Here is a 57327-nt window from a genome sequence, read left to right on the forward strand (position 1 = left end):
CGACCAACGGCGAGGCCGCCAGCGCGGCGTCGAGCCGCGACGCGAGCGCGAGTTTCTCGGCGCGATTGCGCAGGCTGAGGAACGCCAGCGACGCCGCCTCGCCCGTGTTCGCCGCCGCACCGGCGCGCGCCACAGTCTCCTCGTTCACGGTCGCGAGCTGCGGTTTTTCGAGAAGGTTTTTTTCGCCGAGAAACAAAGTCAGCCCCGCGCCGAGCGTATCCAGCCACGTCGTCGGCGACGCCGGCGGCGCGTAGGCGAGTCCGTTTTTCTCCGGGCTCCACTCCATGAACAACCGCACTTGCTCCTGCAGCTTCGCCAGCTCCGCGTCGGCCGTCGCCGGCGCCCAGCGCGCGGTGAACTGCTTGCGCTCGCGAAACTTCTTCACCTCCCACACGCGCAGGATCATCTCCCAGTCGCCCGACACCTGCCGGAGCGCGCCGGTGAAAATATAATCGAGGCCGCCCTGCGTCGTCTCGACGAGCTGCCGCAGATTGTCCGCGCTCCATTCCGACGGAAACACCGCATAATGTCCGCCCTGCACGCCGATCGCCGCGATTGGAGAATAATGCGGCGAAAAATAAAACGTCTCCGCCAGCCACAGCGGAATCGCGCGGCTCATCCGGCCGAGCTCGGTCTCGGGTTGTTTCGCGACTTCGAGAAAATTCGCGAGGCCGGGCGTTGCCAGCTGCGCAAACGCCACGCGCCGCAACCGGCCGTCCTTCGGCGGCAGGATCTCCGCCGCCAGCGGCTCGAGGCCGTAAAACCACATCGGCTTGCTGATGCTCACGAGGTTGATCTTCACGTCTTCCGGCACACCGCCCGACGCGGCGCCACCCGAGGTCGCGTCCGCGGTTTGGCCGGAGTGAATCATCTCCGCGATCGCGTTGGAGAATCCGTAAAGGCGCTCCTCCAGCTCGGGCCGGTTCAACGCGAACAGCAGATCGAGCACATGCTGCGCCGCCTCGGCCTGGCGCAACACCAGATACGCCTGCAGCAGGTTCAACCCGGTCGCCGGACCGTGACGCTCGGCATCGTAGCGCGGCGCGACGAGCTCCACGATTTCCTTCACATGGCCGTTCGTGCCGAGATCGCCGGAGATCGTCACCAGCACATCCGGGCGATCGCCGGCCTCGGCGAGCACTTCTTCGTAGATCGCGAGCGCGCCTGGCAGATCGTGCGCCTCCAACTTCTCGCGCGCGGCGACGAGCCGCGCTTTCACGCTGCCCGCGGCGGCGGCTTCAGCTGGCGTCGCGGCCGGTGGTGCCGACGACGGCTGCGCCGGGGTGGACGAAGCGGCCGGTTTCTTGCCGGCCAGACGGTCAAAAAATCCCATGCCGCGACAAAAGCGCCAGCGCGCACGCTGGCGAACAGAAATCCGCTCAACCTTCGCGCACCAGCAAACGACGCACGCCTTCGATCGCCGGCTCGGCGATCGGCACCAGCGCCAGCGGCGAACGCGGCGCGAGCGCCTGGCGAACCACCGCATGCGTCAAAATCGGCCCGCTCAATCCCGCGCGCAACGAATCCGTCGGCACCCCGGAGAACAATTTCGTGACGACCCGCGCCGCGAGCTCCAGCAGTTCGCCCGCCGACTCGACGATCAGATCGTGCGCGCTGTGATCGCCCTCGCTCGCGAGCCGCAGCACCGCCGGCGCCAGGCTCGCAATCCGCGCGACCGGCGCGGGATCGTCGTAAAAGAATCGCCGCACCGCCGCTGCATCCGCCGCCGCGCCCAGCCCCGTATGATCGCGCACGGTCGGACCGAGTCGCGACGCCGGCAGCCAGCCTTGTAATTCCAGCAACGCGCGGCTGATCGCCCGCCGGCCGAGATCGTAACCGCTGCCCGGATCGCCGAAACGCCAGCCGAGCCCGCCGGCGTAATGCACGCCGCCCTCGCGATCGCGCGCAGCGACAAACGAGCCCGTGCCGGAGTGCAGCACGAGGCCCGGCGCGCCGCCGGTCGCGAGCTCCAGAATCGGCAGCGAGTCCGGCGCCGTTTTCACGGCGCCGAAATCGACGAGCGTCGACGCCATCTCGCGCCAGAACGCCGCGCTGCCCGCCATGTAAAGCCGTGTCGCAACCACGCGGGCCTCAGGCTGCACCCGCTGCGCTCCGGCCAGCACCGCGCACAACGCATCGGTGACGATGAGCCGCGCTTGCTCCGCGCCGACGACGCTCGGATTGCTGCCGGGCGCGAGATGCCGCGCGACGATCTCGCCGGTCGAGGTCACGGCGATGCACTCCGTTTTCGAGCCGCCGCCGTCGACGCCGATGCGCAGGTGCATGAGGCGTTTTACGCGAGCTGCCGGCTGAGGCGGCCCTTGTATTTTTCCGCCAGCTCGCGATTGCGCTCCACCGAGCCGGGCAGGTTTTGGCTGCGTAAAATCGGCAGCGGATGACCGTGCTCCTTCAGCCATTCGACGACCGAGAGCGTGAGCCAGTTGAGCAGCGAGCAGCCGATGAACGTCGACGTCGGGCCAGCTTTGACCTCATCGCGCACGTCGACGATCGCGTCGCCCGGCACGCCGCCGTTATCGAGCACGAAGTCGGCGACCTCGTGCAGTTTCTTTCCGTCGGGATGCACGGTCGGATACGTCGTCGACATCGCGAGCGCCGTGAGGCCGACGACATGCAGGCCTTTTTTCTTCGCGTAGAGCGCGACCTCGAGCGGCGACGAATTTTTGCCCGAATTCGAGATCACAATGATCGTCTCGCCCGGCAGGAGTTGATACTGCCGATCGTGGCGCTCGACGAGCTTCGTGCCGTAGCCGACGAGATTCTCGATGAAGCCCGCCGTCGGATCGATGATGCCGTTGATGCACACGAGTCCGCCGGCGCGGCCGATGATTTCCCGCGCGATCAGCTCGCTGTGCCCGCTGCCGAACGTGTGCAGCACGCCGCCGCGCGCGAGCGATTCGCCGATGATCGGCGTGATCTGCGCGATCGTGGGCGCGTTGGCCGTCCAGGCGCGCGCGAGCATTTCGTTGGCGCGGTGATAATAGGTTTCGGCGAGCGACATAAATCGGGTGGTCCGGTCACGCCTCCCAGCGGCCGTAGATGCCGCAGGGCAGCACTTTCCCGTCGCGCTGGATCGGCAGGCCCACCTCGCCGGCGGTGATCGCGCCGCCGCGATCGTGCAGCAGCTCGGCGAGAAGATTGGCGACGACGGTCGGCGACAGGCGAGCGGTGTAGGCGTTGATCAGAAAAAACAGCGGTTGCTCGCTCAACACCGCGCGGCACTCGAGCAGGAGCTCCCACAAATGATCCTCGAGCCGCCACATCTCGCCGGAGCTGCCGCGGCCGTAGGTCGGCGGATCCATGATGATCGCGTCGTAGCGGCGCCCGCGCTTGAGCTCGCGGCGCACGAACTTGAGGCAGTCGTCGGTGATATAGCGGATCGGGGCGGAGGCGAGCCCGCTCAGTGCGGCGTTGTCGCGGCACCATTTCACCATGCCTTCGGCGGCGTCGACGTGGCAGACGCTCGCGCCGGCCGCGGCGGCGGCGACGGTCGCCGCGCCGGTATAACCGAAAAGATTCAGCACCGACACCTCGCGACCGGCGGCGCGGGCCGTGCGGATTTTTGCGCCAAACCAGTCCCAGTTGACCGCCTGCTCGGGAAACAGGCCCGTGTGCTTGAACGACGTCGGGCGGATGTTAAACTTCAGCTCACCGTAAGTGACAGTCCATTGCTGCGGCAGTTTTCGCCGAAACTCCCACTTCCCGCCGCCGCTCTCGCTGCGATGATAAAAGCCGTCCCAGTTCTCCCATTTTGCGCCGGCGCCCCCGCGTCGGGGCCAGATGATTTGCGGATCCGGACGCACCAGCGTGAATTCGCCCCAGCGCTCCTGTTTCATCCCGCCGCCGCAGTCCAGCAGCTGATACGATTGCCAGCGATCGGCGACGATGAGAGCGGGACGTTCGACGGGCGGCATGATTACAACAGGAACCCGACCAAACGGCTCCGGTCTCCACCTGTCGAGAGCCCGCGCAAAAATTTTACGGATCTCGTAGATTGACAGTCGTTTAAAGATCAAATCGTCTGACCCGTTCCATGAACTCAAACGTTCTCCCTAAACAAATCGCCGCGGTCCTTTTTGCCGCGCTGTTCGCCTCGGCCGCTTTGGCCGATGTCGTCGAAACGAAGAATGGCGCGCGCATCGTCGGCCAGATCGTGAAGATCTCCGATGGCGCCGTGTCGATGAACACCGACTACGCAGGGGCGCTCACGATCAAGCAGGCCGAAGTCGTCGCCATCACCACCGATCAGCCGGTGAGCGTGCGCCTCGAAAGCGGCACCGTGCTCGCGGGCACCGTTTCCACCGAGTCCGGTGCGATGAAGATTTCCGGCTCCGACGGCCAGCTCACCACCAGCGTCGACAAAGTCGCCGCCACGTGGGCCGCCGGCGAGGAAGACCCGCGCGTTTCCGCCCTGCGCCGCCACTGGAGCTACGACGCCGCCGTCGATATCGCCGGCAAGACCGGCAACAAGGAACAGCTCGGCACCGCCGTCTCCGCCCGCGCGATTCTCAAGACGCCCGAAGACACGCTCCAGTTCTACACCGCGTATGACCGTCAGGTTTCCGACGGCGCCAAGTCCGCCGATCAGTTCAAGGCCGGCGTCGACTATCAGAATAATTTCGCCGGCAAACGGTCGTGGTATGTGCGCGACGAGGGTGGCTTCGACCGCATCAAGGACATCGATCTCTACAACATCGCCGCCGCCGGTATGGGCTTCGACTTCATCAAGGAACCGAAGCACACGCTCACGGGCCGCGCCGGTCTCGCGTTCCGCTATGAAGGTTACCGCAACCCCGCCACCGAGGACGTGCGCAGCGCCGGTCTCGACCTTGGCTTCAACCACGAATGGGAGTTCACGAACTCCCGCCTCGTCAACCGGCTGAGCTTCGTCCCCACCTTCGAGGACTTCGGCAACTTCCGTCTCACGCACGAGTCGTTCTACGAAGTTCCGCTCGCCGCGCCGTCCTGGAAACTGCGCCTCGGCGTCAGCAACGACTACAACAGCCAGCCCGGCGCCGGTGTCGAACGCCTCGACACCTCCTACTTCACCCGCCTCGTGCTGACCTGGCAGTAAGTCTGGCCAGCCGCTGCCCCGCAGCGTCCGGCATTTCCTCGAGCGTGCTCGCCTCCCGGCGACACGCTCTTATTTTTGGCGGTCACGATGACCGCACCGTCTCCGGCTCGTTGCGCCGAGCTCTCCGCCCGCCTCGACGGCGAGCTGCACACCGGTCGCACCCAACGGCTCCTCTACGCGACCGACGCTTCCGAGTATCAGGAAACGCCGCTCGCCGTGGCGCTCCCGGCCTCGGAATCCGATGTCGCCCAACTCATCGCCTTTGCCCGCGAGCACCGCATCGGATTGATCCCCCGCACCGCGGGCACGTCGCTCGCGGGGCAGACCGTCGGCAGCGGGATCGTCGTCGACCTTGGCCGCCACCTGAATCGCATTCTCGCGATCGATCCGGGCCGCCGGCTCGCGCGCGTCCAACCGGGCGTCATCCGCAACGAGCTCAATCTCGCGCTCAAGCCGCACGGGCTCCTCTTTGGGCCTGAGACGTCCACCGCGAGTCGCGCGATGATCGGCGGCATGGTCGGCAACAACTCCTGCGGCAGCAATTCGCTGGTCTACGGCTCGACCCGCGACCATCTCGTCCGCGCCCGCGGCTTCCTCGGCGATGGCAGCGAGGTCACGTTCGGCCCGCTCTCGGTCGCCGAGTTCGCCGCCAAATGCGCCGGGCCCGACACGCTCGAGACGAAAATCTACCGCACGGTCCGCGACCTGCTGGGCGATCCCGCTCACCGCCGTCTCATCCGGGAGCATTTCCCGAAACCCGAAGTTGTCCGCCGCAACACCGGCTACGCGCTCGACGCGCTGATGGACTGCGCGGTCTTCGATCCCGCATCGCCGCACCCGTTCAATCTCTGCCGGCTGATCGCCGGCTCCGAAGGCACGCTGTTTCTCGGGGTGGAGTTCGAGCTCGATTGCGATCCGCTGCCGCCGCCGCCCGTCCTGCTCTGCGCGCATTTCACCAGCATCCAGGAAGCGCTCCGCGCCGTGCTGGTGGTCCTGCCCCACCGGCCGACCGCGGTCGAGCTCATCGATCGTCACATCCTCGAATGCACGAAGCAGAACCTCGAGCAGGCGCGCAACCGGTTCTTCGTTCAAGGCGATCCCGGCGCGATTCTCGTCCTGGAGCTGCGCCGCGAGCGGATCGAGGAGGCCCTCGCCGGGCTCGCCCGCCTCGAAGCCGCCCTGCGCGCCGCCGGACTCGGCTACGCGTATCCGATTTTGCGCGACAGCGACGTCGACCGCGTGTGGGACCTCCGCCGCGCGGGGCAGGGCGTCATGAGCAATGTCGCCGGCGACGCCAAGCCTCGCGAGAATGTCGAAGACACCGCCGTCGCTCCCGCGGACCTGCCGGCCTACATCGCCGAATTCGACGCGCTCCTGCGCGACAAATACGGCCTGCGCTGCGTCTACTACGGACACGCCGGCGCCGGCGAACTTCACACCCGGCCCCTCTTCAACCTCAAAACCGCGGAAGGCGTGAAGCTCTTTCGCAGCGTCGCCACCGACGTCGCCGCGTTGGTGAAAAAATACCGCGGCTCCCTCAGCGGCGAGCATGGCGACGGCCGACTCCGCGGCGAGTTTCTCCGATTCATGGTCGGCGACGCCTGTTACGAGCTCATGCGCCAGGTGAAACGCGCCTTCGACCCCGCGGGCGTGCTCAATCCGGGCAAGATCATCGACACGCCACCGATGGACGCCTCGCTCCGCCACGGTCCCGGCGTGCCCACGCCGGATTATCCCACCGTCTTCAATTTCGCGGCGACCCAGGGCGTGCTGCGCGCCGCGGAGAAATGCAACGGCTCCGGCGATTGCCGCAAAACCCATCTCCTCGGCGGCACCATGTGTCCCAGCTACATGGCGACGCGCAACGAAAAGGACACCACTCGCGCTCGCGCCAACATGCTCCGCCACATGCTGACGCACCCGCGCCATCCCGCCGATCCGTGGGACAGCGACGAGATCGCCGAGGTGATGGACCTCTGCCTTTCCTGCAAGGGCTGCAAATCCGAGTGTCCGTCCAACGTCGATCTCACGCGGCTGAAGGCCGAATGGCAGCAGCACTTCTACGACGTCCGGCGCGCGCCGCTCCGCGCGCGGCTGATCGCCAATTTTTCCCGGCTCGCCGCACTGGGCATGCTCGCGCCCCGACTCCACAACTGGATCGTGACCGGCGGTTTTTTGAGCCGGAGATTGAAACAGGCCATCGGGTTCGCGCCGGAACGCAGTCTGCCGCCGCTACCCCCGGTCACCTTGCGCCGCTGGCACGCCCGCCATCTTCGCCGGCGCCGCGCGGCCACGCCCGCTCCGCTCGGCCGCGTTTATTTTTTCTGCGACGAATTCACGAACCATCACGACGCCGCCATCGGCATCAAGGCCGTGCAACTGCTCGAACGGCTCGGCTACGACGTGGTCCTCCCGGCGCATGCCGCCAGTGGCCGCGCGCAGCTTTCGAAAGGATTTGTCCGTGCCGCGCAGCGGCTCGCGACCCGCAACGTAGCGCGACTTTCCCCCCTTATCTCGGACGAGACGCCGCTGATCGGGCTCGAGCCATCCGCCCTTCTCGGCTTCCGCGACGAGTATCCCGACCTCGTGCCCGACGGCCTGATCCCCCGCGCGCACGCGCTCAGCCGGCAGGCGCTGCTCTTCGAGGAGTTCATCGCCCGCGAGATGGAGCGCGGACGAATCTCCGCCGACGCCTTCACCCACGAGTCGCGCACGATCAAGCTCCACGGCCATTGCCACCAGAAGGCGCTTTCCTCGCTCGCGCCAGCGATCCGCGCGCTGTCATTGCTGCGCAACTACAAGGTCGAGGTGATCCCGTCCGGCTGCTGCGGCATGGCGGGATCGTTCGGCTACGAGGCCGAGCACTTCGAACTCTCGCAGAAGATCGGCGAGCTCGTGCTGTTTCCCGCGGTGCGCGCGAGCGATCCGGCGACGCTGATCGCCGCCGCCGGCACGAGCTGCCGTCATCAGATCAAGGACGCCACCGGCCGGCGCGCGCTGCATCCGGCGGAGATCCTGTTCGACGCGCTCGTGTAGACAAATCGCAGCGCCGCGTCAGAACAACCGGCTGGGCGTCGGCTCGTCGTCGCCTTTGCCCTCGTAGGCGTGGACCGAACAGGCCGAGTCGCTCCACAACGGCAGATTGTGTTTCCGCCACTCCTTCGTCTCCACGACATCACGCTGCAATTCCGGATCCTCGCAGCGCATCATCAGGCGGTTCAGGGCGGCATAGACCACGTCTTCCGGCGTGACCCGCAACGCTTCGGCGAAGCGCTCCACGGTGTCGCGCTCCGCTTGCTCGAGGTGTAGTTTGATGGCACTCACGGGGTCCTCCTTGTTCGCGTTTCCCGGCGGGGATACATTATCGGTGAGACCGCTGGCGGCAACGGATGGAGCCGTCGGCGGCCCGGACAAACGAAAGTCTAATGACCGGCCCGCGGCCCAGAGGAGACCGGCTGCGCGGCGATTGTTTCATGGCAAGAAACGCACAACGCCTATCCGGCGGACGGCGGTTCGGACGGTCCTGGCTTCTGCTCCGCGGCGGACGCGTTTTCCGCTTCCGCCGCCTTCGCCGCCTCCAGCGCCTTCAAGCGCTCCAGCTCCAGCGGGTGCTCCTCGAACATCTCCTCCTCCGACATCCGACCCGTCAGCCACGAGAGATTCATCGGATAAACATCGGGGTTGAAGATCACGAAATAGAAATGCCAGACGACGATCGCGAGCGTCGCGAGGATCGCCTCGTAGAAGTGAATTGTGCGCGAGATATCGAAACCGAGTTTCGTGAGCAGGCCCATCGACGTGTTCTCGAACCAGAGAATGACGCCCGTCGCGCCCATGAGCAGCGAGCCCCAGATGAGCGCCCAATATTCGGCCTTCTCTATATACGAGAAGCGCGGGAACGCGGGCTTCGTCGGCGACAGGCCGAGATTGTAACGCAGCACTTTCCACGGATCCGTGAGATCCCGCCACCGCGGCAGCAGATCGCGGAACAGCGCGCGACCGGGCACCGTGAACGCCAGGTAGCTCACATGCCACGCGCCCGCCACGAGCATCACCACGCCCGCGATCCGATGGATCGCACTCCGCCACTCGAATGCGCTCGAGCTGAGGTTCCGGATCCCCACCACCCACCACGCCTCCGGGTAGCGCAGCATGAAACCGGTGATCACCAGCAGCACAAAACTGATAACCAGCGCCCCGTGCTGCAGCCGCTCGTGCACCGTCATGCGCACATACAGGCGATGCGCAAGGTGCTCGGGCTCGATCACGCCCTTCTGGATCGCGAGCTTGCGCCGGATCTTCTTCAGGAAATCGAGCAGGTTGTGCAGCAGCATGCCGCCCACCACGATCGCGATCAGCCAGACGTAGATGCTCGAAATGATATAGAGCGCGAAGTGGTTGCCGTCTTTTTTCAGCGCGGACTCGGGACTCACATGCACCGAGCCGACCGTGAAACGTGTATTCGCGCCGGGATGACACTCGCCGCAGGTCTGCACGAGGTTCGACTTGTGCACCGTCGAGGTCGGATCCAGCGGCGACTTGATCGCATGCGCGCTGTGGCAGCTCGCGCAATTCACCACCTCCACCGCGCCGCCGCGCGCCGCGAGCCCGTGATAACTGTCGGCAAAGGTCTGGAACGCCTGCGAGGAGAGCCCGTATTTCGCCGTCAGCCGCAGCGAAGCGTGACACGTGGCGCAGACCTCCTGTGCGACATTGGCCGCATGCACCGGCGAGGTCGGATCCTTGTGCCCGCGAATATCATGCTCGCCATGGCAGTCCGTGCACGCCGGCGAATCGGCATTGCCCTTGCGCAGCGCCGCCGCATGCACGCTCTCGCCGAACTCCTTCGCCTCCTTCTCGTGACATTTCGCGCAAGTCTCCGGCTGCCGCTGCTTGTTCATCTTCGCGCCGGCCGTGATCGCGCGATTCATCTCGTGCGCGCCGTGACAATCCACGCAGGTCGCCGATTCGCCCTTTCCGGCCTGCAGCGCGGCGCCATGCACGCTGTGATCGAACGCCGCCACAAACTTCGTGCCGCGCAGCACCTGGCTGGCGACCGCGGGTTTCTCCACGTGGCACGACTCGCACAGCTTCATCTGCGCGAGCTTCTGCTCGAGCGTCGGCCGACCGGGCATCCGGGCGATCGCCGGGTCGTTGTGACAGGTCAGGCACGTGGGGGCGAGCGTGTCGCCTTCCGCAAGCGACGTGCCGTGGGCGGAAGCCACGAAATGATCGCGCGACTCCTCGTGGCAGCGCCCGCAACTCGTCGTGAGTTTGTTTTTCGCGAACGGAAACGCCGGCGACTTGACGGTCGCGATGTCGTGTCCGCCGTGGCACTCCGCGCACGCGGTATCCCTGCCCTCGGGGATCGTTTTCAGCGCGAGTCGCTGGTGGAATTTGTGTTTCTTGCCGGTGTCGTCGTGACACGAGAAACAGTCGACCGGCACGGGGTTCTCGCGGTGCGGCGTGGCCTTCGCGTCGAGTCCCTCGTGGCAATCCACGCACTCGAAAGAGCCGTGAGCCGACGCGGCGATCCGGTCCGCATCGACGAGCAGGATCCGGTTTGTCCCCGCCGCCGCCTTCGCCATCGCGACGTGGTCCGCATGACATTCCAGACAACTCGCGCTGCCCGGCGCCTCCGCTTCGTCGTCCGCGGCCCGCAGCTCCCCGGCGCCGATCGCCAGCACAACGCCCGCGATCACGCGAACGCCCCGGGCCGCGATCGCCCATGCGCCAGCAGGTCGCCGAAAACCGGTTGCGAAGCTCATGCAGGAAAACGCCCGTATTCGCCGGCGGCTCACGCCTCCAGCAAACGCTCGAGCGGCTTGATCCTAGCGCGCCCCGAGAGGTGACGCCGTGCATTTTTTGGCGGAATGTCATCGCCCGCTGCGCATTCGTCGAGGGAGCGCAAGGTCCGCGTCGCCACGGTCCTTGCGTCGCCGGGCGACGAGCGCCACCCTTGAGGCATGTCGGATCTCGCCGCCAAGTTCATCCAGGCGTTCATTCCGCTGTTCGTCGCCATCGACCCCATCGGTCTCGCGGCGATTTTTCTCGCGATGGGCGCCGGCGTGCCGGCCCAGACGCGCCGCAAGATCGCCAACCAGGCGGCCTGGACCGGCGGCGGGGTCGCGCTGTTGTTTTTGTTTCTCGGCCAGTCGATCTTTTCGGCGCTGGGCATCACGGCCGGCGATTTTCAAATCGCCGGTGGCTTGATCCTGTTCGTCCTCGCGGCCCGCGACATCGTGCACTCCGCGGCGGAAGCACCCGCGAAGCTCGCCGACGATTTCGGCGTCGTTCCCCTTGGGATGCCGTTGATTGCCGGGCCGGCGTCGATCACCACACTGATCCTGCTGTCGCAGACGCTCGGCGTCGCCGTCACCCTCGTGGCGCTCGCGGTGAATCTCGTGCTGGTTGTGCTGGCTTTCGCCTACAGCGAAAAGATCGGCCGCTGGATCGGTGCCACCGGCATGCGCGCGATCTCGAAGATCATCTCGCTGCTGCTCGCCGCCATCGCCGTCAACATGGTCCGGCAGGGCCTCGTGCATTGAGCCGCGGCGCGGCGGCGCGGCGGCCCGCGCTCAACCTTCGAAGGTGGTGAGCAGATTTGCGTAGATCTTCGCGGTATGCACGAGATCGCGCACGCTCGCGCGTTCGTCGACCGCATGGTAATTCTCGCCGCCCGGCCCGTAGCCGAGCGTCGGAATCTTCAGGTGATGCGCAAAGAAATGCATGTCGTTGAAACCGGTCGACACGCTGAACTGCGTCTTCTGCCGGCGCACCTCGCTCACGCTGCCGGCCATCGCCGCAAAGAACGGGTGCGTCGGCGCCGAAAAGCACGCGAAATTTTCCGAGACCTTCGTGATTGTGATCCGGCATTGCGGGATCTTCCGCGCCGCCGCGACGAGAAACGCGCGCAATTCCTTCTCGGCCGCGGCATGGTTCTCCGACGCGAGCACGCGGCGGTCGATCGAGAAGCGCGCCTCCGACGGCACGGTGTTGATCTTGCCGCCCGGGCCGGCGGAGAACACACCGCCGACATTGATCGTCGGCCGCATCCGCCGTCCATCCGGCGTGCGCCACGTGCGCCGGTCGAGCCGTCGCTTGTATTCTTCCAACGCGAGCACCAGCGCCGACATTTTTTCGAGGGCGTTGACGCCATGTTCGGGTTGCGAGCCATGCGCCGCCCGGCCGTGCACCACGACCTCGAGCCAGACGACGCCATTGTGCCCGCAACACACGCAACCGCCCTCGCCGCCTTCCATCACGATGGCGTAATCCGGCCGGATCGGCGCATGCCGGACCAGCCAGCCGGCGCCGAGCTCCGAGTCCGTTTCCTCGTCGGCCGTGAACGACACCTCGACATTCATCTTCGGTTTCGTGCGGGTCGCCTGCAGCGCCCGCAGCGCCAGCAGCAGACTGGCATGGGAGCCCTTCATGTCCGAACTTCCCCGCCCGTAAACCCAGCCGCGCTCCAGCGCGCCGCTGAAGGGACTGCCATGGCGCCACACGCCGGAAACCGGAACGACATCGTAGTGGGCGTTGAAGTGGATGGTCTTGCGCGCACCGCGGGCCGCCAGCTTGCCGACGACGTTAAATCGTGGATACGCCTGTTGGTCGGGCGGCAGCGTCCGGCGGAGCAGCCTTTCCGGGATCCGGTATCGCTTCACCCGCAGACCGGCCGCCGCGAGTTCGCGGGCGAGCAGCGTCGTGATGGCGTCATAGTTTTCACCCGGCGGATTGACCGTGGGGATCCCAACCAGCTGCTGCAAGGTGGCGACAAGTTCATGGCCGTGGCGCTCGATGTAGTCGGTCGGAGTCATGCGTGCGGCGAGCCTACAGCACCGCCGACGGCTCCACGAAGCCCAAAAAACCGCCGGCCGGCCCGGCAGGCGGCGAGATGAATTTTGACACTGCCGCCGCCGGCAACCAGGCTCGCCGTTCACACGATGCCGCTGGCCGATTTGCGCAAAGACTACTCCCTCGCGGGTCTCGCCGAAAAGGACCTCGCCCGCGATCCGTTCCGCCAGTTCGACAAATGGTTTCAGGAAGCTGCGGCCGCGAAGATCGCCGAACCTAACGCGATGGTGCTTTCCACCGCCACGCGCGACGGCCGCGCATCGGCGCGCACCGTCCTGCTCAAAGCCGTCGACGGGCGCGGCTTCGTCTTCTACACGAATTATCTCAGCCGCAAGGGTCGCGAGCTCGATGCCGTCCCGCACGCCAGCCTGCTGTTCCCGTGGATCGCCCTCGAGCGGCAGGTCATCGTCGAGGGTGCGGTCACGAAGGTCTCGCGCGAGGAATCCGAAGCCTATTTCCACAGCCGGCCCGTCGCGAGTCAGCTGGCCGCGTGGGTGTCGCAGCAGAGCTCGATCATTTCCGGGCGTAAAACCCTCGAGGAGGCCATGAAGGAGCTCGAGCGGAAATACGCCGGCCAGGTCGTGCCCGTTCCCCCGCATTGGGGCGGTTTCCGCGTTTCGCCGGAGACGGTGGAGTTCTGGCAGGGCCGGCGCAGCCGTCTGCACGACCGCCTGCGCTACCGGCGCGAGGCCGACGGCAGCTGGGCGATCGAGCGACTCGCCCCGTGAAAAAAAAGCCACGCTCCGCGGGACAAACGCCGGCCCCGCCCAGCCTCCTCGCCGCCGCCCTCCGGGCTCAGGCCGACGGCGTGCTGATCGCCGATGCGAGCACCCCCGCGCGCGGGCTGAGGATCCTGTTCGTCAACGACAGCTTCTGCGCGATGACCGGCCACCGGGCCGCCGACCTCCTGGGCGAGCCCCACGATGTCTTTCACGCCGACCGCTCGGACTTCGCCAAGCTTCGCGCCTGGCTCCGCCGCCGCCCGCCCACCACCCCGTTCTCCGGCGAAGGTTACCTGGTCAGGCGCGACGGGGAGTCGTTCTACGCCTCGTGGACGCTCAGTCCGATCGTCAACCGCCGCCAGCGCGTCACCCACCTCGTCGCCGCCTACCGCGACACCACCGAGAAGCGCCGCCTGCAGGAAGCGCTCGTGCATTCGCAGCGGCTCGACGCCGTCGGCCGGCTCGCCGGCGGCGTGGCCCACGACTTCAACAATCTCCTGTCCGTAATTAATGGATACTGCGAGATGCTCGCCGCCCAGGTCGCCGATCGTCCGCGCGCGCTGCGCGAGGTCACCGAGATTCACAAGGCCGGCCTGCGCGCCGCCACGCTCACCCGCCAGCTGCTCGCCTTCGGGCGCCGGCAGCCGATGGACGCCCACGTGATCAGCTTCAACCGCGTCGTCCAGGAAAACGCCGAGATCATGCGCCGGCTCATCGGCGACGCGGGGCGGCTCGAGCTCGAGCTGGCGGCCGACGCCGGCAACGTCCGCGCCGATCCCACCCAATTCCAGCAGGTCCTCCTCAATCTCGTAATCAACGCCCGCGACGCTCTGCGCGACAACGGGTGCATCACCGTCGCCACCGGCAATCGCGAGATCAAACCCGGACACAACCGTCGCGTCACCGACATCCCCCCCGGCCGCTACGTCTGCCTTGCGGTCACCGACAACGGCACGGGCATGGACGCGGAGACGCAAAAACATCTTTTCGAGCCGTTTTTCACCACCAAACCCGAAGGCAAGGGCACCGGACTCGGTCTCGCCCTCGTTTACGGCGTCGTGCAGCAAAGCGATGGCTTCATCACCGTGCGCAGCGCGCTGCTTGCCGGGTCGACGTTCGAGATTCTGCTGCCGGAGGTGCGCGAGCCGGCGGACGCCGCGGACAGCCCCGCGCCCATCCCGCCGCTGCCCGCCACCCGCGGCCACGAAACCCTCCTGCTCGTCGAAGACGATGAGGTGGTGCGCAAAATGGTCGCAGGCATGCTGACGGCCGATGGCTATCGCGTGCTCGCCGCCCGCGATCCCGCCGAGGCGAAACCGCTCGCGCTTCGCAGCGAACGTCCCGTGCAACTGATCATTTCTCCGCTGAAACATGGCGGCGAGGAGCTCGCCCGCGAATTGCAGGCGCGCATCCCGGCGTTGCGCATGCTGTGTATCGGAGATTTCGATGCGCCCGCCTCGGTCGACTGGCTGGAGGCACAACACCAGGCGCCTCTCGCCAAACCTTTCGCGCTGAGCGAAATCCTCCACAGCGTCCGCAGCTTGCTCGACGCCTGAGAGCGGTTCCGCGCGATGAAGATCCTGCTCACCGGCGCCTCGGGCCTGCTTGGCTCGGCAGTCGCAACCGCCGCCGCCCGCCGGGCTCACGACGTCACCGGCATCGTCGGGCGGTTCTCCCAACCGGTGCCAGGGCTCAGCCGGCAAATCGCGCTCGACCTGCGCGACGGGCAGACGCTGGCGCGGCTGGCACTCGACGACCGCCCCGACGCCATCGTGAACTGCGCCGCCATCGCCGAGCCGGGCCACTGCGACGCCGATCCCGTCGGCTCAGCGCAGATCAACGTTGGCCTTCCGACCACGCTCGCGCGCCTTGCCGCCACGTTGTCCGCCCGAATCGTTCACGTCTCCTCCGAACAGGTTTTCGACGGCCGGCGGAACGATCCGTATTCACCCCAGCACGACACGAATCCGCTCAACCTCTACGGCCGCCAGAAGCTCGAGTCCGAGCACGCGGTGCTGTCCGCCGCGGCGAAGCTCGCCGCGATCGTGCGCGCCCCTTTGCTGCTCGGCGACAGCGTGACGCGGCAGCGCAGCCTGCACGAGCGGTTGCTGGCCGACTGGGCCGGCGGACGCACACCGCGACTTTACACCGACGAGCTGCGTCAACCCTGCACCGCGGCCCATCTCGCGGACGTGCTCGTCGAGCTCGCCGAGCGTCGCGAGCTTACGGGTGTTTTTCACTGGGCCGGACAGGATCTGGTGTCGCGCTATACGCTCGGCCTGCGCGTGCGGGAGCGGTTTCAGCTGCCCGCCGCAGTCGCTCCGGTGATCGCGACCACGCGGGCGGATACGCCGACGATTTCGCCGCAGCGGCCTGCCTGTCTCGCGTTGGATTTCTCGGCGCTCGCTGGACGCCTGCAAACCCGACCGCTCTCGCTGGAGCAGCACTTGTCCGCGCTCACGCTGCCGCCCGCCGTGGCGGAATGGTTTTCGCGCGTGACCGCGGGCACAGCGCCGCGGCCCTGAAGATCGGTTTGGTTTTTTCGGCGCGGTTGTGCTTTGTGTTCCGCATGGTCCTGGAGGTTTTGCCCACGCGCACTGGCGGCGCCGCCGAAAACATGGCATTGGATTTCCTGCTACTGCAGCGTTATCCGCGTGCCGACGTGCCTCGCTTTCGTCACTACGGCTGGCGCTCGCCCGCGATCACCTTCGGTTACAGTCAGAAGATCGAGTTCGTGCGCGCGCAGCTTCCCGCTGGTGAGCACTTCGATCTTTGCCGGCGGCCGACCGGCGGCGGGGTTGTCGATCATCGGGACGACTGGACCTTTTCGCTCGTGATTCCGCGCGGGCATCCGCTCGAAGACGTGCGCGCCACGCAAAGCTATCGCGAGGTCCACGAATGCCTCGCCGCCGCGCTGCAACGTCAGGGCATCGCCGCGGCCACGAAGAAAGCGATCGACCCGCCGCATCCTGGCGGACCGCTCGGACCCGGCGTGTGTTTTCAACGCGCGGAACTTTACGACGTCATCCACGAGCGCACCGGCGAAAAGATCGCGGGCGCGGCGCAGAAACGAAACAAGCACGGCCTGTTGTTCCAAGGTTCGCTGTGGCGGCCCGCTGTCGGCGCCCCGCTCGACGATGACCAACTTCGACGCGACTTCGCGCAGTTGCTCGGCGCCGCGCTAAACGGCACCGCCGAGGATGTGCCCTGGCCGGACCTCAACGAGGACGAGGTCAGCGCGCTTACGGAGCAATACGCCTCGTCCGAATGGATCGAGGCGCGCTGAACAGACGGGCGCTGCGTCTTCGGCGACGTCAGGCTTTCGGCGGCTCCGCCGCCGGAGCGGGCTGAGCTGCCGGCGCTGGCGCTTCGGCCGGAGCGGCTGGCTGCGCCGGCGCCGGTTGCCAGAAATAATGGCCGGTCTTCAACCGCTGCCAGCGTATGAAAGCCGCGCCGGCCGCGAGGATCAGCAGCAGCACGATCCAGAATGCGATGCGCCGCTGCCGCTTGGCGGCTTTGTCCTCATAAGGATCCTCCATCATTTTCCGCGCGGACCGGGGGACATGCGGGAGCTTGGTGAGCGCGGTGCCGAGCGGGACGTTGATCTTGACGCGCCCGTTGACCGCCCAGCCGCTGCTCTCGAGAATCGGCCCGAGCGTCCGCTGCCGCAGCTTGATCGCCGCGATCAACATGGACGGTCCGGAGATCGCGAGCAGGATGCCGATCACGCCAACCGGCATCCAGAAACCGAGTCCGAAAAATGCCCCGAGCATCAGGCCAAACGCCGACGTAATGCCGCCGACGGCCACGCCGAGCGCCGCCACGGTGCCGATGTCGATTTTTTTCGGCTGCTTCTGCGCTGCGGCCGCGGTCTTGTCGGCGTTGGCCGTCGACTCCGCCGCGGCGGCAACGCGACTCGTCGACTCCGCCTCCGCCGCGGCCGCGCGTTTCGCGACCTGCTCTTCGACGAAGCGGACAAACTTTTTATACGGCGAGAAAAACGCCTGCCGGATGCTGATGGGATTGTCTACGAGCTGCGTGATCACGGCGTCCCAATCGCGGCCCTGGCGGTCGTAGAACACACCGCGCCGGCCGACAAAAAGGTAATCGCTGTCGCCCTGCGTGAAACACGCGGCGATGTTCATCGTCGCCCCGTTGCGCGTGCACGCGCAGTAGGCGATGCAGGCCTTGCTCATCGCCGCCAGCGGATTCGCGCCATCCACCTTGATGCAGAGCTCGGCCGAACGGCTGTCGAGATACAAGGTGCCGGCCTGGAAAACCGCGGGACGCGTGCGCGAATAAAAATCCGCGAAGTTGACGAAGTTGCGCAACAGCACCGGGAGATCGCGCACATAGCGCGCCAGTCGCTCCACATCGAAAATGCCCTTGAACTCGGGCTCGAGCGCTTTGTCTCTCGCGACCAGCGCTTCGAGCGTTTTCCGCTCCGGGCCGGCCGCCAGGGCGCGCAGCCGCTCCAGTCCGAGCTTTTCGACCGCGTTGCCGGCTTTCGATCCGAGCCACGTCTCGTAGGGCGTGAAGCCCGCCACGAGATCCTTCCACTCCGCCGCCGTCAGCGACGTCTTCGCGGCCCCGAAAATGGGCGTCACTGCCAGCGCATGCAGCTTGGCGAGCGCATCGGCCCACGCGGGATTGACGCCCGCCAGCAGCGGCAGCGGCCGTTCGGGCTCGACCCGCGCAATCGGAAAGGCCGCCACTTCATCGGCCCTCGCCGTCAGGTCCTTCGTCGAGATCGCCGCATAGTCGGTCTCGGCGCGGTTCAGCGCCGTGGCTGCGCGCGCATCGAACGACGCGATCGCGCAGCGCACGAAATAATCGTCGACCTTCGCCCGCACCGCCTGGATCGCGGCCAGCGCCGAGCCGGTTGCCTCCCCGAGAATCGCCACCTCCTTCGTCGCGCTCTTCTCCGTCCACGCGAGATACGCCGCCACATCGCCGAAAAACGCGTCGATGTTGGCCGCCGTCACGCCTTGTCCGCCGCTCCGGTCGGCGGCCCCGCCCGTCGCGGCGAGGATGTCTTTGATCAGCGCCTGCACCGCGGGGTCGTCCGTCGCGTTCGGCGGGATGATGCCGTCGCCATTCAAGGGATTGCCCGCGAAGATGCGGGTCGTGTCCGCCGCCTCGCCCACGGCGATCTCGGTCGCGTCCGCGCGACCCAGCCGCGCGAGCACCTCGTGGGTGGAAGCCAGGAGGAGTTTTCCGTCCGGAGTCGCGTCGTTGATCGCCGCCAGCGGCAGCGCGTCGAGCGGCCGGAGAAGGACGCCAGGATCCTTCAACCGGGCCGCCGCCCACTCCACCGCCGTGAGCAGCTCGGGCACGCGTATCCGTCCGTCCTTGTCGACATCGATCAACGCGAGCGTCTTCTCGTCGAGCTCGATCCCTTTCACAGGGCAACTGAGAGCGACCCAAAGTTTCTGATCGAGCTGACGCAACGCGAGCAGGTCGGCGCCGGTGTCGAGCGCGACTTGATCGAGCCCGCCGGCGCGGAAAAATTTCCAGGAGTGCGCGGAACGGTTGGCCGTAGACATGATGGGGATGGTTGCGAGCATGATGTCTGAACCGCTGGGAACGGCAATCCCCGAGCCGATAATACGTTTCGCGGCTCGCCAGTGGACAATCCCGTCGCCGCCTCTCAACGTCGGTGGATCCCGTGATCGCTCCCGCCGCCGACTCTCCTTCGCCTGTGCCGCGCGCGCCCGCCGCGGTTCGCGGATCGAGCGTGACGCTCCCGTTCATGCGCTGGTGGCGGCGCGCCGCCGCCTGGGTGCGTCCGCGCGTGACCGTCGGCGTCGACCTCCTCCTCATGCAGCCGCGCGGAGCGAACGGCGGCGTGAAGCCGCTGGTTTTTTCTTTTTTGCAGGAAATCCAGCGCGCCGAAGGTCGACGCTTCCGCTTCGTGTTTTTCGCCTCGGCCGAGCTGGCGCCCGAATTGCAGCCGTTATTGCGGCCAGGCGATCGCCGGTGCGCCGGCATGGAGGCAGCACCACCCCTCGACGTGCTCTACGCGCCCTTCGGTCGCTCGACGTTGATGCGACCCGGGGTGCCGACCGTCAGCCTGATCGTGGACCTCCTGCATCGCGACCTGCCCTCGGCCCTGCCGATCGAGGAGGTGAATTATCGCCACGAGTGGTTTGGTCAGATTGCGCAGGCCGCGACTTCGTTTCAGTGCATTTCCCGCTACACCGCCGGACGGCTGCAGGCGCACTACGACGTGGACCCGGCGAAGATCTTCGTCACACATCTGCCGGTGCACCGCCGGCTGGAAACGGCTTCGGAACTCGCCCGCGCGGCGGCGTCGCCGGTGCCCGGGCCGTTTTTCTTTTATCCGGCCAACTTCTGGCCGCACAAGAACCACGAGACGCTCATCGATGCGTATCGCATTTATCATGACACCGCCGGCGCGTCCGCCTGGCCGCTGGTTTTCACGGGCCACGCGGACGCGCGCATGGAAACCTTGAAGGAGCTCGTGACGCGGTCGGGCTTGTCCGGTCAGGTGATTTTTCTGGGCCACCTGGAGGACGCGCAGTTCGCGGCCGTCTGGCGTGCGGCCGGCGCGCTGGTTTATCCGTCGCTCCACGAGGGTTTCGGTATTCCACTGCTGGAAGCGATGGCGTTCGGCTGTCCGATCGTCGCGTCAGATACGACCTCGCTGCCCGAAGTCGGTGGCGATGCCTGCATCTATGTCGATCCACGCGACGCTCGCGCGTTGGCAGCTGCGCTTCGCCAGATCGCGAACGAGCCCCGACTGCGCGAAGATTACGTGAGCCGGGGGCAGCGCCGACTGGCGGAATTTTCGCTTCCGCGCGAGGCAGCGGTGCTTTCCCAGCATCTCGTCGCGGCTGCGCTCCACCGCAGTGAGTCCCGGTGAGAAGATCTCACCGCCGCAGCGTCAACACGCACTCCAGGTGGCGGGTTTGCGGAAAGAGGTCGAACGGCTGCGCCGCCGTCAGCGTGTAGCCGGCCGCGAGGAAATGCGTCAGATCGCGCATCTGCGTCGCCGGATCGCACGACACGTAAACCACCGCGCGCGGAGAGAACGCGAACAACTGATCGAGAAACGCCTTGTCGCAGCCCTTCCGCGGCGGATCGATGATCACCACCGTGTCGCCCGCCGGAAACGTCAGTCCGGCGAAAATCTCCGCCGCATCCGCGGCCCGGAACGTCGCATTCGCGATGCCGTTGGCCTCCGCGTTTTCCCGGGCGAAACGAATCGAGCTGTCACTGATCTCGACACCCGTCACACGCTCGAACGCCGGCGCCGACGCCAGCGCGAACAATCCGCTGCCGCAATACGCGTCGACCAGATAGCGCGCCCCGCTCGCCGCCGCCTGCTCCCGCACGTAACGCGTGAATGCCGGCAGGATGAAGGGATTGTTCTGGAAAAAATCCCGCGCGAGAAAATGCAGCCGCAGCGGCGCACCTTCGCCCGTCGCGATCTCCTCCGTGATCACCGCATCGTAGTCCGTCGTCACCGCGCCGCCCGCCTCCCGCAACAGCAGCGTCGCTCCGCGCGTGAAACTTTCCCACTTGGCGTGAACGTCGGCGCGCACCTCGGCGAGCCGCGCATTGATCGGCTCCGTCGCGATCGGACAGCGCGGCACGTCGACGATGTCGAAGCGCGTGCCCTGGCGCAGAAATCCGATCGGGAATCCCGCTGTGACGGAATCAGCCAGCCCAGTTTGCGATTCGGCCGTCGGATCGGACACGCCGGCCGGGACGGAAGCTTCCTGATCGGCGGGCGTCGAGGCGGGGCTCGGCGAGCGAACGAACCGCCGCGGCGCGGCGAAATGCGGCGTGATCTTCGAGCGATACCCATACTCGCGCGGCGACGCCACGACGGGCGAGACGGGAAACTCGATTCCCGCCATGTGCTGCAACAGCTCGGCGACTTGCTGCTGCTTCCATTTCAACTGCTCGGCGTAAGCGAGGTGCTGATACTGGCAGCCGCCGCAACGTCCGAACAGCGGACAACCCGGGCTCACGCGATGCGGCGACGGCGTCAGCACCGTCACGAGATCCGCCTCGGAAAAATTGCGGTGATTGCGAAACACCCGCGCCCGCACGCGCTCGCCCGGCAGCGTGAACGGCACCATCACGACCCATTTCGCCTCCGTCTCGCCAGGCAGTGCCACGCGCCCCAGGCCGAGTCCGAGATTCGTGAGCGTGGAAATCTCGAGTTCGATCTCCTGGTGATAAGCGAACGGCTGATCGTTGAAGGTCTTCTTTTTCTTAACCACGAAAGACACGAAATACACGAAAGCAGCGGAAACGAGCGGGATTTTCTTTCGTGTGTTTCGTGTATTTCGTGGTCTCCTCCCGTCGTGCCCGTCGAGAAGATCACCAGCCTTCAGAATCCCCGCGTGAAACAGCTCGTGAAGCTGCGCGACCGGCGGCCGCGTGACGAGGCGGGCGTGTTCCTCGTCGAGGGTTACCGCGAGATCCGCCGCGCATTGGAAAAACGAATTCCGCTGCGCGAACTGTATTTCTCCCCGGACTGGTTCCTCGGCGAAAACGAGCCTGCGCTCCTCGAGCAAGCCGAGCGGGCCGGTGCAAAACTCTTCGAATTGAGCAAGGACGCGTTCGCCAAAGTCGCGTATCGCGAACGCCCCGACGGCCTGCTCGCCGTCGCGCCGCAATGGAAACGCACGCTCGCCGATCTGACGCTGCCGGCGGCACCCTTTCTCCTCGTTGTCGAGGCGATCGAAAAGCCAGGCAACCTCGGCACGATCCTGCGCAGCGCCGACGCCGCGGGCTGCGACGCCGTGATCGTGTGCGATCCGGTCACCGACATCTTCAATCCCAACGTCGTGCGCGCGTCGACCGGCGTCCTGTTTTCCGTGCCGCTCGTCGTCGACGAAAGCACGCGCGTACAAGCCTGGCTCAAGGAGCACGGCATAAAGACGGTCGCCACCACGCCGTCCGCCGACAAACTTTATACCGACACAGACCTGCGCGGCCCGCTCGCAATCGTCATGGGCAGCGAGCAATACGGTCTGAGCGAGTTCTGGCTCACAAACAGCGACCAGCCCGTGCGCATCCCGATGGCCGGGCAGGCCGATTCGCTGAACGTCGCCATGGCCACCATCATTACGCTCTTCGAAGCGGTGCGGCAGCGCTCCACGAAGTAGCGCTCTTCAACCGCGCGCCTCGCGCTGCAGCGCCGCTACCAACTCGGCCGTGCCCTCCGCCATGCTGATGCGTGGCGCGTATCCAAGATCCTGACGCGCCGCGGCGAGGTCGAACCAGTGATCCCTCGCCAGCTCGGCCGCAACGAAGCGCGTCATCGGCGGCTCTCCTTTCAGCGGCAGCACGCGCCAGAGCGTTTCGCAGACGGCACCGAGCGCGGCCGCCGCGCGCAGCGAAATGCGTTTCTCCGCCGGCGGCTCGCCGAGCGCGCGCAGCAGGTCATTGATCCACTCCCACAAAACCACCGGCTCGCCATTCGTGATGAAATACGCGCGGCCCGCCGCGGCGGGTTTGGTGCCGTTGGCGGCTGCGGACCCGAGCGCCGCTTCAGCGAGCAAGTGCGCGTCGACGGCATTCTCGACGTGCACCATGTCGACGCGATTGCGGCCCGATCCCACGATCCGCAATCGACCGGCGCGCGCTCGCGCCAACACGCGCGGCACGAGGTGCGGATCGCCCACGCCCCAGATCAGGTGAGGGCGGAGCGCCACCGTGCGCAACGATGCAGAGTCCGCGGCGAGCAACTCGCGTTCCGCGATCGCTTTCGTCAGCGGATACGGACTCGGGCATCGCGTCGTGAGCGGAAGCGTTTCGTTCGCGCCGGCGAGATCGCGACCGTTGTAGACTACGCTCGGCGTCGACGTATAGACCAGCGCGCCGACTCCGTGCGCCTGACAGCCCTCCAGCAGCGCGCGCGTGCCAAGGACGTTGGTGCGAAAAAAATCCTCGTAGCGCCCCCAAACGCCAACGCGCGCCGCGACATGGAAAACCGTTCTCACACCGGCGCAGGCATCGCGCACCGCAGCGGCATCGTCGAGTGAGGCCTGCACGAATTGCACGCCGCGCGCCGCAAGGTCCGGGGCCGGCGTGCGACCGAGCACCGCGACCCGCCGGCCCTGCGCCAGCAGGCGCTCGACCAAGCGACGGCCGAGAAATCCGGTGCCGCCAGTGACAAGAGTGAGGGACGGGGTCACGAAACTCTGAAATACGAGAACGCGCGCGGAGAGAATCTCATTCGCGCATCGCGAGGACTACATGGTCTAGCGTTTCGGGTCCGATTGAAACCCCTTCGCCTTTTCTGCCCACCGCGCGAGCGTGAGCCGGTGGATCTTGGCGTTGTGGCGAACGTCGACCGGAAATTTCGGACAGAAATAGAAAAGCGAGATGCTAGCCGTGATCGCATGCTCGCGCGCCAGGAGACGCAGTTCGTGCGCGAGCGCGCGGCTTTGCGCCGAATTGGTCAAGGCGATCTCCACGACGATCGCCGGCCGTTGGCGACCGGGAACGCCCAAACCGATCAACGCGCACCGCTGCACCCGTGGATGCGTCCGGAAGATCTGCTCGCATGGTTCGGTGAACAGCACGCCCGTCGCGGTCTGCACCCGCTCGGCCTTGCGTCCACAAAACCAGATCCGGCCGTCCGCGTCGCGATAGCCGCAGTCGCCCAAACGATGCCAGACGCCGCCAGAGGCGACATCTTGAATTTTCGCCAGACGCGTCGCCTCCGGTGCGGCGTCGTAGGTTTTGGTGACGACGGGACCGCGAACGACGATCTCACCGAGCTCGCCCGGCGGCAGCTCGCGCGCTTCCGCCAGCGTCGCCACGGGCTCATCGGTGATCGCGACGATCTTCACCTCCATCTCCTTCACCGGCCGGCCGACGCACGCGCCGCGCCCCAGCGCAGGCGGCCCCGATGCAGTGTCATACATTATATGACACTGTTCGGAGGCGGAGATGGTGGAAACGGGGAGCGATTCGGTGGCGCCGTAGGGGCTGTGGAGTTCGCCGGCGGTGAGCCAGCGACGCGAGTCGGTCCACAAGGCCGACGGCACCGGCGCCCCCGCGCACAACACGCGCCGCAGCGTGGGGAGCGTAATGCCGTGTTCGATACAATGGGCGCCGATCTTCCGCCAGAGCGTCGGCGAACCGAAGGAATTCGTGATCTTTTCCTGGCGGATTGCCTGGACGATTTTCCCGGGATCCACCGCCGCCGGGCGCCGCGGATCGATCTCGGGGACGACGGTCGTCATTCCCAACGCGGGATTGAACAACGCGAAGATCGGGAGCATCGGCAGGTCGATTTCGCCGGGCTCGATCCCAAACGTCTCGCGGATCAGACGCACCTGCGCCTCGAACATGCCGTGTTCGTAACACACGCCCTTCGGCGCGCCGGTCGATCCTGACGTGAAAAGCACCGCGGCCAGGTCGGTGGCGGCACTCTTCGCGAGTTGCGCGCCGGAGGTCGCGCGCGGCGCTCCCGCGCGCGTGAGCCTCGCGGTGAGTGCAGGGCTGGCGGAAATGCGGACGTCGACGGTTTTGAACGGCCGGCGGAAGAAACGACTGACGAGTTGCGCGAGCGGAATGCCCACGAGTGCGCGCGGCCGGGAGCGGGCGACGCAAGCGAGGAAGTTTTTCAGCCCCATCCCGGGATCGATGATCACCGGGACGGCGCCGAGGCGGAACAGCGCGAAGGCCGATGCAATCAGCGGCAGCCCTTGGCGCACCATGACGAGCGTGCGATCGCCGCGTTGAACGCCCGCCCGACCGAGGCGATCCACCCATGCGGACACTTCCGCATCGAGCTCGGCGAAGCTCAGGGTAAGGTAATCGATGTCGCCGGCGCGGGTGCGGCCACGCGGGATCTTCAACGCCGGCTGCGACGGCTGACGCTCAGCCATCGAAGCGAGATGGCGGGCGATGTTGGCGTTCGCGGACACTTCGGTCAGGACTCGACGTCGCGTGGGCCGCGGCGTCCGACGGATTAGTCGCCCTTCAACGAAGGCTGATCCCGCAACAAGCCCGCTTGCCACGGCAGCAGCAGTTCGTCGATGCGGCGGGGCGAACGTGCGATCTGCGCGAGCTGGGCGCGATTCGCGATCAACGTGGGATCCAGCGCGAGTTTGGCGGCGATTTTGTCACGGTCGTCCTTGATGCGGTCCAGCCGCGCGACCTCCGCCTGGGTGAGCGCGACGTGATTGGGATCGCGACCGCGGCGACGGGGAAGGGTTTTCGGGTCGCGCGCGAGACCGGCACGGATCGCCGCGGCGAGGGACGTCGCGAGGCGGTCGTGACGACGTCCCAGGTGCACGGTCGCCATGATGGTGGCCTCGGACTCGCCGGTTTCAGCGGCGTTCGCGATTTTGAGCAGCAAATCGCTGCTGCAGACCTTGAAAGGCGGCACGTCGAGGCGTTGCGCGGTTTGTTCGCGCCAGTGCCAGACGGCATGGAGGACGCTGAGTCCGGCGCCGCGCAGACGCTCGCTGCGGCCGATACGCCAGTCGTTATCATCCGGCGGGGCAAAACCCGCGGCCCCCGATTCGATCTGCGCGAGGCATTGTTGGGAATGCCATTCCAAGCGACCGAGTTTGCGCAGCTCTTTCGTCAGGATATCGCGCAGAGCCGGCAAATAAAACACATCCAACGCCGCGTAATCCAACATCTTCTGCGTCAGCGGGCGCTTCGACCAATTCGCTTTCTGGGACTCCTTCGAAAGCTTCACGCCGAAATGGTCCTCCAACAACGCGGCCAAGCCGATGCGCGGGCGGTTGATCAATTGGGCCGCGAGCATCGTATCGAAAATGCTTTTTGGCCGAAACCGGCAAAGATCATGCAGCAGCCGCAGATCGAAATCGCTGCCATGCATGAGCAAGTGCTTTTCGGACAGCTGCTCCCACAGCGGATCGAGCTTCATCGCCGCCAGCGCGTCGACCAGGAAGATATCGTCGCCCACGAGGAACTGCAGCAGGCAGACCCGGGTGCGATAATGAAACATGTTGTCCGCTTCGGTATCGAGCGCCACCTCCTCGACGCGATCAAGGGCCTCGAGGAGCGGACTAAGCTGACCGGGCTGGTCAATAAGGGTATAAACAGGCGGACGTGAAATCACTTTGATACCGAGCAATCGGCGAACCGGTAGTGGTAGAAAACGTGAAATCATGCGGCGTTCCGAGTCATTTTTCCCACGCTGAGACGAATGCGTCGATCAGCAAGGGGAGATCAGGGCTATAGCCTCCTTCCAAGATGGCGGCGGCGGCAAGGCCGCTTTCGCGGACCCATTGACCCAAGGTGCGGAAGTCATCGGCCTCCAACGTCATAGACGTGATCGGGTCGCGCGCATAAGCGTCGAATCCGGCCGAGACCAACAGCAAGGTGGGCCGGAAAGCGACGAGCTGGTCGAGCGATTCGCGAAGGGCGGCCAGGTGTTCGGTGCGATCGGTGCGGGGCCGGATCGACCAGTTCAGGCAGTTGTCGAACATGCGGAGGCCGCTGCCGGGATATCCCGGAGATTGATGAATCGAAGCGAACAGGATGCCGGGCTGGCGGTGCAGGATCGCCTCCGTGCCGTTGCCGTGATGCGCATCGAAATCCCAGACGGCGACCCGAGGAGCGTGCAGCTTCTGCCGTGCGAACAACGCGGCGACGGCGATGTTGTTGAGATAACAAAACCCCATCGCTTGGTCGGCCGTGGCGTGATGACCCGGCGGCCGCATGAGCGAAAAGACCGGCTGGCGATCCATCAATGCGATCTCGGCCGCGCTGACGGCGGCGCCCGCGGCGCGACGCGCGTGGTCGTAGATGCCGTCGAAATACGGCGTGTCCTCGTCGAAGTCGCGCGGTTCGCGCAGCCGCGCCACGTGCTCCGGCGCGTGCGCCAGCAGCAACGTCTCGACCGGCGCCGGCGCGGGCACGCGCCAGATCCAGTCCGGATGCGCTGCCCGCAGGTGCTCGGCCGACTTGATGACGCGCGCCGGCTGCTCGGGACGCATCGAAGATCCGTAGCCGGCGCACTGCGGATCGTAAAGGATCAGCATGCCGGCGAGCATGGGCGAACCGGGACGGAAAAGCGCATCAATTTTCGCGCGCGACGCGATTTTCTGAGCGTGTGTTTTGCGGTCGGAGGTGGCTAATCGGAGCCATGAACGTCGTCGTGTTGTGCTCGGGCGGGATGGATTCGGTGACTGCGCTTTATTGGGCAGCGCGCGAGCACGTCGTCTCGGCGGTGGTCAGTTTCGACTACGGCGCGAAGCACAACCCTCGCGAACTGCCCTTCGCCGCCGAGCATGCGGCGCGGCTCGGCGTGCGCCACGAGACGATCGCGATGGAATTCGTCAACCGGCTGTTCGCGTCGGACTTGCTGCAGAGCGGCGGCGCGATTCCCGAGGGCCATTACGAGGCGGAAAACATGAAGCAAACGGTGGTGCCGTTCCGTAACGCCATCATGCTGTCGATCGCGTGCGGTTTCGCCGAAAGCGTCGAGGCGCAGGCCGTCGTCATCGCCGCACATGGCGGCGACCACGCGATTTATCCGGATTGCCGCGAGACGTTCATGCAAGCGATGGGCGAGGCGATGAAACAGGGCACCTATGCGGGCGTCGGACTGCTGCGGCCGTTCATCGCGTTGAACAAGGCGCAGATCGCCGGGGAGGGGGCGCGGCTGGGCGTGGACTTCGCGCGCACGTGGTCGTGCTACAAAGGCGGCGCGGTGCATTGCGGGAAATGCGGCACGTGCGTGGAGCGCCGGGAGGCGTTTCGCGACGCCGGACTGGCGGATCCGACGGTCTATGAAGCGACGCCGCCGCTGCCGGAGAAACCGGCAACCCTCTAGCTGCGAGTTGCGCCGCGGGGCCGGTTAACCCATCCGTGTTATCCGCCGTTCTCGCGGCTCGATCGATGCTCGTTTCCGAAATCTTTTATTCGTTGCAAGGCGAAGGCCTGCTGACCGGCGTGCCGTCGGTTTTCGTGCGCGCCAGCGGCTGCAATCTCCGCTGCAACTGGTGCGACACGCCGTATGCCTCGTGGAATCCCGAAGGCGAGATGCGCACGATTCCGCAGATCGTCGCTGCGATCGAGGAACACGCGGCGGCGCGGCACGTCGTGTTGACCGGCGGCGAGCCGATGATCGCGAAAGACATCCGGCTGCTCGCCGACGCCATCAAGCAACTCGGCCGACACATCACCATCGAGACGGCCGCCACCATCGCGCCCGGCGGCATCGCTTGCGACCTCGCGTCGCTCTCGCCGAAGCTGCTCAACTCGGCGCCGGACGACCGGCTCAGCGCCACGTGGCGCAAGAAACACGAAGCGCTCCGCTGGCAGCCAAACGTCGTGCGGGAGTGGATTGATGGATACAATTATCAGTTCAAATTCGTCGTGGCCCAGCCGGCCGACGTCGACGAGCTCGAAGGCATGCTGCGATCGCTCGGACGCGACATCCCCCGGCAGCGCGTCCTGTTGATGCCCGAAGGCACGACCCTGGAGGCGATTCGCGCGCGCGCGGGCTGGCTCGGGGAACTTTGCAAGGCCCGCGGCTATCGTTACGCGCATCGTCTGCACATCGAGTTGTATGGCAACCAACGCGGCACCTGATCCGCAGGACGCCGTTCCTCCGGCCGCAACGCCGGACCTCCTGACGCTGGCGGCGAGCGGCAACCGCACGCGCAAGCTGTCCGACGACCTCGGGCTCATCCTGCACGAGTTCGAAGTGGAAACCGTCACGCTACGCGAGGCGATGGCGGTGCTGAAGGGGCGCGGCTATGTGCTGCTCGTGATGCTCCTGGCGCTGCCGTTCTCGACCCCGATTCCGCTGCCGGGGCTGTCGACGCCTTTCGGTTTCATCATTGCCCTGATCGGCGTGCGACTCGCGCTGGGAAAGAAACCGTGGCTGCCGGCGAAACTCCTGGATACGCGGCTGCCGCCGAAGCTGTTCGCCAAGGTCTTCGCCGCCGCCCGCACCATCCTGCGCGGCTTCGAATATTTTCTGCGTCCGCGCCTGCTGTGGTTAACCCGTCCGGGACCGCTCGCCCAGGTGCATGCGATTCCCATCGTGCTGTGCGCGGTGCTGCTGTTGCTCCCGCTGCCCATTCCTTTCAGCAACCTGTTGCCGGCGTTCGCGATCCTGCTGCTTGCCGCGGGCCTGCTCGAAAACGACGGATTCTTCATTCTCGTCGGTTACGTAGCCGTGGTCCTCGCCCATGCTTATTTTGTGCTGGTGGGCGTCGTCGGCGCCGAAGGCATCGAAGCGATGTGGCGCTGGCTGCGGAATTGAGAGCCGCGCGGCCGCGCGAACTCCACGCCCTACTTGCGCCGCAAACGCGCCTGCAGGCGCTTCACCTCCGGGCTCACGGCACCGCAATCGGTGCCGCAACCCGGATTATTCCGTTTCGCCAGCGTGCGCTTGATCAGCCACGTCGCGGCCACGGCGACGACGACCAGCGCGGCAATGGTTTGAAAATCGGAGGACATTTCAGAGGAGAGCCAGGCACACGGAAGCCACGGAAGGACCGGAGTCAAAAACCGAGCGCGCGGCCGATTTGATAAACGAGGAAACACATGACCCAGGCCGTGCCGGTCATGTAGCCGATCTGGAACAGCGGCCAGCGCCAGGAATTCGTTTCCCGCCGCACGACCGCGACCGTGCTCACACACTGCATCGCGAACACGTAAAACACCATCAGCGTGAAACACACCAGCGGCGTGAAGAGCGGACGTCCGTCCGGCCAGCGCGCGGAGAGCATCGCCTGACGGAGCGGTGCGGTGTCCTCCTCCTCGGATTCCGCATTGAACACCACTCCCATCGTCGAGACGAACACCTCACGCGCCGCGAACGAGCTGATCAGGCCGATCCCGATCTGCCAGTCGAAGCCGAGCGGCTTGATGGCGGGCTCGAGCAGGTGCCCGGCGCGTCCCGCGAAACTCTGCGCCATCTGCTCGGTCGAGGTCGCTCCGTCGGGAGCTTTTGGATACGCGGCGAGAAACCACAGCACGATGCTGATGCCGAGGATCACCGTGCCGGCGCGACGCAGGAACACCCAACCGCGCTCCAGCATGTGCATAATCACATCCTTCACGCCGGGCAGACGATACGGCGGCAGCTCCATGATCATGAGCGGCGGCTCGCCTTTCAGCAGGGTGCGCTTGAACAACCACGCAAACGCAAACGCGCCGATCGTCCCGAGCGAATACATCAGGAGCATGATGCCGACCTTCGTCAGCAGCGGCACGCGATCGCCGGGCACGAGCGCCGCGATCATGAGCAGATAAACCGGAAGTCGCGCGGAGCAGCTCATCAGCGGCGCGACGAGAATCGTGACCAGACGGTCCTTATGATTCTCGATCGTGCGCGTCGCCATGATGCCCGGAATCGCGCAGGCATAGGAGCTGAGCAGCGGGATGAAGCTTTTACCGTTGAGGCCGACGCGGCTCATCAGGCGGTCCATGATGAACGCGGCCCGCGCCATGTAGCCGGTGCTTTCCAGCAGGCCGATGAAGAAAAACAAAATCAGGATCTGCGGAAGGAAGATGACGACCCCGCCGACGCCCGCGATCGCGCCGTCGGTGATGAGATCGCGCAGATCGCCGGGCGCCATCGACGCCTTCACCCAATCGGCGAGCGCCGCCATGTGCTCGTCGATGAAGTTCATCGGATACTCGGCGAACGTGAAAATGCTGAGGAAGAGCAGCGTCATGATCCCGCCCAGGATCAACCAGCCCCAGAACGGATGCGTCACGTAAGCGTCGATTTTGTCCGACGTGCTCGGCCCGATCTCGCCGGCGGCGATCACGACTTCGCGCGCGATTTCGCCGATCGCTTCGTAGCGGGAGTTCACCAGCGTGCCGGCCCAATCGGTGCCGTCAGCTTCCCAGCGTTTTTGCCAACCCTGCAGGATCTCGGTCGTGCGCGCGCTGAGCGGCGTCGAGCCGGCGACGCGCACGCTGTCCTGGTCGGTCAACAACAGGAGTGCCTCGGCGCGCGCGATGAGCGGCGACTTGTTGTCGTTGGTCGTGAGCGACGCCTGCAGTTCCGCGACGGCAGGTGCGATGGCGGCGGGAATATCCCAGGCGTGACGCGCGAGCGGCAGGTCCGGGCGGCTCATCGCGAGGCGCAGGTCGACGAGGCCCTTGCCGTTGACCGCTTCGCAGGGAATCACCGGCACGCCGAGTTCGTGTTCGAGACGCGCGACGCGGATGTTGAGCCCGGCCTTCACGGCGAGGTCCATCATGTTGAGGACAACGATGACCGGCCGCCCAAGATCGAGCAGCTGGTGGAGCAGATAAAGGTTTCGCTCCAAATTCGTCGCATCGATGATGCAGAGAATGCGATCGGGCTGCGTCGTGTCGGCTCGGCGACCGAGCAGGACGTCGCGGGTGACGGCTTCGTCGGGCGAGCGCGCCGCGAGCGAATACGTGCCCGGCAGATCGATCACGGTCATGGGCTGGCCGTGCTGCGAGTAAGTGGTGCCGACCTTCTTCTCGACGGTGACGCCCGGGTAGTTGCCGACCTTCTGTTTCAGGCCGGTGAGGGCGTTGAAAAGCGTGCTCTTGCCGCAATTCGGATTGCCGACCAGCGCGTAGGTGGGATTGCGCGACGCGCTGGTGGTCGGAGCAGAGGCGATGTGGGCGGGCAGCGGCATGATCGAAGGCGAAGGCTCGGGTAGGAACGGCCTTTCAGCGCGACGGCGCGGACAGAGCCGCGGCGGAGTGACGAAACGGGAGGGGGAACATGCGTGTGGTGGCGTTGAGGCGGGATGGCGGACGAGACCGCCCTACCCGCTCGGTTCGACCAGCACGTGATCGGCTTCGCTTTTGCGCAAGGTCAGGCTGTAGCCGCGCACCTTGATCTCGAGCGGGTCGCCCATCGGCGCGGTTCGCACCAGCGTGATCCGTGTGCCGGGGATCACACCCATCTCCCGGAGGCGCAGAAAAGCGGGACCGTTGCGGGGGAACTCCTTCACCACGGCGCTCGTGCCGATGGGAAGAGAGGAAAGGGATTGCGCCGCAGCCATGTCGCTCAAGGTCGCCGCGGCAGTTGCTCGACCAGAATGGCGCGGGCGGCGTCATGGCTGAGGGCGATGCGGTTGCCGTTGACCTGACAGAGGATCGTGGAGCTGCCGGAAATCTTGGTCACGCAGGCGGACTCCCCCAACCCCATCTCGCGGACGCGCTGGCAAAATTCGCCTTTTCCGGCCAGCTGGCGAACCAAGCCCATTGCTCCGGCCGGGAGCTGGCAGAGCGGCAAAAACGCGACGGAACTATGGACAGGCGGAGACACTGAAAGGATTGAGACTCGGTTTCAGTGGAGGTTTAAGAAGAAGGCCCAAGTCCGCAAGACGGACTTGAGCCTTTGAAAGAAGATTAGCGGACCTGTCGGCGGGCGTTACCGGGACTGTCAGCGTCGTCGGCGCGAGGAAGGCCTCAGTGCCGGCGACGCTTGACCGCGAGCTGGACACCCGAGAAGCGAACGAGCCCCTGGAGGCGCTCGAACTCGTTGGGATCGAGGTTCGCCGCCTCGCGGAGTTGGGCCTCGGCGCGCTGCAGGGCGGCCTCGACCGCTTTCTCGTCGATCTTTTCCTCGTTGATCGCACGTTCGGCGAGCACGCGAACGCGATCGCCTTCGACTTGGGCGAAACCGCCGCCGACCACCAGGAACTCGGTCTGGCCGTTTTTGGTGACGCGGAGCTCGCCGTCCTCGACCTGCGTGAGCAGCGGGATGTGACCGGGCAAGATGCCGACCTCACCTTCGACCGTCGGGATGACGACGGACTCGATGGTGTCGGAATAAACCCGGGCTTCGGGGGTGACGATTTCGAGAGTTAAGGGCATTGGCTGGGATCAACCACGAAACACACGAAAAACACGAAAGGAGAAATCCCTTTGGTTCGGTTTGGTGTGTTTCGTGTAGTTCGTGGTTCCTGAACTCAGGCTTTCTTCGCGGCGGCGAGGACTTCGTCGATGCCGCCCTTCATGTAGAAGTCGCCTTCCGCGACGTCGTCGAGCTGGCCGTCGAGGATCATCTTGAAACCGCGGACGGTTTCCTTGACCGCGACGTATTTGCCCGGCGTGCCGGTGAAGACTTCCGCAACCGAGAACGGCTGCGAGAGGAAGCGCTGGATCTTGCGCGCGCGGTAAACGGTCTGCTTGTCCTCGGGTGAGAGCTCGTCGAGACCGAGAATCGCGATGATGTCCTGCAGGTCCTTGTAGCGCTGCAGCACGCGCTGCACTTCGCGGGCCACCTGATAGTGCTCGTCGCCGACGACGTCCGGCGCGAGCGCCTTCGAGGTCGAGGCGAGCGGATCGACGGCCGGGTAAATGCCGAGCTCGGCGATCGACCGCTCCAACACGATCGTGGAGTCAAGGTGGGCGAAGGTATTCGCCGGCGCGGGGTCGGTGAGGTCGTCGGCGGGCACGTAGACGGCCTGCACGGACGTGATGGAGCCCTTCTTCGTCGAGGTGATGCGCTCCTGGAGGATGCCCATCTCGTTCGAGAGCGTCGGCTGATAACCGACGGCCGACGGCGAGCGTCCCAACAAAGCGGATACTTCGGAACCGGCCTGCGAGAAGCGGAAGATGTTGTCGATGAAGAGCAGCACGTCCTGGTTCTTCTCGTCGCGGAAATACTCGGTCATCGCGAGGGCCGAGAGCGCGACGCGCATGCGGGCGCCCGGCGGCTCGTTCATCTGGCCGTAGACCAGCGCGACCTTCGACTTCGAGAGGTCCTTCTGGTCGATGACGCCGGCCTCGGACATTTCGTGGTAAAGGTCGTTGCCCTCGCGCGAGCGCTCGCCGACGCCGGCGAACACGGAGTAACCGCCGTGCGCCTTGGCGACGTTGTTGATGAGCTCGAGGATGACGACGGTCTTGCCGACGCCCGCGCCGCCGAATGCGCCGGCCTTGCCGCCCTTGATGAACGGGCAGATCAGGTCGATGACCTTGATGCCGGTCTCGAGGATCTCCGCCTTGGTCTCCTGTTCGACGAGCGGCGGCGCCGCGCGGTGAATCGGATATTTCTTCTCGAACTTGACCGGGCCCTTGCCGTCCACCGTCGCACCGGTGACGTCGAAGATGCGGCCGAGCACGCCGTCGCCGACCGGCACCGAAATCGGGGCACCCGTATCCACGACAGTCATACCGCGAACGAGGCCTTCCGACGAGGACATCGCGATCGTGCGGGCGACGCCTTCGCCGAGGTGCTGTTCAACCTCGAGCGTGAGCACCTCTTTCCTGCCACCGGCGGTGAACTCGACCGTGAGCGCCTGGTAGATCGGCGGGATGGTGTTATCCGCGAACTGGACGTCAACGACCGGGCCGATGACTTGAACGATTTTGCCTGTGTTCATTATGGGAAGTGGCTGTAAATTTTTTTGGGAAAGGAGGCGGAGGGCTCAGGTGCTCGCGAACTGCGCGGCGGCGATCTCGAGGATTTCCTGCGTGATGCCGGCCTGGCGGGCCTTGTTGTATTCGAGCGTGAGGTCGCCGAGGAGCTTCGACGCGTTGTCCTTCGCGGTCTTCATGGCGACCATGCGCGCGCTGTGTTCGGACGCCTTGGCGTCGAGCACCTGCTGGTGGATTTCGCGATTGATATATAGCGGCAGCAGCGATTCGAGGACGGCGGCGGCGCTCGGCTCGAACAACATCTGGTTCGTCGTGGCCGGCGCGGCGGGCGTCGCGGCGTGATGACCGGCGTCGGAGCGCAGGTCGGCGACGACATCCTTGATGCTCGCGAGCGGCAGCAGCGGCAGCACGGTCGGGATCTGGACGAGGGTGTTCTTGAAACGGGGCCAGATGATCTCGACGGTGTCGACGACGCCCTCGAGATACTGCTTCACCATGAACTCCGCCACGGGTTTGACCTCGGCGAAAGTGACGCGATCGCTCACCTGGAAATCGGCGAGGAGATTGCGATGCGTGCGGGCGATGAACTGCGCGCCCTTGCGGCCGATGACCACGTAACGGACCGGCGTCTTGATATCGACGACGAGCTTGAAGAGGTTCGCATTGAGCGGACCGGCGAGGCCCTTGTCGGTCGTGATGAGCAGGACGCCGCGGGTCTTGACCTCGCGGCGGGCGAGGAATGGATGCTGCGCTTCCTCGACGCGATCGGCGAGCGCGGCGAGCATCTGGGCCATGAGGTCGGCGTAGGGACGGCCGGCGAGCGCCATCTGCTGGGCCTTCTTCATCTTCGAAGCGGCCACGAGCTCCATCGCCTTCGTGATCTGGCGGGTGTTTTTTACCGACTTGATGCGCCGGCGAATGTCTCTGGTCGATGCCACGGTGGTGAGTGATTCGTGCGTTGAAGCGGCCCGGCGAAGCGCCGGGCCCCTGCTCTATCAGCCGGCGTAACCGGCCTTCCACTCGTCGATCGCGGTGACGAGCTTGGCCTCGAGATCCTTGTCGAGCGCGGCCTTGGTGCGGATTTCCGTGAGGAGCGCATCCTTGCGCGTCGCGAAGAACTCCTTCAGCGAAGCGGCGGCGGCGACGACCTTCTTGGTGTCGATCGCGTCGAAGTAATTCCGCTGCATCGCGAAGAGCACCGCGACCTGGACTTCGATCGGGAGCGGGTTGAAGGCGGGCTGTTTGAAGAGCTCGACGATGCGGGCGCCGCGGTCGAGCTGCGCCTTCGTCTTGGCATCGAGGTCGGAACCGAACTGCGCGAACGCCGCGAGTTCGCGGAACTGCGCGAGCTCACCCTTGAGTTTGCCGCCGACCTGCTTCGTCGCCTTGATCTGCGCGGCGGAGCCGACGCGCGAGACGGAGAGACCGACCGACACTGCGGGGCGGATGCCCTGGTTGAAGAGGTCCGTTTCGAGGAAGATCTGACCGTCGGTGATCGAGATGACGTTCGTCGGGATGTAGGCGGACACGTCGCCGGCCAGCGTCTCAATGATCGGCAGCGCGGTGAGCGAGCCCTTGCCGTCGAGGCGGGCGGAGCGCTCGAGCAGGCGCGAGTGGAGATAGAACACGTCGCCCGGATACGCTTCGCGGCCGGACGGGCGCTTGAGGATCAGCGAAATCTGGCGGTAGGCGACGGCGTGCTTGGAGAGATCGTCATAGACGATCAGCGCGTCCATGCCGTTTTCCATGAACCACTCGCCCATCGCGGCGCCGGAATACGGCGCGAGGTATTGATTGGCGGGATTGTCGGCGGCCGAGGCGGCAACGATGATCGTGTACTCCAGCGCACCGGCGGCTTCGAGGGCGGAGATCGTGCGGACGATGTTGGAGTTCTTCTGGCCGACCGCGACGTAGATCGAATAGACGGGGCGGAACTTCGGATCGCCGGAAGCGAGGCCGACCTTGTTGATCTTCGCCTGGTTGATGATCGTGTCGATCGCGATGGTCGTCTTGCCGGTGCCACGGTCGCCGATGATCAGCTCGCGCTGACCGCGACCGATCGGGATCATGGAGTCGATCGCCATGATACCGGTGAAGAGCGGCTGGGAAACGGATTTGCGGACGATGATGCCGGGCGCGATCCGCTCGACCGGGAAATGCTCGGTGGCGGCGATCGGACCCTTGCCGTCGACCGGAGTGCCGAGAGCGTCGACCGTGCGGCCGAGCAGCGCCTTGCCGACGGGCACGGAGAGCAGGCGGCCGGTGGTGCGGACCTCGTCGCCCTCCTTCAGGTGCGAGATGTCGCCGAGGACGACGCAACCGACTTCGTCTTCTTCGAGATTGAGCGCGATGCCGATGACCCCGCCGGGGAACTCGACCATCTCGTTATACATCACGTCGGACAGGCCGTCGATTTTCGCGACGCCGTCGGCGACGGAGCGGATGTGGCCGGTGTTCTTCTTGACCGCTTTGCTGGAGAGCTTGGCGATCTGTTGTTCGATTTGTTCGAGGACGGTGCTCATCGCGAGATGGGGACGTTTTTTGAAAAAGGGATCGTGTAGTGGGTAAACTTATACATTCGCCGCGAGCGCGGAGAGCTGGCCGGCGATCGACGATTCGTAGACGTCGTCGCCGATGCGGACGCGCAGGCCGGCGAGCAGCGAGTCGTTCTGCCGCGGGACCGCGGTGACGCTGCGGCCGTATTTCTTCGAGAGCGCGGCGGCGATCGCGTCGATCGTCGCGGAATCAACCGGGCCGGCGTGTTCGACGACGGCGCGGCCGCGGGCGACCTCGGCTGCAACGAGCCGGTGGTAGGCCTTCAACACCGCCGTCGCGTGCGCGGGGCGGTGCTTCTCGATGTAGGCCAGGACGCCCGAGACGCGTTCGGCCGAGAGGGCGCCGTCGGCGAAGCTGAGCTTGTAGAACTGGCGGGCGAGTTCCTGGATTTGCTTGTGAGCGGAGGCCATTGCGCGGCGAAGCTTGAAACCGGAAGCGGGATCAGACGGAGGTGAGCTCGCGGCTCGCCGCGTCGTTGTAGGCCGCGCGATCGGTGTCGCTCAGCTTCTTGGCCAGCACGCGCTCGGTCGTGGCGACGACGAGGCGGGCGATTTCGGTGCGGGCGTCGGCGAGCATCTTCTTGTGCTCGAGCTCGATCGCCTGCTGGGCCTTGACCAGAACGTCGTTGGCCTTGGCGGTCGCCTCCTGCGTCTGTTTGTCGAGATACTCCTTCGCCGACTGGCGGGCTTCCTCGATCACGCGGGTGGCGTCCTGCTGCGCCTTCTTCACGATGGCGGCGCTCTCCTGCTGCGCCGCGGCCAGCTTGGCCTGCATCTCCTCGGCGTATTTCAGGCCGGATTGGATCCGCTGCTGGCGCTCGTCGAGGGTGGCCAGCACCGGCTTGAACGCGAACTTCCAGAGAACGAACGCGACGATCGAGAAGCTCAGCACCTGCGCGAGCAGATACGGAACGCTCACGCCGAAATCGTGCATGATCTGGGTGACCGGATTGGCGGAACCGCTGTGGGCGGCCGCCTCGGCCGCGTGATGGGTGGCCGCTTGCGCGATGACGAGCACGGAAGAGAGCATAGGGACGGGTGAGGAAAAGGGCTCGCGCCGACGCGGTGGGCGTCAGCGCGAGAAGGAATTACTTACCGAGGAACAGCGCGTAGAACGCCACGGCTTCCGCGAGCGCCATACCGATGATGGACTGCACGAGGATCTTGCCGGACGCGCCGGGATTGCGGCCGACGCCCTCGACGGCTTTGGCACCGACGAGACCGACACCGATGGCGGCCGCGAGGCAACCGAAGGCGCCCTGGATGCTGCCGGTCATTTCAGCGATAACTTGGATCATGTTGTGATATATGGGTTGGTTGGATTTCCGCCGTGCGCACGCGGGGCACGCTCCCGGCGGGAAAGGATCAGTGGGCGCCGCCCTCCGACGCACCGTGCGCCTCGTGATGGTCGTCGCCGTGATTGCAGATCAGGCCGATGTAAACGCTCACCAGCAGCGTGAACACCAGCGCCTGCACGAAGCCGATGAGCAGCTCGAGGAAGTAAAACGGCACCGGCAGGATCCACGGCGTGATCGCCGACATGGAGTGCAGGAGGTTTTCACCGCCGAAGACGTTGCCGAAAAGACGGAACGAGAGCGAAATCGGCCGGAAGAGAATCGAAATCACTTCGATCAGGCCGACGGCGAAGAAGACGAAGAACAGCGGATAGTAGATCGCGCCGGGCACCTCGGACTTGTCGGCCTTGTTGCCAAAGATGTCCTTGAAGACGAAGGATGGGCCCGCGTATCGGAGAATAAAATACGCCCACGCGATGAAGGCGACGATCGCCAGCGCGAAGGTGCCGTTCAGGTCGGCGTTGCCCGGGCGAATCAGTTCGCGCCAGCCGCCGGTCTCATGGTCGGCCACGAAGATCGTACCCACGCCGGGGATGAGGCCGCTCCAGTTCTGGATGAGAATATAAGTGAAGAGGCCAACGAGCAGCGGGAAGGTGTGCTTCGCGACCTTGGGGCCGACGATTGGAGCCGTCAGATCGAGGATGCCCTGCACGAGACTTTCCACGATCGCCTGGCCGCGGGTCGGCACCAGCTTCGGCTTCCGGATCGCCAGACGCACCACGAGAATCAGCACCAGGGCCACGACCCAGCTCGTGACCATGGAATTGGTGACCGGCAGCGGCCCGACCGTGAACAACGGTTCCGCGGCGGCCGAAAGCCCATGACCCGCTTCGGCGGCGAAAGCCGGCGTGCCGCCAAGAAGAATGCAGATGAAAGTGACGAGCTGGGTGACCCGGAGCATGCGCAGAATGCAGGTGTGGAACGAATGGAAAGAAAATACAAAGGCGCCCGCCCCACCCTCCGTCAACTCCCGAAATGAGGGGGAGCACACCGACTTAACGAACCTGCCGGCGGACGGTCCGACCCGACCTACCGCACCCGCGCCAGCAGCGACTGATAGGCCGGCGCCCGGCGCTGGAAAACGGTTTGATACTCGAATGGCCACAGCTCGTCGCAAATTTGCCAGCGGTCATGCCGGTCCACCACGCGCGCCGCGTCCTCGAAGTAAGGAGCGTAGTCGGTTCGGAAGCAGAGCCGGCAGTCCCGCGCCGCGCGGCCGGCGACCGCATCGAGAAAGTCCGCGCGCAGGATCCGGTGCTTGCGATGCCTCAGCTTCGGCCAGGGATCGGGAAACAATATGAACACGTCGCGCAGCCCCACGCCGATCGGGAGGGTTTCCAGGAACAGGCGGGCCTCCGCTTGCAGGAAATGGAGATTAGGCAGCCGAGCGCGGTCCCGCTTCCGCGTCGCGCGTTCGATCCGATCCGACGCAATGTCGATTCCGATACAAACCGCCTCCGGATGTGCTTGGGCGTAAGCGGTGAGGAAATGCCCATGCCCGCACCCCACCTCCCAAACAAACCGATCGGTGCGGTCGCGCAAGATCGCTCCCAGCTCCGCGCGCAAGGCGCCGCGGCGTTCCGCCAGCAGCGCTTGATGCGCAGGCGTGCTGAACGGGACGAGCACGGGACCCTTAGGTTCAGGCTGCATCGGAGGAACCGGTCTCATATCGCGATTCGATAAATATCATTAAGACGCTGATATCTGCTGGGTTAACACCACTTATCCGACTCGCCTGCCCCAACGTCGCCGGCCGAATCTGCTCCAGCTTCACCGCACTCTCCCGGCGAAGCCCCGAGACTTTCGAGTAGTCGAACGCCTCCGGGATACGCACCCGCTCGACGTAGCTTAGTTTTTCGATCTGCCGGCGCTCCCGGTCCAAATACCCTTGGTAGGCAATACGATACAGGACTTCATCGCGAATTTCCTTCGATTGCAGCCGAAACTCCGCGGGAAAGCCGATCTCGGTTTCGCGACGACGGATCCGCTCGGCCCACGTCCCTCCCCCCGCCTGCTCCCGCTCGAGCCGCCGCACCCAGCCTTCGATCTGGTCGCGCTTCTGCTCCATGCGCGCCAGCCGCTCTGGCGGCACCAATCCGTAGCGTTTCACGTGGTGCAGCATCCGGAGCTCCGCACTCCCGTGATTGAACATCAGACGGTGCTCGGCGCGGCTGGTGAACATCCGGTAGGGCTCGTTGGTGCCCTTGGTCACGAGATCGTCGATCAGCACGCCCGTATAACCCTCATGACGCCGGATGATCATTGGCTCCTCGCCCCGCACGTGCAGCACTGCGTTCACACCGGCGACCAAACCCTGACACGCCGCCTCCTCGTAGCCCGAAGTGCCGTTGATCTGCCCCGCTAGAAACAGGCCTGAAACCTTCTTGGATTCCAAGGACAGCTTGAGCTGCGTAGGCGGCGCGAAGTCATATTCCACGGCGTAAGCCGGTCGGAGCAGCGTCGCGTTTTCCAGTCCGGGAACGCTGTGCACAAGGTCCAGTTGAACGTCGAATGGCAGACTTGTTGACAAGCCATTCACATAAAATTCGTTCGTCGCCCTACCCTCCGGTTCGAGAAAAAGGAGATGCCGGGGCTTGTCGGAGAAGCGAACAAATTTGTCCTCAATACTTGGGCAATACCTTGGACCGACGCCTTCTATGTGTCCCCCGTAGAGCGCAGACTTCTGGAGGTTGTCGCGCACGATCCCCGCCGACTCGTCCGTCGTGTAGGTCATCCAGCAGGAAACTTGTTCACAACCCGGCTGCCAACCCATGCGGGTCTCTCCCGTGTGTTCCACGTGGAACAATTCTCCCTCCCCGCGGGTATCGTGAAACGCGAACAGCGTCGGATTCTCGTCGCCTTTCTGTTCGGTCATCTTGCTGAAATCGAGGCTCCGCCCCAGCAAACGAGGAGGCGTCCCCGTCTTCAATCGCCGCAGTTCAATACCTGCTTCGAGCAGGCTCGCCGACAGCGTCTTGGCGCTGAAGTCGCCCAATCTCCCGCCTTCGTTTCGGTTCTGGCCAATATGCATCAGGCCTCGCAGAAACGTTCCGGTCGTCACGATCACCGCGCGCGCCTTGAAGTCGATGTCCAGATTCGTCCGGCATCCCGTCACTCGTCCGTGCTCAAAATTGAGCCCAGTTACGGTCGCCTGAAAGATCTGGAGGTTTGGCTGCAACTCCAACGTGTGCTTCAGCCGATATTGATAGGCTTTTTTGTCACATTGAGCGCGCGGCGACTGAACGGCGGGCCCCTTGGACTCATTCAACAGCCGGAACTGAATTCCCGTTACATCCGTGTTGATGGCCATCTCGCCACCCAGCGCATCGATTTCCCGGACCAATTGCCCTTTGGCCTGGCCTCCGATGGCGGGATTGCAGCTCATCTGAGCAATGGTGTCGATATTGCCCGTGAGAAGCAGGGTGGAGGCCCCCATGCGCGCCGCCGCCAGGGCCGCTTCCACACCCGCGTGGCCCGCACCGCACACGATTACATCAAACGGCTTTTCAGAATATGTCACAGGAGAGAGGGGACTATTTCCCAATACAAAAGCTAGCGAACAATGCGTCCAGCATGCGTTCATTATCCACGCGACCGGCTATCTCTTCCCATGCGCGCAACGCCGTCCGCAGGTCGCTCGCGAGCAGTTCCGCCGCTTCACCGTGCTCCAGCTTCGCCAGGGCGGCAACGATCGCATCCATCACCGTCGTGAGCGCGGCCGCGTGTCGGGCGTTGATGGCGACCTGATCTTCGCCGACTTCAACCTGAAACCGGTCTGCCAGCGCCGCAATCCGCTCGCAAAGGACGTCGATCCCTTCACCGGTTTTCGCTGAGATGCGGACCGATGGGTAGGGGAGAGCGCCGCCGGCGACTTCGCCCCCCAGATCACATTTGTTTAAAATCAGAATCGTATTCTCCGCGTTTGCAATATGCTCAATATCAGATGGAAGCGACGGTGTCGGACCGGTTTGATCCACCACCCAAAGAAACAGATCAGCCTCCTCCAGGCGCTCCCGGGTCTTTTCGATCCCGAGCCGTTCCAACGGGCCAGGGGAGGGATTAAGCCCAGCGGTGTCGATCAAGCGCAGGTAATGACTCCCGAGCGCAATCGGCTCTTCGAGATAATCGCGGGTCGTGCCAGGCTCCGAACTCACCAGGGCTCGCTCGCGCCCGACCAAACGGTTCAGCAGGCTGCTTTTTCCGACATTGGGTTCTCCAACAATGACGGTCTTGATACCGTCGCGCAGAATTTCACCGTAGTGACTGGTAGCCAACAGATTCGATGCCATGCCGCGCACGCGCTGCAGCCCCGCGGTCACCAGATTAACATCTTCCGCCGGCAGGTCTTCCTCCGGGAAATCGATATAGGCTTCCACGCGGGCTATCACGCCCAGCAGCTCTTCCACCGCCGCTTCGGCGCGCCGCCGCAACGCGCCACGAAGCTGGCGATGGGCCGACGCGAGCGCCCGCTCGCTGCGCGCATGGATCAGGTCCATCACGGCCTCGGCCTGGCTGAGGTCCATGCGCCCATTCAAAAACGCCCGCTGCGTGAACTCGCCCGGTTCCGCTGCCCGACAACCGCGCCGCAGCAGATCCTCGAGGATCTTTTGCGCAATGAAGGGGTTGCCGTGGCAGGAAATCTCAAGGGTGTCCTCGCCCGTGTAGGAGCGCGGGCCCGGCATGAACACGAACAGTGTGTCGTCGAGCGTCCGGCCCGCCGTGTCGCGGTAGTCGCCATGACGCGCGAGGCGGGGCGGGGGAGTCGCGCCGAAAATCGCCGCCGCGAGCCGTTGTGTATCCGGGCCGCTAATACGCAGCAACGCGATCGCCGAGGTGCCCATCGGCGTCGCGAGCGCGGCAATCGTGTCCGTGAAACGCGGCATAAACCTCCCACCATAGCGGACCGCCGCCGAAGGCAAAGCGTTTTGCATGCCCCGGCCGCCAATCGCCGCGCACCTTTCGCCAAGAGTCACGCAGACCCCGCGCCAGCCCCTCCCGCATCATCGCGCATGGCCGATCCGGATCCTTTCCAGCTGTTCGACGCGTGGTTTGCGATCGCGAAGGAGAACGAAGGCAACGATCCCACCGCCTGCGCCCTCGCGACGGCGTCCGCATCGGGCCAGCCCAGCGTGCGCATGGTGTTGCTGAAGGCCTTCGATGCGCGGGGCTTCGTCTTCTACACCAATCTCGAAAGCCCCAAGGCCCGTGACCTGCAGGCAAACCCGCGCGCCGCGCTTTGCTTTCATTGGGCGAAACTCGCCCGCCAGGTCCGGATCGAGGGCACCGTGCAGCCGGTTTCGCCGGACGAAGCCGACGCCTACTTCGCCACACGACCGCGGCTGAGCCAGCTCGGCGCCTGGGCCTCGCACCAGTCGCAACCGATGCCTTCACGTTTCACACTCGAGCAGGCCGTCGCGGCCGCCGCGCTGCGTTTTCCGCTCGGCAACGTGCCACGCCCGCCGCACTGGTCCGGCTTCCGTCTCCGACCGGACGCGATCGAGTTCTGGATCCAGCGACCGTTCCGCCATCACGAACGGCGGATTTTTCGCCGCGAAAACGACCGCTGGTCGCACACCTGGCTGTTTCCTTAATCGATCGCCTGCTCGCGCACCCGCACGCCGTCGCGCACCCGGTCGCCCGGATAAACGATCACGCGATCGCCCTCCTTCAGTCCGCCGGTCACCTCGGTGAAAAATCCGTTCGTGCGGCCCACGCGCACCGACACAAGCTCCGCGCGGCCGCCGCGCAGGACAAACGTCTGCCACTCTTCGCCGCGCTGGAAAAATGCTCCGGCCGGTGCCCGCAGCACGTCGCGCCCCTCCCACACCACGATGCGTCCTTCGATCCGATAGCTGTCGCCGAGCGTCGGCCGCTTTTCGATCGGGTCCACGAAATCCGCGATGACATAAACCCGCTGCTCCTCGACGCCGAGCGCCGAGATCTTCGTGAACGCCGACGGCTCCACCAGCCGCACCCGCGCCTGCAACGGTTCCGCGCCGCCCCATTGCTCCACGAACACGCGCGCGCCCGGACGAATCGCGACGCCGTCGCGCGAGAGCACTTCGATGCGCAGCTCCAGATCCGTCGCGTCGCCGACCTCCATCAGCGGAAAACCCGCCGGCACGACCCGCCCGCTTTCCTGCAACACCCGCAGGATGCGTCCGTCCACCGGCGAGGTCACGACCAGTGGTTCCTCCGACGTTCCCGTCTGGCCGCGGGACAGCAGCGCACGCGCCTGCTGTAGTTCGTATTCGGATACCTGCGCCGCGAAACGCGCCGAGCGCTCGTCCTGCTGCGCGACGATCGCGCGCATCTCCGCCGCGTCGAATTCCTGCATCGAGATCGCCTGCTCGTCATGCAGCCGGCGCAATCGTTCGAAATCCGCCGTCGCCAGCCGCGCCGCCGCCGCGCTGCGATCGAACTGGGCCTGCGCCGCCGCACGCGCCGCTTCGGCCGCCTTCACGCGCGCCTCCGCCTGCGCGAGTCCGCGCGCGTCGAGGAAATCCGCGCCGCTCGACTCGAGCACCGCGAGCGGTGTCTTTCCCGCCTCGACGATCGCGCCCGCCTTCCAGTCGATGCGCTGCAGCTGGCCCGCCACCGGGCTCGAGATCACGTAACGGTGTTTCACGCGCGTCATGCCTTCCTCGTTGACGGTGACGAGCACGTCGCCGCGAGCGACCGTCGCCACTTCGACCGGCACCGGCTTCGGCCACAGGCCCGCGATCACCAGCGCGAGCAATCCCGCGCCCGCAAGCCACGGCAGCAGTCGGTGGCGCGGATGCCGGTTCGCGGCGGGGGAGGGCGAGGACGTGGTGGGCTTCATGCAAAGAGATTTATTCGCGGGCCTTGAGCACGCTCACGAGATCCAGCTGGTTCAGCCGGCGGCTCGCAAGCATCGCCGACAGCGCCGCGGCGCTGCCCACGATCAGGATGGCGAGGGAATAATTGAAGGTCGTAAGGATCACCGGCACGCGCACGAACTCGGTATTCACACTTTGGATAATGACCGTCGCGAAACCGGATCCGATCGCGAGTCCCACCGGCAGCGCGACCGCCGTCAGCACCACGAGCTCGTTGACGAGCACCAGCGCCACTTCGCGTCGCGTGAAACCCACCACCCGCAACGTCGCCAGCTCCCGCTGACGCTCGGAGAGCGAAATCCGCGCGCTGTTATAAACGATGCCGAAAGCGACCACGACCGCGAAGGTCATGTAGAGTTTCTGGATCAGCCCGATGCTCTCCGCGGTCGTTTTGCGGAAGCTGGCGCGAATGCCTTCTTTGATCACGACGCTCGCGGCGCGCGGTGTCTCCTTCAGCCGCGCGAGGAAGTCCGGCCACGCCCCGGCGGCCACGGAAAGATACGCGCCCGTGATGCGATCGCCCTCGCCCAGCAGGCGGTTCAGTTCGCCGATCTCCATGAACGCCGCCGTCCCGGCAAAATCCTGCGAGAGTCGCGCCACCGGCACGCGCAGTTCCGGCCGCTTGCCTTCGAGCACGCGCACGTTCACGAGATCGCCGGGCTTCACGCCGAGCACGCTCGCCAGCTTGCTCGAGAGCACGATGCCCTGCGGCGGGAGGATAATGCGGCGATCGCTTTCGTCGATGATCCGGTTGAGCTCCGCGTTGGCGCCGAGCCCGGTCAGTCCGATGCGGCGGCGAAGATTTCCCGCGCGCAATTCCACCGGCGTAGCCCGCACCGGCTCGGCGAGAATCACGCCCGGCAAGCTGCGAAAATCCGCGAGCGCGCGCGCCGGGCCCGGCTCGATCAGCGACACATACGCGGTCTGCCGCTGCACCTGGTCCCACTGATAATCGAGCACGTAGTTGATGCCGTCGCGCAGCGCGCTGGGCACGATGAGAATTCCCGTCGCGAGCGCGAGTGCGACGCACGTGAGCACGGCGCGCGCGGGCCGCCGCTCGATGTTGCGCAGCGCCATGCGAAACGAAACCGAGAGCGTGCGGGCGAGGGGAGTGCGCTCGATCAGCGCGGGGCGATAACTCGCGGGCGGCTCGGGCCGCATCGCCTCCGCGGGTGGCAAACCCACGGCGGCGCGCACCGCGCCCCAAACCCCGGCGAACGCCGCCAGCGCGCTGACCAACACGGCGAACACGAGCACTTCCTTCGCGAGCAGAAAGTCGAGCTGCGGGAAACGAAAGAACAGGTGATACATCCCGACCAGCATGTGCCCGAGCACCACGCCGCCGCCGGCCCCAATCGCGGTGCCGACGACGACAATCGCGAGCGAGAACTTGAAATAGTGCCAGCCGACCTGGCGATTGCTGAAACCGCACGCCTTGAGCATCGCGATCTGCTCGCGCTGCAGCGTGATCTGCCGGCTCATGACGGCGTTCGTCATGAACGCCGCGACGCTGAGAAACACGAGGGGAAAGCCGATCGACAATCCGTGGAGCACGCGGATCTCGTCGCGCACGCGCGTGTGCGACGGATGCGAGTCGCGCCCATACGCGCCGCGGCCGCCATACGGCACAAGCACGCGATCGACCGCCGCAATCACCGCCTCCGGCGAGGCGCCCGGCGCGAGCGACAGCGTGAGCGTGTTGAACGCGCCATCGAGATTGCTCGCCGTCGCGAGCTCCTTGTAAGGCATCCAGAAGACGCCGTAAGTCCGGTTGTCGGGCAGCGCGGAGCCCGGCGGCGCCTCGAAGACGAACTCCGGCGAGAGCACAATTCCCGCGATCCGAAACGTTTGCTTTCGGCCATAGACGACCGCGGAGATCTTCGCTCCCGGCTGCAACCGATGCGCCTCGGCGAACGCCTCGCCCGCGAGAATCTCGTTGTGCGATTCGCGGCCGACAAGGATGCGACCGCGGCGAAGATGGAGCCGGTTGAGCACGAGTTCGCCCTGCTCCGGCAACGACTGCATCAGGCCGACGGCCGGCTCCGCCATGCCCGGAAGATCGAGCGTGACCTGCAACGAAATGCCCGGTTGCACCGCGGCGACGCCGGGAATCGCGGCAATCTGCTCGGCGACGTACAACGGCGCGCGCTTCAAACGCGCGAACACTTCCGCGAAACGATAATCCCGGTAATAATCGTCGCGCGTCGTTTCGAGCGAGAGGATCAGCGATCGCGTCATGATCATCATCGCGAGCCCGCACCCCATCACGACTGCGACGGCGAACGCCTGCGATTTGATCGCACGGAGATCGCGCAGGAGCTTGCGGTCGAGGAGTCTCACGGGGCGAAGACGAGGGGCGAAGGCGAGCGGCGGCGCGGGAGAACGGTGGAGGGAAGGACGACGGAGCGAAGCGCGGCTACGACGATGGCGGAGTCGGGAGACCCCGCCCTACAAGGGCAGCGGCGACGTTTCACCATTTCAGGTTTCGCACGGAGTCGCGGGTTGCGTTCGTGTGCTCGCTGACGATCCGTCCGTCGCGCATCGAGAGCACGCGATCGGCCATATCGGCGAGGACGGCGTTGTGCGTGATGATCACGGCGAGCGTGCCGAGCTCGCGGTTGATGTGCTCGATGGCCTCGAGCACCGTGATGCCGGTGTGAACGTCGAGCGCCCCGGTGGGCTCGTCGCACAACAGCACCTCGGGTCGTTTCGCGATCGCGCGGGCGATCGCCACGCGCTGCTGTTCGCCGCCAGAAAGCTGCGCGGGAAAATGATCCATCCGCGGACCGAGACCGACGAGGTGCAGCGCGTCCTCGGGGTTCATCGGATCGCGCGCAATCTCGGTGATAAGTGCGACATTCTCCCGCGCGGTCAGGCTCGGGATGAGATTGTAGAATTGAAACACGAAGCCAACGGCGTCGCGCCGGTAGTTCGTGAGGCCCGCTTCGTCGGCTCGCGCGAGATCGGTGCCGCGATAAAGCAGCGTGCCCGCGGTTGGATTATCGAGACCGCCAAGATTGTTGAGGAGTGTGGACTTCCCGCTGCCGGAAGGTCCGAGCAGCACGACGAGTTCGCCGCGATAAAGATCGAGATCGATCCCGGCGAGCGCGCGGACCTCGGCTTCGCCCTCGCCGTAAATCTTCGTCAGATCGCGAACGGTGAAAATACTCTCGCGAGCGGGGGAGGAGGCGGGTGTGGAGCCGTCGACCATGACGTGGGGGCCAAACCAACTCACGTTTTCGGCGCGCAGCAACGCGGTTCGCCGTTGTCCTCGCGGAAGTAAGCGTCGCCGTTTTCTTGCCTTAGCGGCGCTCATGCCGCCAGCCCGTCGGCGACTGCGCACGAAAAAGCCGCGAGCACGCGCTCGCGGCTTTGAATTCGCGACCGCGGTTGGCCGCGGTCGAAAGCGACGATCCTTATTCTTCGCCGGGGCCGGTGATCACGGCGCCGCCGGTGACGTTCACCTTTTCGAGAATCGCCTTCGTGATCTTCTCGGCGAGCTCCGGCTTTTCCTTGATGGCCTGCTTCGCGGCGTCGCGGCCCTGGCCGACGAGCGCGCCTTCGTAGGCGACCCACGCGCCCTTCTTTTCCAGAATCTTGTGCTCGAGGCCGAGATCGAGGAGCGAGCCGCTCTTCGAGATGCCTTCGTCATACATGATGTCGAACTCGCACTCGGTGAACGGCGGCGCGACCTTGTTCTTCACGACTTTGATCTTGGTGCGGTTGCCGACGACCTTGCCTTCGGGCGTTTTGATCTGGTCCTTGCGGCGGATATCGAGGCGCACGGACGAGAAGAACTTCAGCGCGCGGCCGCCGGGCGTCGTCTCGGGATTGCCGAACATCACGCCGATCTTTTCGCGAATCTGATTCGTGAACATGCAGATGCACTTGGTCTTGCTGACCACCGCGGTGAGGCGGCGCATGGCCTGCGACATCAGGCGCGCCTGCGAGCCGACGGTCGCGTCGCCCATCTGGCCGTCGAGTTCCTGCTTCGAGATCAGCGCGGCGACTGAGTCGATGACGATCACGTCGATGGAGTTGGAGCGGATAAGCGTCTCGGCGATGTTGAGCGCGTCTTCGCCGGAGTCCGGCTGCGACACGAGCAGGTCGTCGAGATTCACGCCGACGATCCGCGCGTATTTCGGATCGAGTGCGTGCTCGACGTCGATGAACGCCGCGAGGCCGCCTTCCTTCTGGGCCTGCGCGATGACGCTCAAGCAAAAGGTCGTTTTGCCCGAGGATTCGGGGCCGTAGATCTCGACGATGCGGCCCTTGGGCAGGCCGCCGACGCCGAGCGCGAGATCGATCGCGAGCGAGCCGGTGGAGAGCGTCTCGACCTTCATCTTCTGGGAATCGCCCAGACGCATGATCGAGCCTTCGCCGAACTGCTTGGTGATGGAGGAGAGAGCGAGATCGAGGTTCTTGCGGGCGGCGACGTCGGGCGTGGCGGTGGCGACGGCTTTCGAATCGGCAGTTTTGGCGGGAGCGGCTTTGGACATGAGGAGTGGTTGAGTTGAGCGCCGCAGCATACACGCCGGCGCTGACGAGGTTATGTCAGGAGTCTTTCGGGCAACTGCGCCGGCCGGGCAAGCTTCGAGTGTGCGCGGCGGCGCAACGGCTCACGCACTCAACCACAAGACGCCGATCAGCAAGGTCAGCACGGCGATCGGGGTGCCGGCTTTCAGATACTCGACGAACGACAGATGCACGCCACGACGTTTCGCGATTTCGGCGACGATCAAGTTGGCCACGGAACCGAGCAACGTGAGATTCCCCGCGAGCGTCGTCGCCATCGCGAGCGTCAGCCAGGCGTGGTGCGGATCCGCCAGTGTGGGCACAACCGGCCGGAACAGCATCACTGCGGGGACGTTCGAGACGAGATTGCTGAGCACGAGCGAGACCCCGGTCAGCGCCGCGGGTCCGCGATCGGCGTAGGGCTGCAGCACGGCGAACAGTCGCTCGCCAAAACCCGCCGACGAAATCGCGCCGGTGACGACGAAGAGGGCGCTGAAAAACACGAGCAGCGACCAGTCGATCTCGTTGAAAACGCGTTCGGGCGACGTGTGCCGCGTCACCAGCAGCACGGCCGCCGCGAGCACCGCGCAGAGCGGCACGGGCGCGCCCGCGATCAACGCCGCGAGCATGAGGACGGTGGCAAAGAGCGCCTTGCGCAGCCGCGGCCACTCGACGGGCGGTTTGAACTGGTAAACCTCCTCAAAACGCTCGCCGCGAAAATCCCGGCGATACACCAGCACGATCACGAGCCAGGCGACAACGAGTCCCAGCAGCCCGATCGGCGCGAGCTCGCGCGTGAACGTCACAAAGTGAATGCCCGACGCGAGGCCGACGAGCATGTTTTGCGGATTGCCGGTGATCGTCGCGACGGAGCCGATGTTCGCCGCGGTCACGAGTCCGACGAGGTAGGGCAGGGGATTGCGCTTCAGCGTGAGCGCGATGTCGAGGATCAGCGGCGTGAACACCAGCACGATGGTGTCGTTGAGAAACACTGCGGAGAACACGCCCGACACCGCGATGATCAACGCCAGCAGCCGCCGCGGCGTGCGCGCGAGCGTGACGACGCGCGCCGTCACGAGGTGAAAGAAACCCGCCATGCGGAGGTTCACATTGAGCACCATCATCCCGAACAGCAGGACAATGGTGTTCCAATCCACCGCGGCATACGCCTCATCGAGCGTGAGCGCGCCGAGCACGATCAGCAGCGTGGCACCGACCAACGCGATCGTGGCGCGGTTCATTTTCAGCGCCGGGTAGCGTCCGATCGCGACCCCGATCAGCGTGACGACGATCACGACAGCGATCGCGATCTGGGAAAAGTTCATGTCAGCGGCGCGACGCGCGGGCTCAGCACTTATAATAAGTGCGGAACCAATCCACAAACCGCCGCAGTCCCTCTTCGAGCGGAACCTTCGGCGCGAATCCCACGGCCGCCTGCAGCCGGTCGATGCTCGCGCAGGTCTCGATCATGTCGCCCGGCTGCGGCGGCGCGAGTTCCAGCTGAGCCTTTTTGCCGAGCAGTGCTTCGAGCATCTGCACAAACAATAGCACCTCGACCGGCCGGTGATGGCCAATGTTGAACAGACGGAACGGCGGCACCGGCGGCTCGGCGGGCGGGTAGAGGAGAACCTTGAGCACGCCGTCGACGATGTCGTCGACATACGTGAAGTCGCGGCGGTTGCGGCCTTCGTTGAACAACTTCAGCGGACGCCCCTCGCTGATCGCCTGCGCGAACAACGTCGGCGCCATGTCCGGACGGCCCCATGGTCCGTAAACCGTGAAAAAACGCAGACCCGTCACCGCGAGTCCGTGCAGGTGCGCGTAGGTGTGGGCCATCACCTCGTTGCTCTTCTTCGTCGCACCGTAGAACGAGATCGGTCGGTCCGTGTGCGCGTCCTCGCTGAACGGGACCGTCGCGCCCGCGCCGTAAACGCTGCTCGACGACGCGAACACGAGGTGTTTCGGCGGCAGCTTGCGGCAGGCTTCGAGGACGTTGAGAAAACCTTCGACGTTGCTGCGCACGTAAGCCGCGGGATTCTCCAAACTATAACGCACGCCTGCCTGCGCGCCGAGGTGCACGACGTAGTCGGGTTTGAAATGCGCGTAGAGTCCGCCGAACGCCGCCGCGTCGGAAAAGTCCGTTTTCAAGAAACGAAACGCGTCGAACGCCTCCAGCTCGGCGAGCCGCGCGCGCTTCAGGTCCACGTCGTAGTAGTCGTTGAGATTGTCCACGCCGAGCACCTCGCAGCGCTTCGTCTCGGCGAGACGGCGGGCAACATGGTAACCGATGAAACCGGCGGCACCGGTCACGAGGACTTTCATTTCCGCGCTGATAAAGCAGCGCGTGTCCGGCGGCTAGCGGAAAGATGCGCGCGACGACGGCGGTGGCTCGCGGTCTTTTTTCACGCGGCCCGCGACGTCGATTCTCGCGCGGAAAACGTCATTCCAACTATGACAAATTTTTCCGTTTCCGTGGAAGACGGTGCTTGATTGCGGAAAAAGCCCTCCTATACCTTGCGGCACTTTTGCACTCGCACACGTTCCTCGCATGAAGATCAAAGCCTATCTCAAGCCCTCTTGCGGTTGGTCGAACGGCGTCCGCGCCATCATGCGCAAATACAACCTCGCGTATGAGGACATCGACATCATCAACGACCGCGCGAATTACGCGGAGATGGTGACCAAGTCCGGCCAGCCGCTTTCGCCGTGCGTTGAGATCGATGGCGTGATGCTCGCCGACGTTTCGGGCGAAGAGGTGGAAAATTATCTTCTCAGCAACGATCTGATCAAACCCGTGGACGCTCCTGTCGATGTGCCCACCAACGCCGGCTGCTCCGACGAAGAGCACGCCAAAATGGCTACTAAAACGATCCGCTTCTTCTAATTGATGTTGCTGAGAGCTCGCCGCAACCAAACCAACCCCGGGGCCGCTCTCGCAACGCCGAGACCGGCCTTTTTTGTGCACTCACCGCTTCCCATCCTGCGACTCCTCGTCGCTTCGCCCTGATCCCTCGCCAGCTTTTTCGCTGACCTAACCTGCTTGAATACTGTGAACACCACGCGGACATCGAACACCGGCCCAGCCTCTTCCCCCACTAGCGACGTTGCCCAACGCGCCCCGAAGACGCTCCGCCCGGGCAAACAAGGCCTCTACGACCCGTGGTTTGAACACGATGCCTGCGGTGTCGGGTTCGTGGTCGACATGAAGGGCCGCAAGTCCCACCGGATCCTCGAGCAGGGCCTCCAGGTCCTCAAGAATCTCGACCATCGCGGCGCCAGCGGCGCCGAGGTCAACACCGGCGACGGCGCCGGCATCCTCCTGCAGATGCCGCACAAGTTCTTCGCCGAAGTCGCGAAGAAGGCCCGTATTTCCCTCCCCGAAGCCGGCCAATACGGCGTCGGTCTCGTCTTCCTCCCGCGCAACGCCACCGCGCGTCGCAAGCTCGAGGAAGTGTTCGCCGGCATCATCCAGGGCGAAGGCCAGACCCTGCTCGGCTGGCGCACGGTGCCGACCGACAACTCCATGCTCGGCGACACCGCGAAGTCCGCGGAGCCGTTCATGCGCCAGGTCTTCATCGGCCGCAGCCCGGAGCTCGATGACGCCGCGTTCGAGCGCAAGCTCTACGTCATCCGCAAGCGCGCCTACGCCGAGATCCGCACCTCCACGTATTCGGGCGCGGAGATGTGGTATATGCCGAGCCTGTCCCAAAAGACCATCGTCTACAAGGGCATGCTCACGACCGAGCAGCTCGAGCAGTATTTCTCCGATCTGAAGAATCCGTCGATGGAGACCGCGCTCGCGCTCGTCCACTCGCGGTTCTCGACCAACACCTTCCCGAGCTGGGACCGCGCGCACCCGTATCGCTACATCGCGCACAACGGCGAGATCAACACGCTCCGCGGCAACATCAACTGGATGCACGCCCGCCAGGCGCTCTTCGCCTCCGAGCTCTTCGGCGAGGACATCAAGAAGATCCTCCCGATCATCAACCCGAACGGCTCCGACTCGTCGATGTTCGACAACACGCTCGAACTCCTCGTCCTCGCCGGCCGCCCGCTCACCCACGCGATGATGATGATGATCCCGGAACCGTGGTCGAACCACGAAACCATGGATCCGGATCGCCGCGCATTTTACCAGTATCATTCGTGCCTGATGGAGCCGTGGGACGGCCCCGCCGCCATCTGCTTCACCGACGGCAAGCAGATGGGCGCGTGCCTCGACCGCAACGGCCTGCGCCCGTGCCGCTATTACGTCACGCACGACGGTCTCGTCGTCATGGCTTCGGAAGCCGGCGTGCTCGGCGACATCCCCGCCGATCAGATCGCGCAAAAAGGCCGCCTGCAGCCCGGCCACATGTTCCTCGTCGACACCGACCAAGGTCGTATCATCGAGGACGAAGAAATCAAAAAGCAGCTCGCGACCGAGCATCCGTATCGCCAGTGGCTCAGCGAGCACTTGGTGAAGCTTGAGAGCCTCCCGGCCGCGCCCAGCGTGCCGCCGCCCGATCACGACACGCTGCTTCACCGCCAGATCGCGTTCGGCTACACCTTCGAAGACCAGCGCATCGTCCTCACGCCGATGGCGCGCGACGGCGTCGAGGCGATCGGCTCGATGGGCAACGACACCCCGCTCGCGGTGCTCTCGAACAAGCCGCGCCTGCTCTACGATTATTTCAAGCAGCTGTTCGCGCAGGTCACCAACCCGCCGATCGACTGCATCCGCGAGGAGCTCATCACCTCGTCCGAAACCCGCCTCGGCTCGGAAGGCAATCTCCTCAATCCCGACCCGCTCGCCTGCCGCCGCGTCGAGCTGAAGTGGCCCGTCCTCACTAACGAGGAATTCGCCAAGCTCCGCCGTCTCGACCAGCCCGGTTTCAAAGTCGGTGTGCTGCCAATTCTCTTCCGCGCCACCCGCGGCGAAAAAGGCCTCGCCAAGGCAATGGAGGAGATCTGCCTCATCGCCCGCCGCATGATCGAGGACGAGGAGGTCACCATCCTCATTCTCTCCGATCGCGGCGTGACGAAGGACTTCGCGCCGATTCCCGCGTTGCTCGCCGTCGCCGGCCTCCATCACTTCCTCATCCGCGAAGGGCTCCGCACGCGCATTTCGATGGTCCTCGAGACCGGCGAAGCGCGCGAGGTGCACCACTTCTCGCTGCTGATCGGCTACGGCTGCAGCGCGATCAACCCTTACGTCGCGTTCGAGACGATCGACGGCATGATCCAGGATGGCCTCCTGGTGAACGTCGACCACAAGACGGCGTGCAAGAACTTCGTGAAGGCCGCGTCGAAGGGGGTCGTGAAGGTCATGTCCAAAATGGGCATTTCCGCGATCCAGTCCTATCGCGGCGCGCAGGTGTTCGAAGCCGTCGGCCTCCGCCAGGACGTCGTCGATCACTACTTCACCTGGACGCCTTCGCGCGTCGGCGGCATCGGTCTCGACGTCATCGCGCAGGAAGTGCTCGCGCGCCACCGCGCGGCGTTCCCCGATCGTCCGGTCAACGGCCACGTGCTCCCCGTCGGCGGCCAGTTTCAATGGCGCAACGACGGCGAGTATCACCTGTTCAATCCCGAATCGATCCACCGCCTGCAAAAGGCGGTGCGCACCGGCAGCTACGCGGTGTTCAAGGAATACTCGAAGATCATCAACGAGAATTCCAAGAACGTCGCGACGCTCCGGGGTCTCCTCGATTTCAAGCTCAACGACCCGATTCCGCTCGAGGAGGTCGAGCCGGTCGAGTCGATCATGAAGCGCTTCAAGACCGGCGCGATGTCCTACGGCTCCATTTCGAAGGAGGCCCATGAGACGCTCGCCATCGCCATGAACCGCATCGGCGGCCGCTCGAACACCGGCGAGGGCGGCGAGGATCCGGAACGTTTCATCCCGCTCCCCAACGGCGACTCCAAGAACTCCGCGATCAAGCAGGTCGCGTCGGGGCGCTTCGGCGTCACGAGCCATTACCTGGTCAACGCCCGCGAAATCCAGATCAAGATGGCACAGGGCGCCAAGCCCGGCGAAGGCGGCCAGTTGCCCGGCACGAAGGTTTATCCGTGGGTCGCAAAGACCCGCGGCACCACCGCCGGCGTCGGCCTCATCTCGCCCCCGCCGCACCATGACATCTACTCGATCGAGGACCTCGCCGAGCTGATCCACGACCTCAAGAACAGCAACCGCCACGCGCGCATCAGCGTGAAGCTCGTCGCCGAGGTCGGCGTCGGCACGATCGCCGCGGGCGTCGCCAAGGCGCATGCCGATGTTGTATTGATTTCCGGATACGACGGCGGCACCGGCGCCTCGCCGCAGACCTCGATCTACCACGCGGGTCTGCCGTGGGAGCTCGGTCTCGCCGAGACGCACCAGACGCTCGTCCTCAACAATCTCCGCTCGCGCATCGCGGTGGAGACGGACGGTCAGCTCAAGACGGGCCGCGACGTCGTCATCGCCGCGCTGCTCGGCGCGGAGGAGTTCGGTTTCGCCACCGCCCCGCTCGTCGCCACCGGCTGCATCATGATGCGTGTTTGCCATCTGAATACGTGTCCGACCGGCATCGCCACGCAGGACCCGCGCCTGCGCGAAAAGTATACCGGCAAGCCCGAGCACGTCGTGAATTTCATGACGTTCATCGCCCACGAGGTTCGCGAGCTCATGGCCCAACTCGGCTTCCGCACGATCGCGGAAATGATCGGCCATACCGAGCGTCTCGAGCCCAAGAAGGCCGTCGAACACTGGAAGGCCCGCGGCCTCGATTTCAGCAACATCCTCTACCAGCCCGAGGTGGCGGACAGCGTCGGCCGTTTCTGCACCCAGTCGCAGGATCACGGCCTCGACAAATCGCTCGACCTGACGCAACTCCTCGAAATCTGCCAGCCCGCGATCGAACGCGGCGAGAAGGTCATCGCCGAGCTCCCGATCCGCAACGTCAACCGCGTCGTCGGCACCATCACCGGCAGCGAGGTGACGAAGAAATACGGCGCGCAGGGCCTGCCCGAGGACACGATCCGGATCCACTTCAAAGGCTCCGCCGGCCAGAGCTTCGGCGCCTTCATGCCGAAGGG

The 57327-nt window shown here is 65.3% G+C and carries 49 protein-coding genes (2 of these 49 cut by a window edge); 15 read left to right on the top strand and 34 right to left on the bottom strand.

All coding sequences use genetic code 11. The features are described from left to right. The 4 genes in view from AC6RV7_RS17605 to AC6RV7_RS17620 are tightly spaced (at most 46 nt apart) and all read right to left on the bottom strand, a layout consistent with a single transcriptional unit that may run on beyond the window. Positions 1-1333, bottom strand: partial view of a hypothetical protein gene (locus AC6RV7_RS17605; RefSeq protein ID WP_500095348.1) — the 5' portion only. Its footprint begins 23 nt before the window's first position; only the first 1333 of its 1356 coding nucleotides appear in the window; its start codon is at positions 1331-1333; its stop codon lies beyond the left edge, outside the window. 46 nt (positions 1334-1379) lie between these two features. Continuing rightward, positions 1380-2285: an N-acetylglucosamine kinase gene (locus tag AC6RV7_RS17610; protein ID WP_500095349.1), complete on the bottom strand. Its 906-nt coding sequence runs from the start codon at positions 2283-2285 to the stop codon at positions 1380-1382. A gap of 8 nt (positions 2286-2293) precedes the next feature. Next, on the bottom strand, positions 2294-3019 hold the full coding sequence (locus AC6RV7_RS17615) for a sugar isomerase domain-containing protein (RefSeq protein WP_500095350.1): 726 nt from the start codon (positions 3017-3019) through the stop codon (positions 2294-2296). Positions 3020-3035: 16 nt separating this feature from the next. Then, positions 3036-3932: a class I SAM-dependent methyltransferase gene (locus AC6RV7_RS17620; protein ID WP_500095351.1), complete on the bottom strand. Its 897-nt coding sequence runs from the start codon at positions 3930-3932 to the stop codon at positions 3036-3038. A gap of 119 nt (positions 3933-4051) precedes the next feature. Between AC6RV7_RS17620 and AC6RV7_RS17625 the strand changes: the two genes are divergently transcribed. Both AC6RV7_RS17625 and AC6RV7_RS17630 read left to right on the top strand, forming a co-directional pair. Then, complete coding sequence (locus AC6RV7_RS17625) at positions 4052-5092, top strand: DUF481 domain-containing protein (RefSeq protein ID WP_500095352.1); 1041 nt, start codon at positions 4052-4054, stop codon at positions 5090-5092. A gap of 87 nt (positions 5093-5179) precedes the next feature. Beyond that, the gene (locus tag AC6RV7_RS17630) at positions 5180-8128 is read left to right on the top strand and encodes an FAD-binding and (Fe-S)-binding domain-containing protein (protein WP_500095353.1); all 2949 of its coding nucleotides are present in this window, start codon (positions 5180-5182) and stop codon (positions 8126-8128) included. Positions 8129-8146: 18 nt separating this feature from the next. On the opposite strand, the gene AC6RV7_RS17635 is transcribed toward AC6RV7_RS17630, so the two are convergent. Both AC6RV7_RS17635 and AC6RV7_RS17640 read right to left on the bottom strand, forming a co-directional pair. After that, a complete protein-coding gene (locus AC6RV7_RS17635; RefSeq protein WP_500095354.1) occupies positions 8147-8416 on the bottom strand; it encodes a hypothetical protein in 270 nt (89 codons plus the stop codon). Between the two features lie 170 nt (positions 8417-8586). Further along, positions 8587-10860, bottom strand: a complete 2274-nt coding sequence (locus AC6RV7_RS17640) for a cytochrome c3 family protein (RefSeq protein WP_500095355.1) — start codon at positions 10858-10860, stop codon at positions 8587-8589. Between the two features lie 198 nt (positions 10861-11058). Between AC6RV7_RS17640 and AC6RV7_RS17645 the strand changes: the two genes are divergently transcribed. Then, on the top strand, positions 11059-11640 hold the full coding sequence (locus AC6RV7_RS17645) for a MarC family protein (RefSeq protein ID WP_500095356.1): 582 nt from the start codon (positions 11059-11061) through the stop codon (positions 11638-11640). 30 nt (positions 11641-11670) lie between these two features. On the opposite strand, the gene AC6RV7_RS17650 is transcribed toward AC6RV7_RS17645, so the two are convergent. Next, positions 11671-12912 carry a M20 family metallopeptidase gene (locus AC6RV7_RS17650; protein ID WP_500095357.1) on the bottom strand — a complete coding sequence of 414 codons (1242 nt, stop codon included), beginning with the start codon at positions 12910-12912 and terminating at the stop codon, positions 11671-11673. Positions 12913-13038: 126 nt separating this feature from the next. On the opposite strand from AC6RV7_RS17650, the gene pdxH (AC6RV7_RS17655) reads away from it, so the two are divergent. From pdxH (AC6RV7_RS17655) to AC6RV7_RS17670, 4 genes are read left to right on the top strand one after another with little or no spacing between them, the layout of a single operon-like run. Further along, positions 13039-13677, top strand: a complete 639-nt coding sequence (gene pdxH / locus AC6RV7_RS17655) for a pyridoxamine 5'-phosphate oxidase (protein ID WP_500095358.1) — start codon at positions 13039-13041, stop codon at positions 13675-13677. Continuing rightward, on the top strand, positions 13674-15227 hold the full coding sequence (locus AC6RV7_RS17660) for an ATP-binding protein (protein ID WP_500095359.1): 1554 nt from the start codon (positions 13674-13676) through the stop codon (positions 15225-15227). Before pdxH (AC6RV7_RS17655) ends, AC6RV7_RS17660 begins: the two co-directional genes overlap by 4 nt. A 15-nt stretch (positions 15228-15242) precedes the next feature. Then, a complete protein-coding gene (locus AC6RV7_RS17665; RefSeq protein WP_500095360.1) occupies positions 15243-16196 on the top strand; it encodes an SDR family oxidoreductase in 954 nt (317 codons plus the stop codon). A 44-nt stretch (positions 16197-16240) separates the two neighbouring features. Further along, complete coding sequence (locus tag AC6RV7_RS17670) at positions 16241-16957, top strand: lipoyl protein ligase domain-containing protein (protein WP_500095361.1); 717 nt, start codon at positions 16241-16243, stop codon at positions 16955-16957. A gap of 28 nt (positions 16958-16985) precedes the next feature. Here the strand turns inward: AC6RV7_RS17670 and AC6RV7_RS17675 are convergent, their stop codons facing one another. Beyond that, positions 16986-19217: a hypothetical protein gene (locus AC6RV7_RS17675; RefSeq protein WP_500095362.1), complete on the bottom strand. Its 2232-nt coding sequence runs from the start codon at positions 19215-19217 to the stop codon at positions 16986-16988. 191 nt (positions 19218-19408) lie between these two features. Between AC6RV7_RS17675 and AC6RV7_RS17680 the strand changes: the two genes are divergently transcribed. Continuing rightward, the gene (locus AC6RV7_RS17680; RefSeq protein WP_500095363.1) at positions 19409-20557 is read left to right on the top strand and encodes a glycosyltransferase family 4 protein; all 1149 of its coding nucleotides are present in this window, start codon (positions 19409-19411) and stop codon (positions 20555-20557) included. 7 nt (positions 20558-20564) lie between these two features. Here AC6RV7_RS17680 and AC6RV7_RS17685 read toward each other — a convergent pair whose 3' ends face one another. After that, positions 20565-21944 (bottom strand): class I SAM-dependent RNA methyltransferase, encoded by a 1380-nt coding sequence (locus AC6RV7_RS17685; protein WP_500095364.1) that lies wholly within the window; start codon positions 21942-21944, stop codon positions 20565-20567. A gap of 66 nt (positions 21945-22010) precedes the next feature. On the opposite strand from AC6RV7_RS17685, the gene AC6RV7_RS17690 reads away from it, so the two are divergent. Further along, complete coding sequence (locus AC6RV7_RS17690) at positions 22011-22817, top strand: TrmH family RNA methyltransferase (RefSeq protein WP_500095365.1); 807 nt, start codon at positions 22011-22013, stop codon at positions 22815-22817. Between the two features lie 6 nt (positions 22818-22823). Here the strand turns inward: AC6RV7_RS17690 and AC6RV7_RS17695 are convergent, their stop codons facing one another. The 4 genes from AC6RV7_RS17695 to AC6RV7_RS17710 all read right to left on the bottom strand — a co-directional run bounded on the left by AC6RV7_RS17695 (position 22824) and on the right by AC6RV7_RS17710 (position 27698). Then, positions 22824-23849, bottom strand: coding sequence for an NAD-dependent epimerase/dehydratase family protein (locus AC6RV7_RS17695; RefSeq protein ID WP_500095366.1), 1026 nt, complete (start codon positions 23847-23849; stop codon positions 22824-22826). Positions 23850-23915: 66 nt separating this feature from the next. After that, positions 23916-25592 (bottom strand): fatty acid CoA ligase family protein, encoded by a 1677-nt coding sequence (locus AC6RV7_RS17700; RefSeq protein WP_500095367.1) that lies wholly within the window; start codon positions 25590-25592, stop codon positions 23916-23918. A gap of 44 nt (positions 25593-25636) precedes the next feature. After that, complete coding sequence (locus tag AC6RV7_RS17705; protein WP_500095368.1) at positions 25637-26812, bottom strand: ribonuclease D; 1176 nt, start codon at positions 26810-26812, stop codon at positions 25637-25639. 13 nt (positions 26813-26825) lie between these two features. Continuing rightward, the gene (locus tag AC6RV7_RS17710) at positions 26826-27698 is read right to left on the bottom strand and encodes a histone deacetylase family protein (RefSeq protein WP_500095369.1); all 873 of its coding nucleotides are present in this window, start codon (positions 27696-27698) and stop codon (positions 26826-26828) included. A 92-nt stretch (positions 27699-27790) separates the two neighbouring features. Here AC6RV7_RS17710 and queC point away from each other — a divergent pair, with 92 nt between their 5' ends. From queC to AC6RV7_RS17725, 3 genes are all read left to right on the top strand, one after another. Beyond that, on the top strand, positions 27791-28480 hold the full coding sequence (gene queC / locus AC6RV7_RS17715) for a 7-cyano-7-deazaguanine synthase QueC (protein WP_500095370.1): 690 nt from the start codon (positions 27791-27793) through the stop codon (positions 28478-28480). A 65-nt stretch (positions 28481-28545) separates the two neighbouring features. Beyond that, a complete protein-coding gene (locus AC6RV7_RS17720; RefSeq protein ID WP_500095372.1) occupies positions 28546-29241 on the top strand; it encodes a 7-carboxy-7-deazaguanine synthase QueE in 696 nt (231 codons plus the stop codon). Then, positions 29219-29920: an exopolysaccharide biosynthesis protein gene (locus AC6RV7_RS17725; protein ID WP_500095374.1), complete on the top strand. Its 702-nt coding sequence runs from the start codon at positions 29219-29221 to the stop codon at positions 29918-29920. Before AC6RV7_RS17720 ends, AC6RV7_RS17725 begins: the two co-directional genes overlap by 23 nt. A 29-nt stretch (positions 29921-29949) precedes the next feature. Here the strand turns inward: AC6RV7_RS17725 and AC6RV7_RS17730 are convergent, their stop codons facing one another. From AC6RV7_RS17730 to mnmE, 15 genes are all read right to left on the bottom strand, one after another. Further along, the gene (locus AC6RV7_RS17730) at positions 29950-30117 is read right to left on the bottom strand and encodes a hypothetical protein (RefSeq protein WP_500095376.1); all 168 of its coding nucleotides are present in this window, start codon (positions 30115-30117) and stop codon (positions 29950-29952) included. 44 nt (positions 30118-30161) lie between these two features. Further along, positions 30162-32285 carry a ferrous iron transport protein B gene (gene feoB / locus AC6RV7_RS17735; protein WP_500095378.1) on the bottom strand — a complete coding sequence of 708 codons (2124 nt, stop codon included), beginning with the start codon at positions 32283-32285 and terminating at the stop codon, positions 30162-30164. Positions 32286-32417: 132 nt separating this feature from the next. Continuing rightward, a complete protein-coding gene (locus AC6RV7_RS17740; protein ID WP_500095660.1) occupies positions 32418-32657 on the bottom strand; it encodes a FeoA family protein in 240 nt (79 codons plus the stop codon). Positions 32658-32662: 5 nt separating this feature from the next. Next, positions 32663-32923, bottom strand: coding sequence for a FeoA family protein (locus AC6RV7_RS17745; RefSeq protein ID WP_500095379.1), 261 nt, complete (start codon positions 32921-32923; stop codon positions 32663-32665). A gap of 143 nt (positions 32924-33066) precedes the next feature. Next, on the bottom strand, positions 33067-33474 hold the full coding sequence (gene atpC, locus AC6RV7_RS17750) for an ATP synthase F1 subunit epsilon (protein ID WP_500095381.1): 408 nt from the start codon (positions 33472-33474) through the stop codon (positions 33067-33069). A gap of 95 nt (positions 33475-33569) precedes the next feature. Next, a complete protein-coding gene (gene atpD, locus AC6RV7_RS17755) occupies positions 33570-34988 on the bottom strand; it encodes a F0F1 ATP synthase subunit beta (protein WP_500095383.1) in 1419 nt (472 codons plus the stop codon). A 45-nt stretch (positions 34989-35033) separates the two neighbouring features. Beyond that, a complete protein-coding gene (atpG, locus tag AC6RV7_RS17760; RefSeq protein ID WP_500095385.1) occupies positions 35034-35921 on the bottom strand; it encodes an ATP synthase F1 subunit gamma in 888 nt (295 codons plus the stop codon). A 57-nt stretch (positions 35922-35978) separates the two neighbouring features. Beyond that, positions 35979-37505, bottom strand: a complete 1527-nt coding sequence (gene atpA, locus AC6RV7_RS17765; RefSeq protein ID WP_500095387.1) for a F0F1 ATP synthase subunit alpha — start codon at positions 37503-37505, stop codon at positions 35979-35981. A gap of 48 nt (positions 37506-37553) precedes the next feature. Beyond that, entirely contained in the window at positions 37554-37949 is a 396-nt protein-coding gene (locus AC6RV7_RS17770; protein ID WP_500095389.1) for a F0F1 ATP synthase subunit delta, read from the bottom strand. Positions 37950-37980: 31 nt separating this feature from the next. Continuing rightward, on the bottom strand, positions 37981-38568 hold the full coding sequence (gene atpF, locus AC6RV7_RS17775; RefSeq protein ID WP_500095391.1) for a F0F1 ATP synthase subunit B: 588 nt from the start codon (positions 38566-38568) through the stop codon (positions 37981-37983). A gap of 58 nt (positions 38569-38626) precedes the next feature. After that, positions 38627-38836, bottom strand: a complete 210-nt coding sequence (gene atpE / locus AC6RV7_RS17780; protein WP_500095393.1) for an ATP synthase F0 subunit C — start codon at positions 38834-38836, stop codon at positions 38627-38629. Between the two features lie 67 nt (positions 38837-38903). Continuing rightward, positions 38904-39794, bottom strand: a complete 891-nt coding sequence (locus AC6RV7_RS17785; protein WP_500095395.1) for a F0F1 ATP synthase subunit A — start codon at positions 39792-39794, stop codon at positions 38904-38906. A 128-nt stretch (positions 39795-39922) separates the two neighbouring features. After that, positions 39923-40543 carry a tRNA (guanine(46)-N(7))-methyltransferase TrmB gene (gene trmB / locus AC6RV7_RS17790; protein WP_500095398.1) on the bottom strand — a complete coding sequence of 207 codons (621 nt, stop codon included), beginning with the start codon at positions 40541-40543 and terminating at the stop codon, positions 39923-39925. Then, positions 40533-42413 (bottom strand): tRNA uridine-5-carboxymethylaminomethyl(34) synthesis enzyme MnmG, encoded by a 1881-nt coding sequence (gene mnmG / locus AC6RV7_RS17795; RefSeq protein ID WP_500095401.1) that lies wholly within the window; start codon positions 42411-42413, stop codon positions 40533-40535. Before mnmG ends, trmB begins: the two co-directional genes overlap by 11 nt. 13 nt (positions 42414-42426) lie before the next feature. Then, the gene (gene mnmE, locus AC6RV7_RS17800; protein WP_500095404.1) at positions 42427-43824 is read right to left on the bottom strand and encodes a tRNA uridine-5-carboxymethylaminomethyl(34) synthesis GTPase MnmE; all 1398 of its coding nucleotides are present in this window, start codon (positions 43822-43824) and stop codon (positions 42427-42429) included. A gap of 78 nt (positions 43825-43902) precedes the next feature. On the opposite strand from mnmE, the gene pdxH (AC6RV7_RS17805) reads away from it, so the two are divergent. Further along, positions 43903-44484, top strand: a complete 582-nt coding sequence (gene pdxH, locus AC6RV7_RS17805) for a pyridoxamine 5'-phosphate oxidase (protein WP_500095406.1) — start codon at positions 43903-43905, stop codon at positions 44482-44484. Here pdxH (AC6RV7_RS17805) and AC6RV7_RS17810 read toward each other — a convergent pair. From AC6RV7_RS17810 to AC6RV7_RS17835, 6 genes are all read right to left on the bottom strand, one after another. Beyond that, complete coding sequence (locus tag AC6RV7_RS17810) at positions 44481-45716, bottom strand: efflux RND transporter periplasmic adaptor subunit (RefSeq protein ID WP_500095407.1); 1236 nt, start codon at positions 45714-45716, stop codon at positions 44481-44483. The genes pdxH (AC6RV7_RS17805) and AC6RV7_RS17810 overlap by 4 nt on opposite strands. Before the next feature lie 10 nt (positions 45717-45726). Beyond that, on the bottom strand, positions 45727-48093 hold the full coding sequence (locus AC6RV7_RS17815) for an ABC transporter permease (protein WP_500095409.1): 2367 nt from the start codon (positions 48091-48093) through the stop codon (positions 45727-45729). 130 nt (positions 48094-48223) lie between these two features. Then, a complete protein-coding gene (locus AC6RV7_RS17820) occupies positions 48224-48964 on the bottom strand; it encodes an ABC transporter ATP-binding protein (RefSeq protein WP_500095411.1) in 741 nt (246 codons plus the stop codon). Between the two features lie 205 nt (positions 48965-49169). Further along, positions 49170-50252, bottom strand: coding sequence for a recombinase RecA (gene recA, locus AC6RV7_RS17825; protein WP_500095413.1), 1083 nt, complete (start codon positions 50250-50252; stop codon positions 49170-49172). 120 nt (positions 50253-50372) lie between these two features. Continuing rightward, entirely contained in the window at positions 50373-51593 is a 1221-nt protein-coding gene (locus AC6RV7_RS17830) for an anion transporter (protein WP_500095415.1), read from the bottom strand. Positions 51594-51615: 22 nt separating this feature from the next. Then, positions 51616-52590 (bottom strand): NAD-dependent epimerase/dehydratase family protein, encoded by a 975-nt coding sequence (locus AC6RV7_RS17835; RefSeq protein WP_500095417.1) that lies wholly within the window; start codon positions 52588-52590, stop codon positions 51616-51618. A gap of 226 nt (positions 52591-52816) precedes the next feature. Between AC6RV7_RS17835 and AC6RV7_RS17840 the strand changes: the two genes are divergently transcribed. Continuing rightward, complete coding sequence (locus AC6RV7_RS17840) at positions 52817-53152, top strand: glutaredoxin family protein (protein ID WP_500095421.1); 336 nt, start codon at positions 52817-52819, stop codon at positions 53150-53152. A gap of 165 nt (positions 53153-53317) precedes the next feature. Next, positions 53318-57327 carry the 5' portion of a glutamate synthase large subunit gene (gltB, locus tag AC6RV7_RS17845; protein WP_500095661.1) on the top strand. Its footprint extends 655 nt past the window's final position, so only the first 4010 of its 4665 coding nucleotides appear in the window; its start codon is at positions 53318-53320; its stop codon lies off the right edge, out of view.

Source organism: Opitutus sp. sgz309028 (assembly GCF_059821195.1).

What these genes read in the sequence shown, in the direction of transcription:
- atpA (WP_500095387.1), bottom strand. Translation starts at nt 37,505, where the DNA reads ATGAGCACCGTCCTCGAACAAATCGAACAACAGATCGCCAAGCTCTCC.
- recA (WP_500095413.1), bottom strand. Translation starts at nt 50,252, where the DNA reads ATGTCCAAAGCCGCTCCCGCCAAAACTGCCGATTCGAAAGCCGTCGCC.
- AC6RV7_RS17645 (WP_500095356.1), top strand. Translation starts at nt 11,059, where the DNA reads ATGTCGGATCTCGCCGCCAAGTTCATCCAGGCGTTCATTCCGCTGTTC.
- AC6RV7_RS17725 (WP_500095374.1), top strand. Translation starts at nt 29,219, where the DNA reads ATGGCAACCAACGCGGCACCTGATCCGCAGGACGCCGTTCCTCCGGCC.
- AC6RV7_RS17770 (WP_500095389.1), bottom strand. Translation starts at nt 37,949, where the DNA reads ATGGCCTCCGCTCACAAGCAAATCCAGGAACTCGCCCGCCAGTTCTAC.
- atpF (WP_500095391.1), bottom strand. Translation starts at nt 38,568, where the DNA reads ATGCTCTCTTCCGTGCTCGTCATCGCGCAAGCGGCCACCCATCACGCG.
- AC6RV7_RS17650 (WP_500095357.1), bottom strand. Translation starts at nt 12,912, where the DNA reads ATGACTCCGACCGACTACATCGAGCGCCACGGCCATGAACTTGTCGCC.
- trmB (WP_500095398.1), bottom strand. Translation starts at nt 40,543, where the DNA reads ATGCAGCCTGAACCTAAGGGTCCCGTGCTCGTCCCGTTCAGCACGCCT.
- AC6RV7_RS17625 (WP_500095352.1), top strand. Translation starts at nt 4,052, where the DNA reads ATGAACTCAAACGTTCTCCCTAAACAAATCGCCGCGGTCCTTTTTGCC.
- AC6RV7_RS17785 (WP_500095395.1), bottom strand. Translation starts at nt 39,794, where the DNA reads ATGCTCCGGGTCACCCAGCTCGTCACTTTCATCTGCATTCTTCTTGGC.
- AC6RV7_RS17740 (WP_500095660.1), bottom strand. Translation starts at nt 32,657, where the DNA reads ATGGCTGCGGCGCAATCCCTTTCCTCTCTTCCCATCGGCACGAGCGCC.
- AC6RV7_RS17830 (WP_500095415.1), bottom strand. Translation starts at nt 51,593, where the DNA reads ATGAACTTTTCCCAGATCGCGATCGCTGTCGTGATCGTCGTCACGCTG.
- AC6RV7_RS17840 (WP_500095421.1), top strand. Translation starts at nt 52,817, where the DNA reads ATGAAGATCAAAGCCTATCTCAAGCCCTCTTGCGGTTGGTCGAACGGC.
- AC6RV7_RS17675 (WP_500095362.1), bottom strand. Translation starts at nt 19,217, where the DNA reads ATGTCTACGGCCAACCGTTCCGCGCACTCCTGGAAATTTTTCCGCGCC.
- atpE (WP_500095393.1), bottom strand. Translation starts at nt 38,836, where the DNA reads ATGATCCAAGTTATCGCTGAAATGACCGGCAGCATCCAGGGCGCCTTC.
- atpD (WP_500095383.1), bottom strand. Translation starts at nt 34,988, where the DNA reads ATGAACACAGGCAAAATCGTTCAAGTCATCGGCCCGGTCGTTGACGTC.
- atpC (WP_500095381.1), bottom strand. Translation starts at nt 33,474, where the DNA reads ATGCCCTTAACTCTCGAAATCGTCACCCCCGAAGCCCGGGTTTATTCC.
- AC6RV7_RS17620 (WP_500095351.1), bottom strand. Translation starts at nt 3,932, where the DNA reads ATGCCGCCCGTCGAACGTCCCGCTCTCATCGTCGCCGATCGCTGGCAA.
- pdxH (WP_500095358.1), top strand. Translation starts at nt 13,039, where the DNA reads ATGCCGCTGGCCGATTTGCGCAAAGACTACTCCCTCGCGGGTCTCGCC.
- AC6RV7_RS17670 (WP_500095361.1), top strand. Translation starts at nt 16,241, where the DNA reads ATGGTCCTGGAGGTTTTGCCCACGCGCACTGGCGGCGCCGCCGAAAAC.
- mnmE (WP_500095404.1), bottom strand. Translation starts at nt 43,824, where the DNA reads ATGCAAAACGCTTTGCCTTCGGCGGCGGTCCGCTATGGTGGGAGGTTT.
- AC6RV7_RS17720 (WP_500095372.1), top strand. Translation starts at nt 28,546, where the DNA reads ATGCTCGTTTCCGAAATCTTTTATTCGTTGCAAGGCGAAGGCCTGCTG.
- AC6RV7_RS17730 (WP_500095376.1), bottom strand. Translation starts at nt 30,117, where the DNA reads ATGTCCTCCGATTTTCAAACCATTGCCGCGCTGGTCGTCGTCGCCGTG.
- AC6RV7_RS17710 (WP_500095369.1), bottom strand. Translation starts at nt 27,698, where the DNA reads ATGCTCGCCGGCATGCTGATCCTTTACGATCCGCAGTGCGCCGGCTAC.
- AC6RV7_RS17820 (WP_500095411.1), bottom strand. Translation starts at nt 48,964, where the DNA reads ATGGTCGACGGCTCCACACCCGCCTCCTCCCCCGCTCGCGAGAGTATT.
- AC6RV7_RS17640 (WP_500095355.1), bottom strand. Translation starts at nt 10,860, where the DNA reads ATGAGCTTCGCAACCGGTTTTCGGCGACCTGCTGGCGCATGGGCGATC.
- pdxH (WP_500095406.1), top strand. Translation starts at nt 43,903, where the DNA reads ATGGCCGATCCGGATCCTTTCCAGCTGTTCGACGCGTGGTTTGCGATC.
- queC (WP_500095370.1), top strand. Translation starts at nt 27,791, where the DNA reads ATGAACGTCGTCGTGTTGTGCTCGGGCGGGATGGATTCGGTGACTGCG.
- AC6RV7_RS17610 (WP_500095349.1), bottom strand. Translation starts at nt 2,285, where the DNA reads ATGCACCTGCGCATCGGCGTCGACGGCGGCGGCTCGAAAACGGAGTGC.
- AC6RV7_RS17630 (WP_500095353.1), top strand. Translation starts at nt 5,180, where the DNA reads ATGACCGCACCGTCTCCGGCTCGTTGCGCCGAGCTCTCCGCCCGCCTC.
- AC6RV7_RS17835 (WP_500095417.1), bottom strand. Translation starts at nt 52,590, where the DNA reads ATGAAAGTCCTCGTGACCGGTGCCGCCGGTTTCATCGGTTACCATGTT.
- AC6RV7_RS17615 (WP_500095350.1), bottom strand. Translation starts at nt 3,019, where the DNA reads ATGTCGCTCGCCGAAACCTATTATCACCGCGCCAACGAAATGCTCGCG.
- AC6RV7_RS17705 (WP_500095368.1), bottom strand. Translation starts at nt 26,812, where the DNA reads ATGATTTCACGTTTTCTACCACTACCGGTTCGCCGATTGCTCGGTATC.
- AC6RV7_RS17810 (WP_500095407.1), bottom strand. Translation starts at nt 45,716, where the DNA reads ATGAAGCCCACCACGTCCTCGCCCTCCCCCGCCGCGAACCGGCATCCG.
- AC6RV7_RS17665 (WP_500095360.1), top strand. Translation starts at nt 15,243, where the DNA reads ATGAAGATCCTGCTCACCGGCGCCTCGGGCCTGCTTGGCTCGGCAGTC.
- feoB (WP_500095378.1), bottom strand. Translation starts at nt 32,285, where the DNA reads ATGCCGCTGCCCGCCCACATCGCCTCTGCTCCGACCACCAGCGCGTCG.